The 57161-nt window shown below is 72.4% G+C and carries 57 protein-coding genes (2 of these 57 only partly in view); 33 read left to right on the top strand and 24 right to left on the bottom strand.

Annotation, left to right across the window (positions count from 1 at the left end):
• Positions 1–533 carry the final stretch of a glycosyltransferase family 9 protein gene (locus tag HUN58_RS01070; protein WP_180225269.1) on the top strand. 580 nt of this gene lie to the left of the window's left edge, so only the last 533 of its 1113 coding nucleotides appear in the window; its start codon lies beyond the left edge, outside the window; its stop codon occupies positions 531–533.
• A gap of 368 nt (positions 534–901) precedes the next feature.
• Here the strand turns inward: HUN58_RS01070 and HUN58_RS01065 are convergent, their stop codons facing one another.
• The 7 genes from HUN58_RS01065 to HUN58_RS01035 form a co-directional block, all read right to left on the bottom strand.
• Entirely contained in the window at positions 902–1606 is a 705-nt protein-coding gene (locus HUN58_RS01065; RefSeq protein ID WP_058741779.1) for an SDR family oxidoreductase, read from the bottom strand.
• A 138-nt stretch (positions 1607–1744) separates the two neighbouring features.
• The gene (locus tag HUN58_RS01060; protein ID WP_254631714.1) at positions 1745–3130 is read right to left on the bottom strand and encodes a PfkB family carbohydrate kinase; all 1386 of its coding nucleotides are present in this window, start codon (positions 3128–3130) and stop codon (positions 1745–1747) included.
• A gap of 77 nt (positions 3131–3207) precedes the next feature.
• Positions 3208–3834 (bottom strand): SIS domain-containing protein, encoded by a 627-nt coding sequence (locus HUN58_RS01055; RefSeq protein WP_144801212.1) that lies wholly within the window; start codon positions 3832–3834, stop codon positions 3208–3210.
• The gene (locus HUN58_RS01050) at positions 3831–5198 is read right to left on the bottom strand and encodes a glycosyltransferase (RefSeq protein WP_180225271.1); all 1368 of its coding nucleotides are present in this window, start codon (positions 5196–5198) and stop codon (positions 3831–3833) included. The genes HUN58_RS01055 and HUN58_RS01050 overlap by 4 nt, the downstream gene beginning before the upstream one ends.
• Entirely contained in the window at positions 5195–6196 is a 1002-nt protein-coding gene (locus tag HUN58_RS01045; RefSeq protein WP_180225272.1) for a glycosyltransferase, read from the bottom strand. Before HUN58_RS01045 ends, HUN58_RS01050 begins: the two co-directional genes overlap by 4 nt.
• Before the next feature lie 84 nt (positions 6197–6280).
• Positions 6281–7336, bottom strand: coding sequence for a glycosyltransferase family 9 protein (locus HUN58_RS01040; protein ID WP_180226179.1), 1056 nt, complete (start codon positions 7334–7336; stop codon positions 6281–6283).
• A 128-nt stretch (positions 7337–7464) separates the two neighbouring features.
• The gene (locus HUN58_RS01035; RefSeq protein WP_180225273.1) at positions 7465–8016 is read right to left on the bottom strand and encodes an HAD-IIIA family hydrolase; all 552 of its coding nucleotides are present in this window, start codon (positions 8014–8016) and stop codon (positions 7465–7467) included.
• Between the two features lie 63 nt (positions 8017–8079).
• On the opposite strand from HUN58_RS01035, the gene HUN58_RS01030 reads away from it, so the two are divergent.
• From HUN58_RS01030 to HUN58_RS01020, 3 genes are all read left to right on the top strand, one after another.
• Positions 8080–9060, top strand: coding sequence for a glycosyltransferase family 9 protein (locus HUN58_RS01030; RefSeq protein WP_180225274.1), 981 nt, complete (start codon positions 8080–8082; stop codon positions 9058–9060).
• Positions 9061–9100: 40 nt separating this feature from the next.
• The gene (locus tag HUN58_RS01025) at positions 9101–9457 is read left to right on the top strand and encodes a PRC-barrel domain-containing protein (RefSeq protein ID WP_180225275.1); all 357 of its coding nucleotides are present in this window, start codon (positions 9101–9103) and stop codon (positions 9455–9457) included.
• Between the two features lie 81 nt (positions 9458–9538).
• Positions 9539–10654, top strand: a complete 1116-nt coding sequence (locus HUN58_RS01020; RefSeq protein ID WP_141861526.1) for an SGNH/GDSL hydrolase family protein — start codon at positions 9539–9541, stop codon at positions 10652–10654.
• Positions 10655–10717: 63 nt separating this feature from the next.
• On the opposite strand, the gene HUN58_RS01015 is transcribed toward HUN58_RS01020, so the two are convergent.
• Positions 10718–11563 carry a universal stress protein gene (locus HUN58_RS01015; RefSeq protein WP_180225276.1) on the bottom strand — a complete coding sequence of 282 codons (846 nt, stop codon included), beginning with the start codon at positions 11561–11563 and terminating at the stop codon, positions 10718–10720.
• Positions 11564–11697: 134 nt separating this feature from the next.
• Between HUN58_RS01015 and HUN58_RS01010 the strand changes: the two genes are divergently transcribed.
• On the top strand, positions 11698–12159 hold the full coding sequence (locus HUN58_RS01010) for an NUDIX domain-containing protein (RefSeq protein ID WP_144801202.1): 462 nt from the start codon (positions 11698–11700) through the stop codon (positions 12157–12159).
• A gap of 103 nt (positions 12160–12262) precedes the next feature.
• A complete protein-coding gene (locus HUN58_RS01005; RefSeq protein WP_180225277.1) occupies positions 12263–14536 on the top strand; it encodes a carboxypeptidase-like regulatory domain-containing protein in 2274 nt (757 codons plus the stop codon).
• Between the two features lie 164 nt (positions 14537–14700).
• On the opposite strand, the gene HUN58_RS01000 is transcribed toward HUN58_RS01005, so the two are convergent.
• Together HUN58_RS01000 and HUN58_RS00995 are read right to left on the bottom strand one after the other, a co-directional pair.
• Positions 14701–16062: an MFS transporter gene (locus HUN58_RS01000; protein ID WP_180225278.1), complete on the bottom strand. Its 1362-nt coding sequence runs from the start codon at positions 16060–16062 to the stop codon at positions 14701–14703.
• A gap of 245 nt (positions 16063–16307) precedes the next feature.
• The gene (locus HUN58_RS00995; protein WP_180225279.1) at positions 16308–17153 is read right to left on the bottom strand and encodes a hypothetical protein; all 846 of its coding nucleotides are present in this window, start codon (positions 17151–17153) and stop codon (positions 16308–16310) included.
• A gap of 109 nt (positions 17154–17262) precedes the next feature.
• Here HUN58_RS00995 and HUN58_RS00990 point away from each other — a divergent pair, with 109 nt between their 5' ends.
• Complete coding sequence (locus HUN58_RS00990) at positions 17263–17511, top strand: hypothetical protein (RefSeq protein ID WP_058743025.1); 249 nt, start codon at positions 17263–17265, stop codon at positions 17509–17511.
• Here HUN58_RS00990 and HUN58_RS00985 read toward each other — a convergent pair.
• Together HUN58_RS00985 and HUN58_RS00980 are read right to left on the bottom strand one after the other, a co-directional pair.
• Positions 17508–18248, bottom strand: coding sequence for a membrane protein insertase YidC (locus HUN58_RS00985; RefSeq protein WP_180225280.1), 741 nt, complete (start codon positions 18246–18248; stop codon positions 17508–17510). The genes HUN58_RS00990 and HUN58_RS00985 overlap by 4 nt on opposite strands.
• A gap of 72 nt (positions 18249–18320) precedes the next feature.
• Positions 18321–18611 carry a hypothetical protein gene (locus HUN58_RS00980; protein WP_180225281.1) on the bottom strand — a complete coding sequence of 97 codons (291 nt, stop codon included), beginning with the start codon at positions 18609–18611 and terminating at the stop codon, positions 18321–18323.
• A 64-nt stretch (positions 18612–18675) separates the two neighbouring features.
• On the opposite strand from HUN58_RS00980, the gene ybaK reads away from it, so the two are divergent.
• The 3 genes from ybaK to HUN58_RS00965 all read left to right on the top strand — a co-directional run bounded on the left by ybaK (position 18676) and on the right by HUN58_RS00965 (position 22675).
• On the top strand, positions 18676–19161 hold the full coding sequence (gene ybaK / locus HUN58_RS00975) for a Cys-tRNA(Pro) deacylase (RefSeq protein ID WP_180225282.1): 486 nt from the start codon (positions 18676–18678) through the stop codon (positions 19159–19161).
• A gap of 95 nt (positions 19162–19256) precedes the next feature.
• On the top strand, positions 19257–21842 hold the full coding sequence (locus HUN58_RS00970; protein ID WP_180225283.1) for an ATP-dependent Clp protease ATP-binding subunit: 2586 nt from the start codon (positions 19257–19259) through the stop codon (positions 21840–21842).
• A 599-nt stretch (positions 21843–22441) separates the two neighbouring features.
• Complete coding sequence (locus tag HUN58_RS00965) at positions 22442–22675, top strand: hypothetical protein (RefSeq protein ID WP_180225284.1); 234 nt, start codon at positions 22442–22444, stop codon at positions 22673–22675.
• A 137-nt stretch (positions 22676–22812) separates the two neighbouring features.
• Here HUN58_RS00965 and HUN58_RS00960 read toward each other — a convergent pair whose 3' ends face one another.
• On the bottom strand, positions 22813–23832 hold the full coding sequence (locus tag HUN58_RS00960; protein ID WP_180225285.1) for a glycoside hydrolase family 6 protein: 1020 nt from the start codon (positions 23830–23832) through the stop codon (positions 22813–22815).
• Between the two features lie 152 nt (positions 23833–23984).
• Between HUN58_RS00960 and HUN58_RS00955 the strand changes: the two genes are divergently transcribed.
• The 14 genes from HUN58_RS00955 to HUN58_RS00890 all read left to right on the top strand — a co-directional run bounded on the left by HUN58_RS00955 (position 23985) and on the right by HUN58_RS00890 (position 38124).
• Entirely contained in the window at positions 23985–24527 is a 543-nt protein-coding gene (locus HUN58_RS00955; RefSeq protein WP_180225286.1) for an adenine phosphoribosyltransferase, read from the top strand.
• 94 nt (positions 24528–24621) lie between these two features.
• Positions 24622–26610 (top strand): threonine--tRNA ligase, encoded by a 1989-nt coding sequence (gene thrS / locus HUN58_RS00950; protein ID WP_180226180.1) that lies wholly within the window; start codon positions 24622–24624, stop codon positions 26608–26610.
• A complete protein-coding gene (locus tag HUN58_RS00945) occupies positions 26610–27236 on the top strand; it encodes an HIT domain-containing protein (RefSeq protein ID WP_180225287.1) in 627 nt (208 codons plus the stop codon). Before thrS ends, HUN58_RS00945 begins: the two co-directional genes overlap by 1 nt.
• 13 nt (positions 27237–27249) lie before the next feature.
• A complete protein-coding gene (pdxS, locus tag HUN58_RS00940) occupies positions 27250–28170 on the top strand; it encodes a pyridoxal 5'-phosphate synthase lyase subunit PdxS (protein ID WP_141861548.1) in 921 nt (306 codons plus the stop codon).
• Positions 28167–28760, top strand: coding sequence for a pyridoxal 5'-phosphate synthase glutaminase subunit PdxT (pdxT, locus tag HUN58_RS00935; protein ID WP_180225288.1), 594 nt, complete (start codon positions 28167–28169; stop codon positions 28758–28760). The genes pdxS and pdxT overlap by 4 nt, the downstream gene beginning before the upstream one ends.
• 115 nt (positions 28761–28875) lie before the next feature.
• Entirely contained in the window at positions 28876–29640 is a 765-nt protein-coding gene (locus HUN58_RS00930) for a YebC/PmpR family DNA-binding transcriptional regulator (RefSeq protein ID WP_058743032.1), read from the top strand.
• 4 nt (positions 29641–29644) lie between these two features.
• Complete coding sequence (gene ruvC, locus HUN58_RS00925) at positions 29645–30313, top strand: crossover junction endodeoxyribonuclease RuvC (protein WP_180225289.1); 669 nt, start codon at positions 29645–29647, stop codon at positions 30311–30313.
• Positions 30314–30322: 9 nt separating this feature from the next.
• A complete protein-coding gene (gene ruvA / locus HUN58_RS00920; protein WP_058743033.1) occupies positions 30323–30946 on the top strand; it encodes a Holliday junction branch migration protein RuvA in 624 nt (207 codons plus the stop codon).
• On the top strand, positions 30943–31974 hold the full coding sequence (gene ruvB / locus HUN58_RS00915; RefSeq protein WP_058743034.1) for a Holliday junction branch migration DNA helicase RuvB: 1032 nt from the start codon (positions 30943–30945) through the stop codon (positions 31972–31974). Before ruvA ends, ruvB begins: the two co-directional genes overlap by 4 nt.
• A 127-nt stretch (positions 31975–32101) precedes the next feature.
• Positions 32102–32512, top strand: a complete 411-nt coding sequence (gene yajC, locus HUN58_RS00910) for a preprotein translocase subunit YajC (RefSeq protein WP_058743035.1) — start codon at positions 32102–32104, stop codon at positions 32510–32512.
• Positions 32513–32603: 91 nt separating this feature from the next.
• Positions 32604–34358, top strand: a complete 1755-nt coding sequence (gene secD, locus HUN58_RS00905; protein ID WP_058743036.1) for a protein translocase subunit SecD — start codon at positions 32604–32606, stop codon at positions 34356–34358.
• A complete protein-coding gene (gene secF / locus HUN58_RS00900; RefSeq protein WP_180225290.1) occupies positions 34358–35362 on the top strand; it encodes a protein translocase subunit SecF in 1005 nt (334 codons plus the stop codon). The genes secD and secF overlap by 1 nt, the downstream gene beginning before the upstream one ends.
• Entirely contained in the window at positions 35362–35727 is a 366-nt protein-coding gene (locus HUN58_RS00895; protein ID WP_114851181.1) for a rhodanese-like domain-containing protein, read from the top strand. Before secF ends, HUN58_RS00895 begins: the two co-directional genes overlap by 1 nt.
• Before the next feature lie 57 nt (positions 35728–35784).
• Positions 35785–38124 (top strand): bifunctional (p)ppGpp synthetase/guanosine-3',5'-bis(diphosphate) 3'-pyrophosphohydrolase, encoded by a 2340-nt coding sequence (locus HUN58_RS00890; protein ID WP_254631588.1) that lies wholly within the window; start codon positions 35785–35787, stop codon positions 38122–38124.
• 15 nt (positions 38125–38139) lie between these two features.
• On the opposite strand, the gene HUN58_RS00885 is transcribed toward HUN58_RS00890, so the two are convergent.
• The 3 genes from HUN58_RS00885 to deoC all read right to left on the bottom strand — a co-directional run bounded on the left by HUN58_RS00885 (position 38140) and on the right by deoC (position 40594).
• Positions 38140–38694 carry a hypothetical protein gene (locus tag HUN58_RS00885; RefSeq protein WP_180225291.1) on the bottom strand — a complete coding sequence of 185 codons (555 nt, stop codon included), beginning with the start codon at positions 38692–38694 and terminating at the stop codon, positions 38140–38142.
• Positions 38695–38795: 101 nt separating this feature from the next.
• Complete coding sequence (locus HUN58_RS00880) at positions 38796–39746, bottom strand: ROK family protein (protein WP_058743040.1); 951 nt, start codon at positions 39744–39746, stop codon at positions 38796–38798.
• 137 nt (positions 39747–39883) lie between these two features.
• Positions 39884–40594, bottom strand: a complete 711-nt coding sequence (gene deoC / locus HUN58_RS00875; RefSeq protein ID WP_180226182.1) for a deoxyribose-phosphate aldolase — start codon at positions 40592–40594, stop codon at positions 39884–39886.
• 93 nt (positions 40595–40687) lie between these two features.
• On the opposite strand from deoC, the gene HUN58_RS00870 reads away from it, so the two are divergent.
• From HUN58_RS00870 to HUN58_RS00855, 4 genes are all read left to right on the top strand, one after another.
• A complete protein-coding gene (locus tag HUN58_RS00870; protein ID WP_180225292.1) occupies positions 40688–42220 on the top strand; it encodes an SDR family oxidoreductase in 1533 nt (510 codons plus the stop codon).
• Positions 42217–42819 (top strand): GDSL-type esterase/lipase family protein, encoded by a 603-nt coding sequence (locus HUN58_RS00865; RefSeq protein WP_058743211.1) that lies wholly within the window; start codon positions 42217–42219, stop codon positions 42817–42819. Before HUN58_RS00870 ends, HUN58_RS00865 begins: the two co-directional genes overlap by 4 nt.
• Entirely contained in the window at positions 42819–43259 is a 441-nt protein-coding gene (locus tag HUN58_RS00860) for a DUF6804 family protein (RefSeq protein ID WP_254631587.1), read from the top strand. Before HUN58_RS00865 ends, HUN58_RS00860 begins: the two co-directional genes overlap by 1 nt.
• A 107-nt stretch (positions 43260–43366) precedes the next feature.
• A complete protein-coding gene (locus tag HUN58_RS00855; RefSeq protein ID WP_180225293.1) occupies positions 43367–44920 on the top strand; it encodes a stealth conserved region 3 domain-containing protein in 1554 nt (517 codons plus the stop codon).
• A gap of 245 nt (positions 44921–45165) precedes the next feature.
• On the opposite strand, the gene HUN58_RS00850 is transcribed toward HUN58_RS00855, so the two are convergent.
• The 5 genes from HUN58_RS00850 to HUN58_RS00830 all read right to left on the bottom strand — a co-directional run bounded on the left by HUN58_RS00850 (position 45166) and on the right by HUN58_RS00830 (position 50570).
• Entirely contained in the window at positions 45166–46125 is a 960-nt protein-coding gene (locus tag HUN58_RS00850) for a phosphodiesterase (protein ID WP_180225294.1), read from the bottom strand.
• Positions 46126–46317: 192 nt separating this feature from the next.
• The gene (locus HUN58_RS00845; RefSeq protein WP_058743208.1) at positions 46318–48006 is read right to left on the bottom strand and encodes a cytochrome bc complex cytochrome b subunit; all 1689 of its coding nucleotides are present in this window, start codon (positions 48004–48006) and stop codon (positions 46318–46320) included.
• On the bottom strand, positions 48006–49073 hold the full coding sequence (locus tag HUN58_RS00840) for a ubiquinol-cytochrome c reductase iron-sulfur subunit (protein WP_180225295.1): 1068 nt from the start codon (positions 49071–49073) through the stop codon (positions 48006–48008). The genes HUN58_RS00845 and HUN58_RS00840 overlap by 1 nt, the downstream gene beginning before the upstream one ends.
• A gap of 33 nt (positions 49074–49106) precedes the next feature.
• A complete protein-coding gene (locus HUN58_RS00835) occupies positions 49107–49910 on the bottom strand; it encodes a cytochrome c (RefSeq protein ID WP_058743206.1) in 804 nt (267 codons plus the stop codon).
• A 21-nt stretch (positions 49911–49931) separates the two neighbouring features.
• Entirely contained in the window at positions 49932–50570 is a 639-nt protein-coding gene (locus HUN58_RS00830) for a heme-copper oxidase subunit III (protein ID WP_058743205.1), read from the bottom strand.
• Positions 50571–50640: 70 nt separating this feature from the next.
• On the opposite strand from HUN58_RS00830, the gene trpD reads away from it, so the two are divergent.
• Positions 50641–51696: an anthranilate phosphoribosyltransferase gene (gene trpD / locus HUN58_RS00825; protein WP_180225296.1), complete on the top strand. Its 1056-nt coding sequence runs from the start codon at positions 50641–50643 to the stop codon at positions 51694–51696.
• Between the two features lie 215 nt (positions 51697–51911).
• On the opposite strand, the gene glpK is transcribed toward trpD, so the two are convergent.
• Positions 51912–53423 (bottom strand): glycerol kinase GlpK, encoded by a 1512-nt coding sequence (gene glpK, locus HUN58_RS00820; protein ID WP_180225297.1) that lies wholly within the window; start codon positions 53421–53423, stop codon positions 51912–51914.
• Between the two features lie 92 nt (positions 53424–53515).
• A complete protein-coding gene (locus HUN58_RS00815) occupies positions 53516–54238 on the bottom strand; it encodes an MIP/aquaporin family protein (RefSeq protein WP_058742687.1) in 723 nt (240 codons plus the stop codon).
• Positions 54239–54547: 309 nt separating this feature from the next.
• Between HUN58_RS00815 and dhaK the strand changes: the two genes are divergently transcribed.
• Genes dhaK through dhaM form a run of 3 tightly spaced genes read left to right on the top strand, consistent with a single transcriptional unit; the run spans position 54548 to position 56925 of the window.
• Positions 54548–55549, top strand: coding sequence for a dihydroxyacetone kinase subunit DhaK (dhaK, locus tag HUN58_RS00810; protein ID WP_141861569.1), 1002 nt, complete (start codon positions 54548–54550; stop codon positions 55547–55549).
• A 30-nt stretch (positions 55550–55579) separates the two neighbouring features.
• Positions 55580–56206, top strand: coding sequence for a dihydroxyacetone kinase subunit DhaL (gene dhaL / locus HUN58_RS00805; protein WP_180225298.1), 627 nt, complete (start codon positions 55580–55582; stop codon positions 56204–56206).
• The gene (gene dhaM / locus HUN58_RS00800; RefSeq protein ID WP_180225299.1) at positions 56203–56925 is read left to right on the top strand and encodes a dihydroxyacetone kinase phosphoryl donor subunit DhaM; all 723 of its coding nucleotides are present in this window, start codon (positions 56203–56205) and stop codon (positions 56923–56925) included. The genes dhaL and dhaM overlap by 4 nt, the downstream gene beginning before the upstream one ends.
• 53 nt (positions 56926–56978) lie before the next feature.
• Here the strand turns inward: dhaM and HUN58_RS20380 are convergent, their stop codons facing one another.
• A complete protein-coding gene (locus HUN58_RS20380) occupies positions 56979–57128 on the bottom strand; it encodes a hypothetical protein (protein ID WP_254631586.1) in 150 nt (49 codons plus the stop codon).
• Between HUN58_RS20380 and HUN58_RS00790 the strand changes: the two genes are divergently transcribed.
• A protein-coding gene (locus HUN58_RS00790; RefSeq protein ID WP_254631585.1) for a hypothetical protein crosses the window boundary here: on the top strand, positions 57117–57161 show its beginning. It continues 219 nt past the right edge of the window; the window shows 45 of its 264 coding nt (coding positions 1–45); its start codon is at positions 57117–57119; its stop codon lies off the right edge, out of view. The two genes, HUN58_RS20380 and HUN58_RS00790, sit on opposite strands and share 12 nt — an antisense overlap.

Raw genomic sequence — 57161 nt, 5'->3', positions numbered from 1 at the left:
CCGGAGCCACGGACCCACGCCGTCGCTGGAGTCCGGAGCGCTTCGCCGCCGTCGTGACCGCCCGGCTCGACGCGGGCGACGACGTCGTGCTCGTCGGGGACTCATCCGACGTCCCGGCGGCCCAGGCCATCCGCGGCGCGGTCCCCACCGCGCTGCACGACCACCTGCACGACCGCACGGGCACGCTGCCCCTGTCGCAGCTGCCCGCCGTGCTCGCCGCCGCCGACGTCATGGTCGGCGACGACTCCGGCCCGAGGCACCTCGCGGTCGCCGTGGGCACCCCGACCGTGGGCGTGTTCTGGTTCGGCAACGTGGTGAACGCCGGCCCGACGGACCGCGGTCGCCACCGCGTGCACCTGTCCTTCGTCACGCGGTGCCCGGTCTGCGGCATCGACGTCACGCAGGTCGGCTGGACCGCGGAGCGCTGCGCGCACGACCCGTCCTACGTCGACGAGGTCACGCCCGACGCCGTCCTCGCGGACGTCGCCGACCTGCTGGCCACGACCGCCCACCCCGTGGCCGTCGGTCCCTGAAACGGCGGCACCGGCCTGGAGGCTCGCCCCACCCCCGCCCTGCCGGTCACCGAGTGCGTACGACACCCCGTCGGCGTGTCGGCCCGCGGGCCCTTCCGGTCGCTCGGCTGCGCCGAGCGCCCCAGAAGTGGCACTCTCGCGGGGGAGCATCGCCCCCTCGTCCGTCGGCCCCTGAAACGGCGGCGCCAGCCTGGAGGCACGCCCCACCCCTGCCCTGCCGGTCACCGAGTGCGCACGACACCCCGTCGGCGTGTCGGCTCGCGGGCGCTTCCGGTCGCTCGGCTGCGCCAAGCGCCCCAGAAGTGGCACTCTCGGCACGCGAGAGGCGCGGTACCCACGGGTACCGCGCCTCGTCCGCGCTCGACGGGCTACGGCCAGCTGGGCTCGGTCGCGGGCATGATCGACAGCTCGCGGATCTCACACCCGGCGGGCTGCGACAGCGCGAACAGGATCGAGTTCGCGACGTACTCCGGCTCGATCAGCTGCGCGTCCGGACCCGGCTTGTACTGCTCCGTCCGGCCCTCGAAGAACGCGGTGCGCATGCCCGCCGGGATGATGTTCGTCACGCCGATGCGTCCGGCGGACTCGGCGGCCAGCGCCTGCGAGAACCCGCGGACGCCGAACTTCGACGCCGAGTAGGCGGTGCCGTCGCCGACCCCGCGGAGCGCGAGCGACGACGAGATCGTGACGACCCGGCCGTGCGTCGCCTCGAGCGCCGGGAGCGCCGCGCGCACGACGGCTGCGGTGCCGAGCAGGTTCACGCCGACGATCCGCTCCCAGTCGCCGGACGAGATGCTCCCGATCGGTGCGGGCTTGTCGATCCCGGCGGCCGTGACGACCGCGTCGAGTCCGCCGTGGCGCTCGACGGCCTCGCGGACCGCACGCTCGGTGGCCTCGGTGTCGGTGACGTCGACCGCGACGGCGTCGACGCCCTCGGGCACCGCGTCGACCCGCAGGTCGAGCACGATCGGGGTGCCGCCGGCCTCGGTGACGGCGGCGACGACCGCCGCGCCGAGACCCGAGGCGCCGCCGGTGACGAGGACGCGACCGATGGGGGTGGTGGGGACGGGCATGTGCTTCCTTCCGGAGGGCGTGGTGCGGCCCGTCGGCGGCGCCGACGGGCGGTGTGGTGGTGCGGACCACCGGACGGGAGGCACGTGGCGGCGGTGCGCCGTGCCTCCAGGCCGGAGGGGTCGTCGGGACGGGCGCCGTCAGCCGACGCGCGCGATGGCGGCGGCGAGCCGGGTGGTCGAGCGGCCCGCGTGGAACGGGACCGTCACGACGCGGCCGCCCCACTCGGCCAGGGTGGCCGACTCCGGGAGCTCGCTCGCCGCGTAGTCGCCGCCCTTCGCCCAGACGTCCGGGCGGAAGCGCCGGAGCGCCTCGTCCGGGGTGTGCTCGTCGAAGACGACGACGGCGTCGACGCAGTCCAGGGCGAGGAGCAGCTCGACGCGGTCCTCCTGGCTCATGATCGGCCGCTCCGGGCCCTTGAGCGCCCGGACCGAGTCGTCGGAGTTCAGGCAGACGACCAGGCAGTCGCCGAGCGCCCGCGCGGCGGAGAGCGTCCGGGCGTGCCCGGCGTGCAGCAGGTCGAAGCACCCGCCGGTGGCGACGACGGTGCCGCCGGCGCTCCGGACCTCGTGCACAACCCGGAGGGCGTCGCGGTCCACGCCGGGGACGGGCACCGGGGCGGGGCCGTCGTCCGCGAAGAGTGCCGTGACGCCACCGGCGGCCAGGTACTCCGAGGCGGCGAGCACGCCCGCGGCGACGGCGTCGGTGACGTCGGCGCCCTCGGCGAGGGCGACCGCGACGCCCGCGGCGAGCCGGTCGCCGGCGCCGCATGGATCGCCGGCGGTGACGGACGGAGCCGGCACGAACCGGCTGTCGAGCGCCGCGTCGCGGTCCGGCGCGGTGCGACGGCGGCTCGCGACGAGGGCGCCGCGGTCGCCCATGGTGACGGCGACGGCGTCGACGCCCCAGGTCTCGACGAGGGCGGCCGCCGCGTCGGTGGCGAACGGCACGCCGTCGCCGGTGACGTCGGTGAAGCGTCGGGCCTCGGCGGTGTTCGGTGTGACGACCGCGGTGCCGGGCAAGGGCGGGGCGCCCTTCGGGTGCGGGTCCCACACGACCGGGGTGGTGGTGGCGACGCGCTCGAGCGCGGCGCGGAGCTCGGGGGAGGCGGCGACCCCGCGGCCGTAGTCGGCGACCACGATCGCGTCGGCACCCTCGAGCGCGGCGGTCATCGCGGCCGTGGTGTCGGGGACGGGCGGTGTCGCGCAGCCCTCGTCGATCCGGACCAGGGCGTGGTCGACGACCCGGACGCGGGTCTTGACGGGCGTGGCGACCCCGGACGGGCCGGCGACGACGTCGACGTCGGGGAGCAGGGCGCGGACCTCGGCGGCGCGGTCGTCGTCGCCCAGGACGGTGACGAGCGTGACGTCGTGGCCCTCGCGGACGAGCATCGAGGCGACGAGACCGGCCCCGCCGGCGCGGCGGTCGTCGGTGCGGACGTCGACGACGGGGACGGGGGCGTCGGGGCTCAGGCGTTCGCTGGTGCCGGAGACGTCGACGTCGAGCAGGGTGTCCCCGACGACCACGACGCGGCGGCGGGTGCCGCCGGTGCGGCCAGCGGCGCTGCCGGTCGTGGTGCCCGTGCTGCCGGTCGTGCTGGCGGTCACCGACGGCCCCCGCGGCGGAGGGCGGGCTCCATCGCCCGGCACAGCGCGTGCACGAGGACGAGCTGCGCCTCCTGCACGTTCGCGGAGGGGCCGTCGATGCAGATCGCGTCGTCGACCGCGTCGGCGAGCGGGTTCGGACCGGGGCCGGTCATCGCGATCGACCGGGCACCCACCGCCCGCGCGGCCGCCGCCGCACGGAGCAGGTTCGGGCTCTTGCCGCTCGTGCTCAGGAGGACGAGGACGTCCCCGGCCCGGGCGTGCGCCGTGACCTGGCGGGCGAAGACCTCGTCGTAGCCGTAGTCGTTCCCGATGGCCGTGACCGCCGAGCTCTCGGCGTGCAGCGAGATCGCGGAGTACGCGGGCCGGTCACCGTCGAAGCGGCCGGTGAGCTCCGACGTCAGGTGCTGCGCCTCGGCCGCGGACCCGCCGTTGCCCGCGGCGAGGAGCCGGCGGCCGGCGACCAGGCGCCCGGCGATGTCGTCCGCCCACGCCGCGATGTGGTCCTGGTGGTCGACGAGGGACGCGATCACCGGCACGGACGCGGCGATGTGGTCGACGACGGTCCGGACGCTCGTGCGCTCGGTGCCCGGGTCGAGGGTCCCGGTCTGCTGGTCGATGGTCATCGTGCGGTCCTCTCCGTCGGGAGCGACGGGCGGAGGGTCCGGCCGGCGCGGGTGGGGCGGGAGCCCGTGGTCATGGGGGTGGGCACCGCGGCGGGGGCGGTGCCGGTCGCGGCGACGTCGGGAGCGGGCACGGTGGCACCGGACCCGGCGACGAGCCGCTCATAGACGCGCTCGCTGTCCGCGGCGACCTTGTGCCAGGTGTAGCGGGCCTCCGCACGCTCCCGTCCGGCGCGACCGTAGGCCTCGCGGCGGGCGCTGTCGTCGAGCACGAGTCCGACGGCCTCGGCGACGGCCTCCTCGTCACGCGGGGGGACGTGCAGGCCGGTGGCGTCCTCGACGACCGTGTCGATCAGGCCGCCGACGCTCGATGCGACGACCGGTCGGCCGCACGCCATCGCCTCGAGCGGCACGATGCCGAACGGCTCGTACCAGGGGGCGCACACGACGACGTCGGCGCTCCGGTACACGGCGGGCATGTCGTGCTGCCCGAGCTGGCCGCGGAAGGTCACGTGGTCGCGGACACCGAGCGAACGCGCGAGGGCGTCCAGGCGCTGGTACTCCGGGTCGTCGACCAGGTCGGACCCGGCGGTGCCGGCACCGCCGACGACGACGAGCTCGACGTCGCGACCCTCGTCGAGCAGCCGGGCGAGGGCGGCGATCGTGGTGCCGACGCCCTTCCGCCGGACCAACCGGGAGGCGGTCAGGACCCGGAACGGGCGACCCCGCTCCTCGGCGGGCCCGTCCGGCGTGAACAGCTCGGTGTCGACGCCGCACGGTACGACCGAGATGGCGTGCAGGGGGACGCCGAGGGCCTTCAGCTCGAACGCCTCGTCCGAGCAGGTCGCGACGACCTGGTCGACGCTCCGCCCGACCGCGGGCTCGACCCACTCGCGCTCCGCGGGGCTCGTGTCCGCCGAGCCCTGGTGGCGGCGCTTCACGACGCCGAGCGCGTGGAAGGTCTGCACGACGGGGATGCGGACGCCCCCGGTGCGGGCCTGGACCTGCCGGACGGCGTCGAGTGCGGCGTGCCCGGACATCCAGAAGTGCCCGTGCACCACGTCGGGGCGGTCCACGAACCACTCGGCCGCGAGCACCGCGGCGAAGGTGTCCATGAACGGGAACAGGTCGTCCTTGGGGACGTGCCGGGCGGGTCCGGCGTCGACGTGCACGACCTCGACGCCCGGACGCAGCGGCACCCGGACGGGCAGTGTGGCGTCGTCGCGGCGGGTGTACACCGTCACCTGGTGGCCGCGGTCGGCCAGCGCCCCGGAGAGCTCGGCGACGTGCACGTTCTGCCCGCCGGCGTCGACACCACCGAGCACCGCGAGCGGGCTCGCGTGCTCGGAGACCATGGCGATCTTCATCGGGTGCTCCCTTCCAGCGCGACGGCCGTCGCGCGTCCGCGTCGCGCACCCCGCGCGACGGCGTCGTCGAGGAGGTCGTCCCAGTCCGCGAGGTACCGGGGCAGCGCGTGCCGCGCGAGCGCGGCCTCCCGTGCCACGGCGCCCCGTCGGCGCGCCTCCTCGGGGTCCTCCAGGAGCGTCCTGGAGGCGCGGACCAGGTCCGCCACGTCGGTCGCGATCGCGCCGGCGTCGGCGGGCACGCTCCGCGGTGCGTCGGTCGTCGCGAGGACGAGCACCGGCATCGCCATGTGCATCGCCTCGATGAGCGACAGGCCGAGCGACGTCCACCGGTTCGGGTGCACGTAGGCGCGGCGCTCGGCGAGGGCCGCGTGCATCGGGTCGGCGGGGACGTCGCCGCGGGGGACGACGCGGTCGCCGAGGCCAGCCTCGGGCAGCCGCTCGGTGCCCATGCCCCAGACGTCGACCGGAGCGACCGCGGCGAAGCGGGGGAGCAGGTCGGTGCCGACGACCCGGCCGCGGCGCACCGGCTCGTTGATCACGACGCCGAATCGCTCGAGCGTGCCGGTGTACAGCGGCCCGGGGTCGACCACGCCGTGCTCGACGACGGTCGTGGGGGTGGTCCCGCAGTCCCACATCAGGGCGTTCCAGTGCGTCACGTGCGCGATCAGCAGGTCGTCGCGGTCGCGGAGCGGGTGCAGGCTGTTCGGTACGTCGATGCGCGGTGCGTTGTGCTCCACGAAGACCGTCGGCACCTCGCGGCCGCCGAGCAGGCGCGCCGCCTCCTCGAGCTCCTCGATGCGCTGCAGGACGACCACGTCGACCTCCGCGTCGGCGACGTCGGCGGGGTCGATCTCGATCGCGTTCGCCGGCCAGTCGCGGCCGCCGCGTCCGAGCCCCCAGGCGTCTCGCGCCGGGGTGGTCGGGATGAGGTACTCGTGGGGGCCGCGGACGAAGGCGTCCATCCAGCCGCCGTGCACGTGCCACACGAGGATCCGCATGCAGGGCCTTCCGTCTCGTCCTGAGCCCCTCCCGGACGCTCCGTCGCCGGGGTCGGCGAGGAGCAGGAGGAGCAGTGGCGCACGCTACGCAGCGCCCGCTGCCGGACCTCGCAGGCTTCTCGTGTTCATCCGCGGAGCGCGTCCGAGGAGCCGTTCGTGGGCCGCCAGGACGTCCTCGACGCGCACCGTGGACAGGCAGGGGTGTCCGGCGACGGGGCACTCGCGGGCCCGGCTCATGCGGCACGGCGCCTGCTGGTCGCCGAGCAGTTCGACGTCCGGCGCGTAGGGCGCCCACTTCACCGCGGGCACCACGGGCGAGAACAGGCTGACGATCCGGGCGCCGACCGCGGCGGCGAGGTGGGCGGGCCCGGTGTTCCCGACGACGACCACCTCGGCGCCGGCGAGCACCGCGGCGAGCTCGGCGGGGCTGGTCCGACCGCCGAGGTCGAGCGCGGTGTCCCCGGCGACCGCGGCCGTGAGCGCCCGCTCACCCGGGCTGCCGGTGACGACCACGGGGACCCCGCGCTCGGCGTAGGCGGCGACGAGCGCGCGGTGGTGGTCCTCCGGCCACGCGCGGGCGGGCACGCTCGCGCCGGGGTGCACGACCACGTACCGACCCAGGGCGACCACCTCGGGTGGTGCGACGGCGTCGTGGCGCACCACGAGCCTCCCGTCGTCGGTCGGGGGCAGCGCGAACCCGGCGGCCGCGGCGATGTGGAGGGCGCGCTCGGGTTCGGGCAGGTCCTCGGGGAGGTCCTCGCCCGGTCGCAGGCGCACGTCCAGCAGCGACCCGGGGTGGTCCACCGAGGCGCCGGTGACGCGCGCCACGCCGGCCAGGCGAAGGAGCAGCGCGACCGGCAGCGGTGACTGGTGGAAGGACGTCAGGACGACGGCCTCGTCCGGCTGTTCCTCGGTGACGAGCGCGCGGAACTCGCCGAGCAGGGCGTCGTCGATCGGGCGGGCGGTCTCGGTCACCCACGGTGCCGCCCAGACGCGCACGCGGTCGACCCCGGGCAGCAGGTCGGCGGCGGGGGCGCCCTGCGGGCCGCAGAGCATCGTGACGTGGGCGGCGCCGGCGGCGACGGCGCGGACGGCCGGGCCGGTGACCAGGACGTCGCCGAAGGAGTCGAGGCGGACCACGAGGACGCGGGGGCGGCGGGCCGGGTCGGTGCCGGTGCCGGTGCCGGTGCTGGTGTCGGTGGCGGTGCTGCTGGGCACGCCTGCGCTGCCGCTCACGCCTGCACTGCCGGGCACGCCTGCGCTGCCGCTCACGCCTGTTCCGCGGGGACGCGGGCGAGCACCAGGTCCACCGCCTCCTCGAGCGAGCCGACGACCGTGTCCGCGGCCGCCACCTCCTCCGTCCGGGTCCGCGCGGTCGGCACGAGGATCCCCTGCGCCCCCGCGGCGAGCGCGGCACCGACGTCGGCACCGATGTCCCCGACGACGACGAGCTCGGCGGGGTCCAGGCCGAGCGCCGCCGCGGCGTCGAGCACCATGCCGGGCCGGGGCTTGCGGCACCGGCACGCGTCCCCGGCGTCGTGCGGGCAGACGCACCACACGTCGAAGGGTCCGACGAGCTCGTCGACCCGGGCGTTCGTGGCGTCGACCTGCTCGCGGGTGGCCATGCCCTTGGCGACGACCGACTGGTTCGTGACGACGCCGACGCGGAGCCCGGCGGCCCGTGCCCGTTCGACGGCCCGGTGCGCCCCCGGCACGGGGACCACCCGGTGCGGGTCGGCGTTGTAGGGGACGTCGATCACGAGCGTGTCGTCACGGTCGAAGAGGACACCGCGGATGACGCGGTCCGTCGCGAGGGGCATGCTGCACTGCTACCGGTCCGACGCCGTGAAGCACCCCAGGCACGTCCGGTTAGCGTCGGCGCGGTGACCGCCGTCCCCGTACTGCCCCCGTCCGACGGGCGCCCGGACCTGCTCGTCCTCCGCGCCATCAAGCTCGGGGACGCGCTCGTCGCCGTCCCCGCGCTGCACGCCCTCCGCCGGGCGTTCCCCGGCCACCGCATCACGCTCGCGACGACGGCGTGGTTGGCGCCGGTGGTCGAGCTGCTGCCGGTGGACGTGCACCTCGCCCAGCACGGGCTCGACCACCCCATCGCCGCGCCGGCCGGCGTGGTGGACGTCGCGGTGAACCTGCACGGCGTCGGCCCGGAGTCCTCGGACCTCGTCGCCGCACTCGGCGCACGCCGCGTGATCGGCCACGCCGACCCGCTCCACGGCAACGACGGCCCGCCCTGGCCGGACGACGTGCACGAACGCGAGCGCTGGGCGCGCCTGCTGACCTGGCACGGGATCCCGGCGGACCCCGACGAGGTCGCGATCGCGCGTCCGGCCGAGCCGTCGGTCGCGCCCGGCGCGGCGGTCGTGCACGTGGGCGCCTTCCACGGTGCCCGGCACTGGCCGACGGACCGGTTCGCCGCGGTCGCGCGCGCGCTGCGGGAGCGCGGTCACCGGGTCGTCCTGACGGGAGGCACGGACGACGTCGAGCGCGCCGCCGCCGTCGCGCAGGCGGCCGGGCTGGCACCCGACGCGGTGCTGGCCGGCGTGCTCGACCTGCAGCCGTTCGCGGCGGTCGTCGCGGCCGCGAGCGTCGTCGTGACCGTCGACACCGGTGCGGCGCACCTCGCCTCTGCCTACGGGGTGCCGTCGGTCGTCGTGTTCGGTCCCGCGCCGCCGGAGGCGTGGGGACCGCCGGCGTCGGGACCGCACGTGGTGCTGACCGACGCGTCGGTGCGGCGCGGTGACGTGTTCGCCGAGGACCCGGACCCGGCGCTCCTCGCGGTCGGCGTGCAGGACGTCCTCGACGCGGTGGACTCGCTCGCCGTGACCGTCCCGTCCGCCGCCCGGTAGCGTCGGACCGGACCTGTTCCGCCTCCGATGGGAGCCCGCCGTGTTCGAAGCAACTGACATCCGCGACTGGATCGGCCTGACGGTCGTCGACGAGGCCGACGACAAGGTCGGGACCCTCGAGAGCATCTACTACGACACCGCGACCTCGGAGCCGGCGTTCGGATCGGTGACGACGGGCCTCGTCGGGTTCCAGAAGCTCCTGTTCGTCCCGCTCGTCGGGGCGACCGTGGCGCCGAAGCACCTGCGCGTGGCCTTCCCGAAGAAGCTCGTCAAGGACGCGCCGACGATCCCGACCGACGGCGAGCTCGAGGCGTCGACCGAGCCAGTGCTCTACGAGCACTACGGCCTGCAGTACCAGACCGGCAGCGGGGGAGAGCGGCGACTCGGCCGACGGTGACGCTCGGGCGGGACGGTTAGCCTGGGTGGTCCCGTCCGCGTCCCGACTCCCCGGAGGCTCGCCCTGACCCCCTCCCGTCCGGTGCTCCGCCGTGTCCGTCCGGCGTTCCGCCGTGCGGTGCTCGGTGCCGTGGCCGTCGTGGCGCTCGTCGGAGCCTCCGCGCTGGGCGGCGGTGGCGTCAGCGGTGGTGCTGGTGTCGGTGCGGCTCGTGTCGGTGGTTCCGGTGCGGCGGTCGCCGCGCCGATGTGGCCCGTGCCGGTGCCGTACCCGGTCCCGTCCGACCCGCCGGAGTCCCTCGCCGCGATCCCGCCGGGGTCGGAGTACGTCGCGCTCGGCGACTCGTACTCGGCCGGGTACGGGCTCGACGACCCGACGCATCTGCCCACCGACGCCTGCGCCCAGTCCGCCCGCGACTACCCGCACCGCATCGCCGCGCGCTTCGGCCTCGCGCTGACCGACGTCACCTGCGCGGGCGCGACCTCGGACGACGTCGTGTCGGGCTTCCAGTTCCGCGGAGTGCCGCCGCAGGTCCGAGCACTGTCCGACCGGACGCGGCTGGTGACGATCACCATCGGCGGGAACGACGCCGACCTGTTCGGTACCGCGGCGTCGTGCCTGGCGCTGTCGTCGAAGGGCCCGGTGTTCTCCGGCCGCGACGCCCCGTCGTGCCGCAGCACGCTCGTCCGCGACGGCGAGGACCAGCTCGGCGTGAAGATCCAGTCCCGCGTGGCGCTGTCGATCGCCGAGACGCTGGGGGCCGTCCGCGCCGCGGCGCCGAACGCCGTCGTCGTGTTCCTCGGGTACCCGGCGATCTTCCCGGACGCCGACCACACGCCGAGGGGCGGCTGCTTCCGGTCCGCGCTCGACCTCGGCACCCTCGCGGGGTCGTTCCCGTCCGACACCTTCCCCTTCACCGACACCGACGTCCGCTACCTGCACGGTGTGCAGGAGGAGCTCGACACCGTGTCCGCCGACGCCGCGCGGGCGGCCGGGGTCCGGTTCGTCGACGTCTTCGCGGCGTCGCAGGCGCACTCGGCCTGCGCGACGAAGGGCTCCTACGTCGCCGGCGTGTCGCTCGAGGGCAGCGGCAACCTCAGCCGGATCGACCTGGTCCCCGGCGCCCTGCACCCGAACGAGCGCGGGGTGGCGTGGCTGACCGGCCGGGTGGCCGCAGCGGTGCGGGACCTGGCCGGCTGACCTGCTGCCGCCGGGGCTCGGACCGCGTCCGCTGCCGTCTGCCGGACCCGGCCCGGCGCGGTGTCAGGCGCTGACCTCGTCGATCTCGGTCGCGGTGTGCGCCGCGGGCGGGACGACCAGGACCGGCGACACCGTCTCGCGCAGGACGTCGTGGAGCACCGAGCCGGACAGTGCGTGCACGTGTCCGACGCCGAGCACCACGAGCGACGCCCGCCGGGTGTGCGAGGCGATGGCGTGCCCCGGACGTCCCTCGACGAGCAGCGGGTGCACGCGGACGTCCGGGTGCCGAGCCGTCACGGCGGCGGTGACCCGCTGCAGGAGCTCGGCGTTCCGGGTGCGCCACCGGAGCGGCTCCTCCGCGAAGTCGGTGAGCCCGGTCCGGGTGAGCACCGGCATCTCCCACGCCCGGAGCAGTGTCAGCCGCCGGTGCGTCCGCCGGGCCTCCGCGACCGCCAGGGCCTCGGCGTGCGCGTCGGGCGGCTCGTCGACCGCCAGGACGACGTCGCCGGCGATCGGGTGGGGCCCGTCCGGCACGACCACCGTGGGCACCGCCGCGCGCTCGGCGACGCGGGCCGGGTCCCCGCCGGCCGTCGAACCGCGTCGGCCGCGGTACGTGCCGACGACCAGCAGGTCGCCTTCGTCCGACTCGTCCACGAGTGCCCGGGCGAAGGAGCCCGCGTGCCGTCGGACCGTCACGTCGGCCGTCGGTACGCCGTCCTGCACGGCCCGCGCGACGGCGTCCGCGACCCGGACGCCGTCCGGGCCGACGCGGGCCTCGCTCGCCGGGTCCACACCGATGACGTGCACCCGCTCGACGTCGCCGACGTGCTCGGTGACCCACCGCACGGCCTCGTCGTGGGGTCGCGCGGCGTCCGCCGCCAGCGTGACCGTCGTCCATCGTCCGTCCATCCCGATCGACCTCCTCGTCCGGGGTCCTCCGGGGCGTCGTTCGGCGCCTCTGGTCCCGGAAGCTACGCCCTCCGGACCGGTCTGCGCCGTGGCCGTCCTGAGGGATCGCCGAGGGTCCGCACTACGCTCGGGCCGTGGTCACCAGCGCCGGACTCCTGCTGCACCGACGGACCGCCGACCGGGACGGGCCGGAGGTCTTCCTCGTGCACATGGGCGGACCGTTCTGGCGTCGACGCCCCCGCGCCTGGTCGATCCCGAAGGGCCTGCTCGACCCCGGCGAGGACCCGCTCGCAGCGGCGCTCCGGGAGTTCGCGGAGGAGGTCGGCGTGCCTGCCCCGGACGGCCCCACCGTCGACCTCGGCGAGGTCCGGCAGGCATCGGGCAAGCGCGTCCGCGTCTTCGCGCGGCGCGCCGACGACTTCGTGGTGGACGCGGTCCGGAGCAACACCGTCCGTCTCGAGCTCCCGCGGGGATCGGGTCGTTTCGTCGAGGTGCCGGAGGTCGACGATGGGCGGTGGGTCGGCGCCGACGAGGCCCGCGCGCTGCTCGTCGCCGGACAGGTCGTCGCGCTCGACCGGCTGCTCGCGATCGACTGACCGCCGTTTGTGCGGCTTCCGGACGACGACGGTCCCGCTTCCGCGTCTCCTGGCAGCCTGAGGAAACGTCGAGGATCACTCGGCGCGGACCAGGGGAGCACGCATGCGCGGATGGCGCACGATCACGGCCGGGATCACCGGTCTCGTCCTGGGAGCAGGCTTGGCGGTGACCGGCGCGACGTCCGCGTCCGCCGCGACGACGGGGCACTGGGGAGCCTTCGAGGTGGACGGCAGTAGTCGCGCCTACACGGGCTCGGTGTCGCTGCCGGGCTTCCCGGAGACGACCTTCACCTCGACCTCGCGGCAGGCGGCGGTCGTCTCGGGTGCGACGACGGGCCAGGGGCCGTACACGCCGCCCGGGGCCGTCTACGGCAACAGCCGCGGCAACACCTACCTGAACCAGCGGCCGTCAGCCGACCAGCCGAACGCGGCGAGCGCCGCCGTCACGACCTACACGTTCGCGGGCGGGACCCCGGGTGCCGGCGGCTGGTCCTTCGTGCTGGGCGACATCGACGCCGACCAGGCCACGATCTCCGCGACGCTCGCGGACGGGTCGCCGGCGTCGGTCGCACAGCTCGGCTACCAGGGCTCCTACAACTCGTGCTCGACGGTCTCGCCCGGCGGGTGGAGCTGCCCGCCGGACCCGGGCGGCACCACGCCCGGTCAGGACCGACCGACGTGGGACGCCACGACCGGCGTCCTGGTCGGGAACGCCGCCGCGAACGACACCGCGGGCGCGTCGGCCTGGTTCACACCGACCGTGTCCCTCGCCACGCTGACCATCACCTACCAGCAGCGGAGCGGGTTCCCCGTCTACCAGACCTGGTTCGCGAACAAGACCTCGTCCCTGTCCGGGACCGCGACGCTCGACGGCGAGGCCCTGCCGGACACGCTCGTGACCGTCACCGCGCCGAACGGCACCGAGTACACCACCACGACGGACGGCCAGGGCCGCTACACGTTCGACGCGCTGACGCAGGCCGACGGCTACCGCGTGTCCGTGGCGACGCCCGACAACGCCACCCTCACCGTCGCACCGGCACCGGTGTCCCTCCGCGCGGACGTCACGGACGCCGACTTCGCGTTCGCGACACCTCCCGGCACGGTCGTGGTCGACGGGACCGTCGTGGACACCGACGGCACGCCGGTCGCCGACGTCACCGTGGTCGTGACCGACCCGGCCACCGGGGCGACCCTGGCCGAGGTCGTCACCGACGCCGAGGGCCGCTACACCGTGCCCGGTCTGCCCGCGGGTACGCCCGTCGTCGCCACGGCTGACGGCGCGACGCCCGTCACCGCGACCACCGGCGCCGACGGTGCCCCGGCCGCGACCGTCCCGCCGCTCGTCGTCCAGGCACCGCTCGGCACCGTGGGCGGACGGGTCACGGTGGACGGGACCGCACCGGGCGATCCGACGCGGATCGAGCTCCTGCAGGGCGGCGAGGTCGTCGCCTCGTTCGACACCGCGGCGGACGGCACCTACGACCTCCGTGTCCGCCCCGGTACCTACACGGTCCGGACCACCACGCCGACCGGCACCGCCGGGCCGACCGAGGTGTCGGTGACCGTTGCGGCCGACGGCACGGCGACGGCGGACTTCCCGTTCACCACGCCCGTCCCGGCCACGGTCTCCCAGCCCGGGTCCGTGCGGTACGAGGACGGCACGCCGATCGGCGGCGTCACCGTCACGGCGCGACCGGTCGACGCCGGCGCCGGGGCGGTCGTGGTCGTCCCGACGAACGCGGACGGCACCTACGACCTCGCGGGCCTCACACCCGGCACGCCGTACCGGATCACCGTCGACGGCGCGGCGGCGCAGGTCGTCACGACCGTGGACACCGGCGCCGCGTCGACCCCGGTCGACTTCGTCCTGCCGCTGCCGACGGTGGACCAGCCGGGCACCGTGACCGAGGCCGACGGCACGCCCGCACCGGACGTCGAGGTCGTGGCCACCCCGACCGACCCGGCCGACGGGGCCGCGGTGACCGTGACCACCGACCAGGACGGCGCGTTCGTGCTCTCCGGGTTGCGGCCGGAGACCGAGTACTCCGTCGTCGCCTCCACCGGCGACGTCGACAGCGAACCGGTCACCGTGACCACGGTCGCCGTCGGTGGGACGCCCACGCCGCTGACCATCGCGCTGCCGGCAGCCGCGGTCACGCCGACCCCGACGCCCTCCCCGAGCACGCCCGTGACCCAGCCGGTCGCCGACGGTGGGGGGACCACCGGCGGCGGCGCGGCCGGTCCGCTCGCGTACACCGGGGCCGAGCCCACCCCGGCGCTCGTCGCCGCCGGCGCACTCGTGCTCCTCGGCGGTGCCGTGCTGGCCGCCCGGGGCGTCCGCTCCCGGCGACGCCCGGCACAGCAGCGCGACTGACGCACACGAGGACGGGCGGGCCGGCACCAGCCGACCCGCCCGTCCTCGTGCGTGCACCGAGCGCGCACGACACCCCGCCCGTCGATCGCCGACCGTGCAGACCGTGTCGGCGGACGACGCCGAGCGTGACAGATCTGGCCCGCTCGGCGCCCCGCCCGCGCCCCTCAGCGCCGCCGACGGGTGGGCACCGACGCCGTCGCCACGGCGACCGACCCGGTGAGCGTCTGGATCGCCCGGCTCACGACCGGCACCGACGTGGTGACGACCGCGAGCGAGGACGTGATCGCCTCGATCGACGACGTCGACAGGTGCTCCTGCGCGTGCGTGTGCACGGGGAACCCGCGGCGAGCAGCGACGACGACCCCGAGGGAGCCGACGAGCACGACCGCACCCGCGAACGGCAGCCACTGCAGCCCGACGATCCCGAGTGCCTGCCCGCCGATCGCCGCGCCGCCCGCGATGCCGATGTTCGACGCCCCGTTGACGAGCGCGCCCGCGATGTCGGGGGAGACTCCGCCGGTGCGGATCGCCGCCGCCATGAACAGCGTGCCGGTGGTGCCGTTGGCCGCCATCCAGATCCCGGCGACCACCATCGTGCCGACGAGCGAGCCGTGCACGAACGGCATCGTGGCGAACGCGGCGGCCATCACGGCGATCGCTGCGAGCAGCGTCTGGCGGGGTGCCCGGTCGACGAACATCCCGGCGAGCCAGAGGCCGACGACCCCGGTGCCGCCGAGCACGAGGAGCGCGCCGCTGACCATGCCGGCGTCGAGCCCGGCGTCGACCGCGTACGGGCCGATGTACGTGTAGACGACGTAGTGACCGGCGAACAGCAGCAGGTCGGCGACGACGACGGAGAGCAGCCCGGTCCGGGCCCAGGCACGCGGCGAACCGATGTGCGGCGACGAGCTGCCGCGGACTGCCGGCAGGAACGCGGCGGCGACGACGGCGAGCGCCGCGGCGGCCAGGGCGACGGCGCCGACGGCCGGACGCCACCCGATGGTCTGCGCGACCCACGTCGCGATCGGGACGCCGAGGACGAAGCCCAGCGAGCTGCCCGAGTAGACGAACGCGATCGCCCGGCCGGCGAGCCGCGGCGGCACGATGCGCGTGGCGTAGGCCGACGCGACCGAGAAGAACAGCGCGTGCGCGACGCCGCCGACGACCCGGCCCGCGCAGACGACCGCGAACGACGGCGCCGTGGCGACGAGGACGTTCGACACCGCGTACCCGACGAGCGTCGCGACGAGGACGGTCTTGCGGGGGAGCCGCGCGGTGAACGACGTCAGCGGGAGCGCGAGCAGGGCGACGGCCGCGGCGTAGACGGTGACGACGATGCCCATGGTGGACTCGCTGACCCCGAGGTCGCGGCTCATGGTGCCGAGCAGACCGACCGGCATGAGCTCGGTCGTGATCGCGAAGAACGTGGCGAGCCCGAGCACGGCGATGCCGACGACGGACTGCGTGGTGACGGTGATCGGCCTCGTGTTCGTCGACACGGCCGAGGTGGTGGTGTTCGTGGACACGCTGCTGACCTCCTCCGGGGAACGGCGGAGCACGCGTCGGACCGACCGTCGTGACGGTGGTGCGCGATGCGCGCTCGCTGTGGTGTGGACCGGGTCGGACGACCCGGGATGTTGTGGACGACTCCACGGCGAGTGCGCTCATCCAGTGTTGCACGGTGCATCCAGATCGCGCGAGGGGGTTCGCCGAGAAAGTCCTAGGAGCGCTCCAACGCAGTGCCCGTGCGGGCATTCCCGATCGGCTGCGATCAGTTCTCGTTCGTCACCGTGCCCTGCACGCCACCGCCACGCAGGGTCAGCGTCAGCGTCCCGCTCATCGACTGCGCGGACAGGGACACCGACCCGTGCAGTGCCTCCTCGCGCGGGTAGCACGCGGTCGTGGACTCGAGCCGGTTCGCCGTCGCGACGAGGCAGATGGTCGAGCGGTCCGTCCCGATGCCGGCCCAGACGTTCCACGGTGTCTCGAAGGCACTCCCGTCGAGCGCCCGGTTCGTGAACACCAGTCGCGTCGTCCGTAGGCTCACCGGCGCCTCGACGGGGCCCGGCAGCTGGTCCGCGTACGTCTGCGGCATGTCGAGCAGCTCCTCGAGCGTGACCGTCCCCGGCGTCGGCGTGGTGCTCGGTCCGGCGGCCGGCTGGTCGCGCGCGGTGCCGACGAGCGTGCCGGCGGCGAAGGCGACCGCGATGGTCGCCGCCGCGCCGAGCGCGATCCAGACGCGCGGCCTGGCCGTCCACAGCAGCCCGGCGAGGCGGCTGCGGACCGTCTGCGGCGCACCGGCCTGGAGGCCCGCCCCACCGCCGTCCCGCGCCTCCGGTCCGTCCGTGGTCGCCTCCGGCGCGGCTGTCGCCACGGCGGCGACCGGTGCGGCCGCGCGGTCCGGCACCGCGCCGGGGCCGGCCACGCGGAGTGACCGGCCGTCGGGTTCGGCCGACGGGGCGGGCGTGGGGCGTGCCTCCCGTCCGTGGTCCGCGGCGCTGCCCGCCAGGGCCTGCAGGGCGAGCCGCGCCCGCGCAGCCTCGTCCGGCGGCGTCTCGGCACCCCAAGCGAGTGCCTCGAGCCGCGCCCGTTCCGTCGCGACGTCGTCGTCGGCCATGTGCGCTCCCGGTCCGGACGCACCGGACGACCGCCATGTTCCCACCGGAGCGCCCCGCGCGTCCGGTCGCGGCGGGCACTGTCCAGTCGGCGACGGGTAGTAGGGACGCATGACCGACCAGCACGAACACGAACGAGCCGACGCCGAGCGCCACGACGCCGTCCGGCACGACGCGGACCCGGAGACCCTCGAGGCGCTGTCGCACGACACCCAGTCCGGCGAGGCCGACTACGTCGCGACGAGCCCCGGCGGCAGCGGAACCGAGCGCCACGTCCCGACGGCCGACGAGGAGCAGGGCCGCGGGTCCGAGTACGACCCCGTCGACCAGGGCCCGCAGCAGGAGGGGCAGGGCGGCTAGCGCAGCACCCGGCGCAGCACGGCGCGCTCGCCGAGCGTCCAGACCGCGCTCGTCACGACGTACAGCGTCGCGGCGAGCGGTGCGACCGCGGCGAACACCACGGAGACGAACGGTGCCCACCGGGGGACGGCCGTCCCCGCGCGGGCAGTGGCGTCCGGTGCGGTGCCGTCGTGCGGGACCGGGTTCCAGTGCAGGGCCGCGCGGCGGGACGCCTCCACCGCGACGGTCAGGACGGCGAGCAGGACGAGGACGACCCACGCGTGCGTCCACAGCGGCCCGGTGACGACGACGAGCAGCGAGTGCCCGAGCGGGATCCCGACGAGCGTGGCGTCGAGCAGCACGTTGACGGCGCCGTCGATCGTGGCGTGCGTGAACAGTGTGTACACGAGCGACAGCACCGGTGCCTGCGCGAGCACCGGCAGGCACCCGGCGAGCGGGGAGACCCGTTCGGACGTGTACAGCTCCTGGGCCGCACGCTGCAGGCGCTCGCGGTCGGATCCGTACCGTCGCCGCAGGGCCGCGAGCTGTGGGGCGAGTCGGCGGCGGTCCCGTTCGGCCCGGACCTGCAGCACGGACAGGGGTACGAGTGCGACGCGGACGGCGAGCGTGAGCGCGACGACGGCCAGGGCGGCGGCGGACCCGCCGCCGACGGGGGTGAGGGCGCCGGTGAGCGCGGTGAGCAGGTCGGCGCCGCCGTGCAGCAGCGGGCCGACGACGGGCAGGGTGGTGATGTCCACGGGGTTCCGATCGGTGGGAGGGGCACGGGTGCATGCGGCCCGGTCACCGTCGGTGGTCGTCACCGTCCGGGATCAGGCCGGGACGGGCGCTCCCGGTGCCCGACCGCGGACGTGTCCGTCGGCGTCGGGGTGGCTCCACGCGATCCTCGTCACGAGCTCAGCGGCCTCGGCAGCGGCCGGAGCCGGGCGGGGGAGCCGTGCGGTGCCGAGGACGACGGCGAGCAGGTGCACGACGACGACACCGATCGCGGCGGCCGTCAGCCCGAGGGCGGCCACCGCGAGCAGCGGGGCCGGTCCGACCGCGGGGTCGCCGAGGACGAGTGCCGCGACGATGCGCAGCAGTCCCTCGACGAGCGTGATCACCCGTTCAGCGTAACGCCCGCGCGCCGCAGCCGACCGGCAGGAGCGGACGGGCAGGATCGACGCCATGACCGCAGGATCGCCGAGCACCCCAGCGACCCTCGCCCTCGAGCGGGCGGGGATCCCGTACACCCCGCACGTCTACGAGCACCACGAGACGGCGACGAACTTCGGTGAAGAAGCAGCGGCCGCGCTCGGCCTGCGCGAGGAGCAGGTCTTCAAGACCCTTGTGGTCTCGGTCGACGGCCAGCTCGCGGTCGCGGTCGTCCCAGTGGCGAACCGGCTCGACCTCAAGGCGATCGCCGCGGCCCTCGGCGGCAAGAAGGCCTCGCTGGCGCTGCCGGCCCTCGCCGAGAAGCGCACGGGCTACGTCGTCGGCGGGATCAGCCCGGTCGGCCAGAAGGCCCGGCTGCGGACGGTCGTCGACGAGTCGGCGCTGACGTACGCGAGCATCTTCGTCTCCGGCGGCCGCCGCGGGTTCGACATCGAGCTCGCCCCCGCCGACCTGATCACCGCCACCGACGCCCGGACTGCGGCGATCGCGCGGACCTGAGTCGGGTCGCCGCAACTTTCTCCGGCGAACGGGAATGACCCCGATCCCTCTGCGTTGCATTGAGTCGAAGGCACTCAAGTTCCCAGGAGGTCCCGTTGCCAGAGACGTTCGGCCCGACCAGCGGCAGTGACTCGTTCGACGAGTTCCTCGCACGACTCCTCGCGGCCCAGGAGACCGGCGCCCGGCGGTCCGTCCCGCTCGGACGCCCGGTCGACATCACGCGACTGCTCAGCCGTCGCACCCACGAGCTGCTCCAGCGCACCGCCACGTACGCCGTGTCCCAGGGACAGCGCGAGCTCGACGCGCTGCACCTGCTGCACGAGCTCGTCGCCACCGAACCCTTCGACGCGGTCGTCCGCTCCGCCGGCGTCGACCCCGAGCACCTCGCCCACGAGGTCGAGCAGCGTCTGCCCGCCCCGTCCGACGCACCCGTCGACGACCGCCCCGCCCTCACCCCGAGCGCGCAGCGCATCCTCGTCGAGGCCACCCAGGCCGCGCGCGGGTTCGGCAGCACCTACACCGACCCCGAGCACGTCTTCTTCGCGCTCGTCATGGACCAGGAGACCGTCACCGGTCAGCTCCTGGCGAGCGCCGGCGTGACCCCGCAGGTCGTGCAGTCGTACGCACAACAGGCCGCCGCGGCGGCGCGAGAGGGGCGTCCCGTGCCCGGCACCACCGACACCGACGAGCAGCAGCAGTCGGACACCCCGACGCTCGACCAGTTCGGCACCGACCTCACCGAGCGCGCCCGACAGGGCGGCATCGACCCGGTGATCGGCCGCGCGGACGAGATCGAGCAGACCGTCGAGATCCTGCTCCGCCGCACCAAGAACAACCCCGTGCTGATCGGTGAGCCCGGCGTCGGCAAGACCGCCGTCGTCGAGGGGCTCGCCCAACGCATCGCCGACGGCGACGTCCCCGTGCTGCTCCAGGGCAAGCGGGTCGTCGCCCTCGACCTCGCCGGCATGCTCGCCGGCACGCGCTACCGCGGCGACTTCGAGGAGCGCCTGACGAACGCGATGGACGAGATCACGGCGCACGCCGACGAACTCATCGTCTTCGTCGACGAGCTGCACACCGTCGTCGGCGCCGGCGGTGGCGGCGAGGGCGGCTCGATGGACGCCGGCAACATCCTCAAGCCGCGGCTGGCTCGCGGCGAGCTGCACCTGGTCGGTGCGACGACGCTCGCCGAGTACCGCCGCATCGAGCAGGACGCCGCCCTCGAGCGCCGCTTCCAGCCCGTCACCGTGGGGGAGCCGAGCGTCGAGGACGCGGTCGCGATCCTGACCGGCCTGGCACCCCGGTACTCCGCGCACCACGACGTCGAGTACACCGACCAGGCCCTCCGCGCCGCCGTCGAGCTCTCGCACCGGTACGTCACCGACCGGCACCTGCCCGACAAGGCGATCGACCTCATCGACCAGGCCGGCGCCCGCCGTCGGCTGGCCCGCTCGGGCGACGTCGACGTGGCCGCCCTGCGGGAGCAGGTCGCGTCCCTCGCCACGGCGAAGGACGCCGCGGTCGCCGAGGAACGCTACGAGGAGGCGTCGCGCCTGCGCGACGAGATCGACGGACTGGAGGCACGGATCACCGCCGCCTCGCAGGACGACGGCCTCCGCGCCTCCCGTCCGGCACCGGGTGACCGTACGATCACGGAGGCCGACGTCGCCGCGGTCGTGTCTCGGGCCACCGGGATCCCCGCCACCCGCCTCACGCAGGGTGACCGGAGCCGACTGGCCGGCCTGGAGGACGAGCTGCACGAGCGGGTCGTCGGCCAGGACGACGCGGTGCGCGCCGTCGCGACGGCCGTCCGGCGGAGCCGGACGGGCATGGGCGACCCGCGGCGGCCGGTCGGGAGCTTCCTGTTCCTCGGCCCGACGGGTGTCGGCAAGACCGAGCTCGCGAAGGCCCTCGCCGGGTCGCTCTTCGGCGACGAGTCGGCGATGCTCCGGTTCGACATGAGCGAGTTCGGCGAGCGCCACACGGTCTCGCGGCTCGTCGGTGCGCCTCCCGGGTACGTCGGCTACGGCGAGGCCGGGCAGCTCACCGAACGCGTGCGGCGCAACCCGTACTCGGTGATCCTGCTCGACGAGGTCGAGAAGGCGCACCCGGACGTGTTCAACCTGCTCCTGCAGGTGCTCGACGACGGGCGCCTGACCGACGGGCAGGGACGCACCGTCGACTTCCGGAACACGGTCGTCGTCATGACGTCGAACATCGGGTCGGAGTTCCTCGCCTCGCGATCAGGTGCGCTCGGGTTCTCGGCCGCGGGGGACGGCGGTTTCGACGAGGACGACCTGCGGCGCCGCGTGATGGGGCGGCTGCGCGAGGCGATGCGTCCCGAGTTCATCAACCGCATCGACGACATCGTGCTGTTCCGCAAGCTCGAGAAGGACCAGCTCCGGTCGATCGTCGACCTGCTGCTGCGGGACACCTCCCTGCGGCTGTTCGCCCAGGGGATGGCCCTGTCGGTGTCCGACGCCGCGGCCGCGTGGCTCGCCGAGCACGGCGCCGAGCCGGAGTACGGCGCGCGTCCGCTCCGTCGGCTCATCCAGCGCGAAGTGGACGACCGCATCGCGAGCCTGGTCGTGGACGAGGCCGTGCACGAGGGCGACACCGTCCGCGTGGACGTGGTCGACGGCGCGCTCGTGGTCGGTGTCGTGGACACCGCCCTGGTCTGACCCTCGCCACACGACGGCCCGGTACCGCTTCGGTACCGGGCCGTCGTCGTGTGCGGAATGCGATCCGGAACTTCTTCCGTCTTTCTTCGGGAAAAGGGTTGCGCTCGCATTCCCGGGATGGATAGTGTTCACGAGCACCACCGGCTGAACGACGACGAAAGGGGGCCGACAATGATGATCACCGCGATGAACCTGTTCCGTGGAGTCCGTGGGATCGGCGGCTCCCCGATCCGTCACCGCTGACGCGGGACGTCCGCTCCAGCCCACCCGGCCGCGCTCGCGACGAGTCTGCACTCTCGATGAGTCTGTGCTCGTTGCGCGCCTGCTGATCCGCGCGGCTGACGCGCCCTGAAGGTTCCGCTCTGCGGGTCCGATCCGGGACGCGCCCGCTCGGCGCTGATCCGGCCCTGACCGGACGCGCGCGGCGCCTTCCGTGGGCTGAGCGGACGACGTCCCCACGATCCTCCAGTACCGCGTGTCGACATTCTCGGTCGCCGCGCGGAATGTCGACGCGTGCATTTCCGGCGCGCTCCGGCACTGCATTCCTGCCCGCCCCTGCGGGTTGTTCCGTCCTGCCCTCCTGCCAGAAAGGCACCACCGTGTCGAACGACCTCGACGTCCGCCCTCCCAGTACCCGTGCGCTCCGGCGCGGGGTCTCCCTCGCCGACCGCATCGCCCTCCGGGTCGGCATGTCCCTGATCATCTGGAGTCGGCGCACCCACCACGTGCGGCACGACGTCGACCACGCCACACGGCTGCGACTCGAGCGCGAGCAGCGCCAGCGCGAGGTGGACCTGCTCGTGAACAGCGCCGTCATGCGCATGTGGCGCTGAGCCCCGCGGTCGCGACTGTTCGGCCGCTCTGCCGCTGCCGCGCGCCCGCTCCGAACCACGAACGCGACGTCGAACCAGGCACCCCGCCTGGTTCGACGTCGCTTCGTCGGTTCGACGCGCGCCGACCCGTCGCCGCGCTACGGCTTCCGGTTCGCCACGAGGGCGACCGCGTACGCCGGGAACCACGTCCCGGCAGCCGGTCCGCCGTTGCAGGTCCCGTCGCTGGCGCCGGGGGTCTTCACCCACAGCAGGGCGTCGAGCCTCGTGGTCCCGCCGGTGATCCGCGGCGTCTGCCCGAGTCCGGCGCCCGTCGGGTTGCACCACGTGCCGCGCCACCCGCGCCCGTTCCGGGACACGTCGATCACGTAGCGCGCGCCACCGACCAGTGCGCTGAGACGCTCGGCGTAGGCGCGCTCCCCTTCGACACCGTAGAAGTTCGCCACGTTCGTGTAGAAACCCCGTGCTCGGTCGATGCCCGCGCGCTGCAGCAGCGCCGCCTGCACGGCCGGCGGGTTCCAGTCCTCGTTCCCGCCGTCCAGGTAGGCGGGGACCCCGGCGTCGGCGAACGCACGGACCGCCGAGGCCACCAGTGCGGGACGGGTCGCGCTCTCGGACACGCACGAGGTCAGGTGGGACAGCGAGTCCGGTTCGACGAGGACGACGGCGCGGTGGCCGCGGAGCATCGTCGCGATCCGCTGGTTCCACACGGGGTACTCCGCTGCGCTGAGTCCGCCGGCCGAGTACCCACCGCAGTCCCGGTTCGGGATCGCGTAGGTCACGAACACCGGGGTCGTCCCGCTCTTCTCGGCCGCGGCGAGGTTGCGGGCCACGACGCGGTCCAGCTGGTCGCCGCGGAGCCAGTCGCCCAGCCAGGTGGCGATGGGCTGCGCGGCGATCGTCCGAGCGGCTGCCGCGTCGGCGGTCCTGCCCTGGGCGGCGAGTGCCGCGGCCGCGGCGGCGGGTTGGTTGTCCGGCTGCACGGTCAGTCCGCCGGCGAACACCGCACTCGCGGGTGCCGTCCTGATGGTGCCCGCCGCGATCGGCGCGCGGGCCGTCCCTGTGGCAGCCGTCGCACTGCTCGGCGCGACCGACAGGCCGACGACCACGATCGCCGCCGTGAAGGCGGCGGTGGCCAGGGTGCTGACGCGGTGGTGCACGGTTCCTCCCGACCAGGAGGGCGCCCCGTGCACCCGGTCGACCGGTCCTCGTCCAATGGGAACCCCTCACCGGCCCGCGCGTCGAGCACCAGAACGAGGGGCAGGGACCGCCCTCGGCGTGGTCCGCCCACGCGGTCGACTACCGTTGTGCGGTGACCGAAACCGCTGCTGCCCTCGTCGAACGTCTCACCGCGATCGTGCCGGACTTCCCGAAGCCCGGCATCCTGTTCCGCGACGTGACCCCGGTGTTCTCCGACCCCGTCGCGTTCGGCCGCGTCTGCGAGGCCCTCGCCGCACCGTTCGCCGTCGGCGCCGGGTTCCAGGCGGTCGCCGGCATCGAGGCCCGCGGGTTCGCCCTCGCCGGCGGGATCGCCGCGCAGCACCAGGTCGGCGTCCTCACCGTCCGCAAGGCGGGGAAGCTCCCCGGCGAGGTCCTCAGCGAGCAGTACGCGCTGGAGTACGGCGAGGCGGAGCTCGAGCTCCGCCCGGGCCAGCTGCCGCAGGGGACCCGCGTGCTCGTCGTCGACGACGTCCTCGCGACCGGCGGGACGGCGGCGGCCACCGTCACGCTGCTCGAGCGCGCGGGCTACGAGGCGATCGGGTTCGCCTCGCTCCTCGAGCTCGACGGCCTCGCCGGGCGCGAGCGCCTCGAGCCGCGCCTGCCGGTCACCGCACTCGGGCGCGTGCCCGCCTGAACCGGCGTGACCGCGCACTAGTCTTGACCCACCCCTGAACCAACCGAGGAGCACCACGATCGTGACCGACGCAGTCGCACCCGAGCCCGCAGACCTGCCCCAGGCACCCGAGCCCCGCACCGCGACGACGGCCACGACGGGCACCGAGCTCTTCGACGGCGAGCGCGGCGTCGTCGCCATCCGCGTCGGCGGTGTCCTGAAGGACCTCGACGCGGCCGTGCAGGACGGCGAGACCGCCGAGGCGGTGACGCTGCAGGAGCAGGACGGTCTCGACATCCTCCGGCACTCGGCCGCGCACGTGCTCGCACAGGCGGTCCAGCAGATCAACCCGGACGCCAAGCTCGGCATCGGCCCGCCCGTCACCGACGGCTACTACTACGACTTCGACGTCGCCGAGCCGTTCACGCCCGAGGACCTCAAGGCGATCGAGAAGGGCATGGACCGGATCATCCGCCAGGCCCAGCGCTTCCGCCGCGTCGTGGTCACCGACGACGAAGCCCGTGAGCGCATGGCGGGGGAGCCCTACAAGCAGGAGCTCATCGGCCTCAAGGGCGCCGCGGCCGACGGCGACTCCGGCGAGAGCGTCGAGGTCGGCGCCGGCGAGCTCACCGTCTACGAGAACGTCGACCCGAAGTCCGGCGAGGTCGTCTGGCAGGACCTCTGCCGCGGTCCTCACGTGCCGCACACGCGCTGGATCGGCAACGCGTCGAAGCTCATGCGCGTGGCGGCGGCCTACTGGCGCGGCTCCGAGAAGAACCCGCAGCTGCAGCGCGTCTACGGCACGGCGTGGCCGGACAAGGAGCAGCTCAAGGCGTACCAGCTCCGGCTCGAAGAGGCAGCGAAGCGTGACCACCGAAAGCTCGGTGCCGAGCTCGACCTGTTCTCGTTCCCCGACGAGATCGGCTCGGGCCTGGCGATCTTCCACCCGAAGGGCGGCATCATCCGCCGCGAGATGGAGGACTACTCGCGCCGCCGGCACGAACAGGAGGGCTACTCCTTCGTCTACACGCCGCACATCACCAAGGGCGACCTGTTCGAGCAGTCGGGCCACCTCGGCTGGTACAAGGACGGCATGTTCCCGGCCATGCACATGGACCAGGCGACCGACGAGGACGGCAACGTCACGCGGCAGGGGGCGGACTACTACCTCAAGCCGATGAACTGCCCGATGCACATCCTGGCGTACCGCTCGCAGGCCCGCTCCTACCGCGACCTGCCGCTGCGGATGTTCGAGTTCGGCACGGTCTACCGCAACGAGAAGTCCGGCGTCATCCACGGCCTCACGCGCGTCCGCGGCATGACCCAGGACGACGCCCACATCTTCACCACGCAGGAGAAGATGAAGGAGGAGCTCACCACGACGCTCCAGTTCGTCCTCTCGCTGCTCCGCGATTACGGCCTCGACGACTTCTACCTCGAGCTCTCCACGAAGGACCCGGAGAAGTACGTCGGCGACGACGAGGTCTGGGAGGTCGCGACGAACACCCTGCGCGAGGTCGCCGAGGAGTCCGGGCTCGAGCTCGTCCCGGACCCGGCGGGCGCGGCGTTCTACGGCCCGAAGATCTCGGTGCAGGCCCGTGACGCCATCGGCCGCACGTGGCAGATGTCGACCGTGCAGCTCGACTTCAACCTGCCGGAGCGCTTCGGGCTCGAGTACACGGCGCCGGACGGCTCGCGGCAGCGCCCGGTGATGATCCACCGCGCCCTGTTCGGCTCGATCGAGCGCTTCTTCGGCGTCCTCACCGAGCACTACGCGGGCGCGTTCCCGGCGTGGCTGTCCCCGGTCCAGGTCGTCGCGATCCCGGTCGCCGCCGAGTACGGCGACTACCTCGACGAGGTCGTCGCGAAGCTCCGTTCGCACGGTGTCCGCGCCGAGGTCGACCACTCGGACGACCGCATGCAGAAGAAGATCCGCACGCACACCAAGGCGAAGGTGCCGTTCCAGCTCATCGCCGGCGGCGACGACCGCGACGCCGGTGCCGTGAGCTTCCGCTTCCGCGACGGCCGCCAGGACAACGGTGTGCCCGTGGACGAGGCGGTCGAGCGCATCCTGACCGCGATCCGCGACCGCACGCAGGTCTGATGGTCGCCGAGCAGCCGGGAGGCACGCCGTCGGTCCCCGGGACCGGTCACGTCGACGACGTGGTCGGTCTCGACCCGCTGGTGATCCGGGACGCCGCGACCGGCGCGGCCGTCCCGGACGCCTTCCAGCGGCTCTGGAACCCGCACCGGATGGCGTACATCGACGCCGGTCGCGAGGGGAAGGGCCGCGGGCACGAGGACGACTGCCCGTTCTGCGAGGCGCCCCGGAAGTCCGACGAGGACGCCCTCATCGTCGCCCGCGGCGAGCACGCCTACGTCCTGCTCAACCTGTTCCCGTACAACAACGGCCACCTGCTCGTCTGCCCGTACCGGCACGTCCCGCTCTACGACGAGGCGACGCCGGACGAGACCCGCGAGATGGCGGAGCTGACCCAGACGGCGATGCGCGTGCTGCGTGCCGTGTCGCACTGCGACGGCTTCAACATCGGCATGAACCAGGGCGAGATCGCCGGCGCCGGGGTGGCCGGGCACCTGCACCAGCACGTCGTCCCGCGGTGGGCCTCGGACTCGAACTTCTTCCCGATCATCGCCCGGACGAAGTCGATGTCCCAGCTGCTGGGGGACACCCGCCGACTCGTCGCGGAAGGCTGGCCGACGGCGCACTAGAGTGGAGGGCATCATGAGCGACAGCACCAGCACCTCGGGCACCAACGGCACCTCGATCACCGGCTCCGACCGCGTCAAGCGCGGTCTCGCCGAGATGCTCAAGGGCGGCGTGATCATGGACGTCGTCGACGCCGAGCAGGCCCGCATCGCGGAGGAAGCCGGCGCGACCGCCGTCATGGCCCTCGAGCGCGTCCCCGCCGACATCCGCGCGCAGGGCGGCGTCGCCCGCATGTCCGACCCGTCGATGATCGAGGAGATCATCGCCGCGGTGTCGATCCCCGTCATGGCGAAGGCCCGCATCGGCCACTTCGTCGAGGCCCAGGTGCTCCAGGAGCTCGGCGTCGACTACATCGACGAGTCCGAGGTCCTGTCGCCCGCCGACTACGTCAACCACATCGACAAGTGGAACTTCACCACGCCGTTCGTCTGCGGTGCCACCAACCTGGGCGAGGCGCTCCGTCGCATCACCGAGGGTGCCGCGATGATCCGCTCCAAGGGCGAGGCCGGCACCGGTGACGTCTCCGAGGCGACGAAGCACATCCGCACCATCTCGAAGGAGATCGCGGCGCTGCGGTACCTCAAGGAGGACGAGCTCTACGTCGCCGCGAAGGAGCTCCAGGCGCCGTTCGACGTCGTCAAGGAGGTCGCGCAGACCGGCAAGCTCCCGGTCGTGCTCTTCACCGCCGGTGGTGTCGCCACCCCGGCCGACGCCGCGATGATGATGCAGCTCGGTGCCGACGGCGTGTTCGTCGGGTCCGGCATCTTCAAGTCCGGCGACCCCGCGAAGCGTGCCGCCGCGATCGTCAGGGCCGTCACCTTCCACGACGACCCCAAGGTCATCGCCGAGGTGTCCCGCGGGCTCGGCGAGGCCATGGTCGGCATCAACGTCGCCGACGTCCCCGCTCCGCACCGTCTCGCCGAGCGCGGCTGGTGAGCGCCCGGCCCCGCATCGGGGTCCTCGCGCTGCAGGGTGACTTCCGCGAGCACATCGCCTCGCTGACGGAGCTCGGCGCCGGCGTCGTGCCGCTCCGCCGCCCGGAGGAGATCGACGCCCTCGACGGTGTCGTGATCCCGGGCGGCGAGTCGAGCGTGATGGACAAGCTCTCCCGGGCCTTCGGCGTGGCCGAGCCCCTGTCCGCGGCGATCCGCGGCGGGCTCCCGACGTACGGCACCTGCGCGGGCATGATCATGCTCTCGTCGCGCATCGCCGCGGGGATCCCCGGGCAGCAGACCCTCGACGTGCTCGACACCACGGTGCGTCGCAACGCCTTCGGCAGCCAGAACGACTCCTTCGAGACCGACATCCCGATGCCGGCGCTCGGCGACGCCCCGGTGCACGCGGTGTTCATCCGTGCGCCCGTGGTGGAGCGGCACGGGGCCGGCGTCCAGGTCCTCGGCGCCCTCGCCGACGGGCAGGTCGTCGCCGTGCAGCAGGGCAACGTGCTCGCGAGTGCGTTCCACCCCGAGGTCGCCGGCGAGGACCGCTTCCACCGCCGCTTCCTGGCGATGGTCCGCTCCGCCTGAAGCCCGACCCGGGTGCCGGGCGCGACCGGGCTGGGACGCGACCCGCGGGGCGGCGGCGATCCGATCCTCCCGGCCGGTAGACTGGTCCGGATCTTCAGCGAGACCAAGGAGCACCGTGTCCGGGCATTCCAAGTGGGCAACGACCAAGCACAAGAAGGCGGTCATCGACCAGCGCCGCGCGAAGTCGTTCGCCAAGCTCATCAAGAACATCGAGGTCGCGGCCAAGATGGGCGGGGCCGACCTGTCGGGCAACCCGACCCTGGTCGACGCGGTCCAGAAGGCCAAGAAGACCTCGGTGCCGAACGACAACATCGACCGCGCCATCAAGCGCGGCGCCGGTCTGACCGGTGAGTCGATCGAGTACACGACGATCATGTACGAGGGCTACGGCCCGAACGGCGTCGCGATGCTCGTCGAGTGCCTCACCGACAACAAGAACCGCGCCGCGGCCGAGGTCCGGACGGCGATGTCCCGCAACGGCGGCACCATGGCCGACCCGGGCAGCGTCGCCTACAACTTCTCCCGCAAGGGCGTCATCTCGGTGACGAAGGTCGACGGCCTCGACGAGGACACCGTCATGACGGCCGTGCTCGACGCGGGCGTCGAGGACGTCATCGACCAGGGCGGTGGCTTCGAGGTCATCACCGAGGCGACCGACCTCGTCGCTGCGCGCACCGCGCTGCAGGACGCCGGCATCGACTACGACTCCGCCGACGCCGAGTTCGTCCCCGGCGTCAAGGTCCCGGTCGACGCGGACACCGCGCGCAAGGTCTTCAAGCTGATCGACGCGCTCGAGGACTCGGACGACGTGCAGAACGTCTACGCGAACTTCGACATCCCCGCGGACGTCCAGGCCGAGCTCGACGAGGACGAGGACTAGTCCGATGCTCCGGGTGCTCGGGGTCGACCCCGGGCTCACCCGGTGCGGCGTCGGCGTGGTCGAGGTCGCACCGAACCGGCTTGCCCGGCTCGTGCACGTCACCGTCGTGCGCACGCCGGCCGACATGGCGCTCGAACAGCGCCTGCTCCGCATCGCGGACGGCATCGCCGCCGAGATCGACGAGCACCGTCCGGACGCCGTCGCCGTCGAGCGCGTCTTCGCGCAGGCGAACGTCCGGACGGTGATGGGCACGGCCCAGGCCGCCGGACTCGCGCTGCACGCCGCGGCGGCGCGCGGTCTGCCCGTCGGACTGCACACGCCGTCCGAGGTCAAGGCCGCCGTCACCGGCTACGGCAACGCCGACAAGCGGCAGGTGCAGACCATGATCGCTCGGGTGCTCGGACTCGACGAGGCCCCGAAGCCGGCGGACGCCGCGGACGCGCTCGCGCTGGCCGTGTGCCATGCCTGGAGGCTCGGATCACCCGACCGGGTCGGCCCCGGTCCGGCGACGCTCACCCCGGCACAGCGCGCCTGGCGGGACGCGCAGGCCGGCACCGCGGACTCCCCGCTCGCCCGCGCGGCCGCCGCGGCGCGTCCGGGCGGTGGCGCACCGTTCGCTCGCGGCCGGGGCGGTGCCGCGCGGCGGGCCGGCTCCGTCGGTGGGCAGCCCTAGGCTCGGAGCATGATCGCGAGCCTCCGGGGAACCTGCATCGACATCGCCGGATCGGCCGTGGTGGTCGAGGTCGGGGGAGTCGGGTACGCCGTGACCGTCACCCCGGCGCACGCGCTGACGATGCGCCACGGGTCCGAGGTGTTCCTGCGCACGCGGATGATCGTGCGCGAGGACGAGCACCAGCTGTTCGGCTTCGAGTCGGCCGAGGCGCTGCAGGTCTTCGACTTCCTGCGCAGCGTGTCGGGCGTCGGCCCGAAGTCCGCGATGGGGGTGCTCGCACACCTCGACCCTGCCCAGGTCGCGAACGCCGTGGCCGCCGAGGACGACGCCGTCTTCCGCAAGGTCTCCGGCATCGGCCCGAAGACCGCCAAGCTCATCACGGTCGCGCTCTCCGGCAAGCTCCTCGCCTTCGAGCAGGCACCCGCCGGCGCCACGGTCGCGGGTGCCGCCGGGGGACACCCCGCCGCGATCGACGTCGTCTCGGCGCTCGTCGGCCTCGGGTGGCGCGAGGACGCCGCGCAGTCCGCCGTCGACTCGGTCGTCGCCACCGACCCGGGCGCCGCCGCCATGGGCACGCAGTCGCTCCTCCGCGCCGCGCTCGGGACCCTCCGTCCCGCGGGGGCCGGACGGTGAGCGGCATCACCTCCGCCGGCGCCGAGTCGCAGGAAGAACTGGCGTTCGAGGGCGCGCTCCGCCCGAAGTCCCTGGACGAGTTCGTCGGCCAGCGCAAGGTCCGCGGGCAGCTCGACCTGCTGCTCAAGGCCGCCGCGATGCAGGAACGCACGCCGGACCACATCCTGATGGCCGGGCCGCCCGGTCTCGGCAAGACGACGCTCGCGATGATCGTCGCGCACGAGTCCGGCCGTCCGCTGCGGATGTCGAGCGGGCCGGCGATCCAGCACGCCGGTGACCTCGCGGCGGTGCTCTCGTCGCTCGTCCCGGGCGAGGTCCTCTTCATCGACGAGATCCACCGCATGGCGCGCTCCGCAGAGGAGATGCTCTACCTCGCGATGGAGGACTTCCGCATCGACGTCATGGTCGGCAAGGGTGCTGGCGCGACGAGCATCCCGCTCGACCTCGCGCCGTTCACGCTCGTCGGAGCGACCACCCGCGCGGGCCTCCTCCCGAACCCCCTGCGCGACCGCTTCGGCTTCACGGCACACCTCGAGTTCTACGAGAAGGACGAGCTCGAACAGGTCCTGATCCGCGCCGCCCACCTGCTCGACCTGCGCATCGACCGCTCGGCGCTCCGCGAGATCGCCGGGCGCTCCCGAGGGACCCCACGCATCGCGAACCGTCTGCTCCGCCGGGTCCGGGACTACGCGCTCGTGCACGGCACCGCCGACGGCATGACGGCCGTCCAGGGGGCGCTCGACCTGTACGACGTCGACGAACTCGGTCTCGACCGCCTCGACCGCGCAGTCGTCGAGACGATGCTCACGCGCTTCGACGGGGGTCCGGTCGGCCTGAACACCCTCGCGGTGTCCGTCGGCGAGGAGTCCGAGACCATCGAGTCCGTCGTGGAGCCGTTCCTCGTGCGGGTCGGCCTCGTCACGCGGACGCCGCGCGGTCGGATCGCCACCCCGCAGGCCTGGCGCCACTTCGGCCTGACGCCGGGCGCCGCCACCGGGATGCAGCCGGACCTGTTCGACGACGAATAGCGGCATGCGGTATTCTGCATCCTGAGTCGTGCGCCGGGTGCAGCACCCCGCGCGACCGGACGGGTGCAGACCCGTGCCCTAGACTGCTACGGCCCGAAGCCGAGCAACCAGAGAAGGCAACGCCATCATGGATCAATCCATCTTCCTCATCGTCATCATCGTCGCGTTCGCCGCCTTCATGTTCTACAGCAGCCGGAAGCGCAAGAAGCAGCAGGCCGAGCTGCAGACGAAGATGCAGCCGGGCGCCCGCGTCATGCTCTCCTTCGGCCTCTACGGCACGCTGCTCTCCGTCGACGACGAGAAGGTCACCGCCGACGTCGAGATCGCACCGGGCACCGTCGTGACGGTCCACCGTCAGACGCTCTCCCGCGTGGTCGACGACAACGCCTCCGACGTCGACGAGACCGTGACCACGGACGACGCAGCCGCGGCTCCGGTCCTGGACCTCGGCAAGGACGACCGTCGCGACGAGCCGGAGTTCGGGCAGCGCGTCGAGCCGACCGAGTCCGACGCGGCGAAGCGCAAGACCGAAGACTGACACCCCCGGGCCGCCGGGTCCTCGTGACCCGGCGGCCTCACTCCTGCCGCCGGCGTCGCCGTCGGTCCTGAACAGAAAGACGAGACGACCGGTGGCACGATCGACACCCGTCAAGAAGGCGTTGCGCTCGCTCACCTGGTTGGTGATCATCATGGCCGCACTCGCGGGCCTGAACACCGCCGCATCGGTGCTGGCAGCCAACACCAAGGACGACACCGGCAAGTGGTTCGCCGGCGCGAGCTGGGTGCCGGAGCTGGCGCTCGACCTGCAGGGCGGCACGCAGCTGACGCTCGCGGCGCAGAACACGCAGGGCGGCTCGGTGACGTCGCAGCAGCTCAACCAGGCGGTCAACATCATCCGCCAGCGCATCAACGCCACGGGTGTCTCCGAGTCGCAGATCAACACGCAGGGCACGAACAACATCGTCGTGTCCATCCCGGGCAAGCCGGACAAGGCGACCATCGACCGCATCGAGGCCGCCGCCAAGCTCACCTTCCGCCCGGTCCTCTACACCGAGGCCGCGACGAGCACCTCGGTCGGAGGCGACAAGGGCTCTTCGGCGTCGCCGACGCCCTACACCCCGCCCGCGTCGCTCGAGGCCACGCCGACCGCGAAGGCGACGAACGGCAGCGACCTCTCGCAGGTGACGCCCGCGCTGCAGGACCTGTACACGAACTACAACTGCAAGGCTCCGGACGACGTCACGACGGCGCCCGACGACGAGCCCCTCGTCACCTGTGACCAGGACGGCGCCGCGAAGTACATCCTCGGCCCGGTCGAGGTCTCCGGCTCCGGGATCAGCAACGCGACCTCCGGGCTCGCCACCGACTCGCAGGGCGCGACCACCGGGGAGTGGGCGGTCAACCTGACCTTCAAGGGAAAGGCCTCGGACGACTTCCGCGAGGTCACGAGCCGCCTGGTCAAGCTCCAGCCGCCGCAGAACCAGTTCGCCATCGTCCTCGACGGCACGGTCATCCAGGCACCGGCCGCGAACGCCGCGATCACGAACGGCAAGGCGCAGATCACGGGTGGCTTCACCGCCGAGTCGGCGAAGACCCTCGCGGACCAGCTCAAGTACGGCGCGCTGCCGATCAACTTCCAGGTGCAGTCGAACGAGAACATCTCCGCGACGCTCGGCACCGCGCAGCTCGTCGGCGGTCTCGTCGCCGGTCTGATCGGTCTGATCCTCGTCGTGATCTACTCGATCATCCAGTACCGCGCGCTGGCGTTCGTCACAGTCCTGTCGCTCGGCGTCGCCGCGGTGATCACCTACCTGGTCATCGCGATCATGTCGTGGCGCGTCGACTACCGGCTCTCGCTCGCGGGCGTCGCGGGCCTCATCGTGGCCATCGGCATCACGGCGGACTCGTTCATCGTCTACTTCGAGCGCATCCGTGACGAGCTCCGGGACGGCCGCGGGCTCGAGAGCGCGGTGGAGTCCGGGTGGAAGCGAGCACTCCGTACGATCTTGGCGTCCGACTCGATCAACTTCCTCGCCGCCGTGGTGCTCTACATCCTCGCGGTCAGCGACGTGAAGGGCTTCGCGTTCACGCTGCTCCTCACCACGCTCATCGACGTCGTCGTGGTCGTGCTCTTCACGCACCCGATGATGCAGCTCATCGCCCGCAGCCGCTTCTTCGGCGAGGGCCACCGGTTCAGCGGACTCGACCCGTCCGCCCTCGGGGCGGTCTACCGCGGTCGCGCACAGTTCCGCGCGCCCGTGGTCGACGGCAAGCGCCAGCGCAGCGCGGGCGAGGCCCAGCGCCGCCAGACGATCGCGGAGCGGAAGGCCCAGCAGGCCTCCGGCGCGCAGGACGGCACGACGCCGGACGGGAAGGACGACTGATGGCCAGCTTCAGCCAGTTCGGCAGCGACCTCTACACGGGCAAGCGCTCGTACGACATCGTCGGCCGACGCAAGACGTGGTACCTCGTCGCGATCATCGCGATCGTGGTGTCCCTCGCCGTGCCGTGGCTCCGCGGCGGGTACCAGCTCGGCATCGAGTTCACCGGCGGCTCCGAGTTCACGATCTCGAACGCGGGTTCGACCGACCAGTCGATCGCGACCCGGACCGTCGAGTCGATCGTGCCCGAGGGCATCCCGCGCGTCTCGCAGGTCGGCCAGGACGGCATCCGCGTCCAGACCGAGCAGCTGACCGACCGCGAGACCACCCAGGTGCAGGACGCCCTCGCGAAGGCGTACGACGTCTCCGACGACCAGGTCGCGTCGACGTACATCGGTGCGACGTGGGGAGCCGACGTGCTCGCCCAGGCGATCCGCGGACTCGTGATCTTCCTCGTGCTCGCCGCCGTCGTCATGGCGCTGTACTTCCGCACGTGGAAGATGTCCGTGTCCGCCATGGTGGCGCTGCTGCACGACCTGCTCATCACGGCGGGCGTGTACGGCATCGTCGGGCTCGAGGTCACGCCCGCCGCGGTGATCGGCTTCCTGACGATCCTCGGGTACTCGCTGTACGACACCGTCGTGGTGTTCGACAAGGTGCGTGAGAACACGAGCCAGGAGTCGCACCGGACCTTCGTCCAGTCGGTGAACCTCGCGGTCAACCAGACCCTCGTCCGGTCGATCAACACCTCGGTCGTGGCCCTGCTGCCCGTCGCGGCGATCCTGTTCATCGGCTCCTACGTGCTCGGCGCCGGCACGCTGCGGGACATCTCGCTCGCGCTGTTCATCGGCATCATCGTGGGCACGTACTCGACGATCTTCATCGCGTCGCCGATGTACGCGCACCTGCGCGAGAACGAGCCGAAGATCAAGCAGGCCGACGCCAAGAAGCGCCAGGCGGCCGAGAAGCGGCAGGGCGAGGTCGACGCGACCGCCGAGGCCGTCTGATGGCGGTCGAGGTGCACGACGTCGACGTCGCCGAGGCTCGTCGCCGGATCGACGCCGGTGCGCGGCTGTTCGACGTCCGCGAGCAGGGGGAGTGGGACGAGGTCCACGCTCCCGAGGCGACGCTCGTGCCGATGTCTGAGCTCGTCGCCCGCTGGCAGGAGATCGACGGGGGCGACCAGCCCGCGATCGTCGTCTGCCACTCCGGCGGCCGGTCCGCCCGGGTCGTCGCCGCGCTCGAGCAGTCGGGCGTCCCCGCGGTGAACCTCGTCGGCGGGATGACCGCGTGGGAGCAGGCCGGCGAGCCGGTCGTCCGCGCGGGTGCCACCGCCGAGGACGCCCAGGGCGAACCGCGTCACGAGCACTGACCGGACGCGCGTAGTCTTGCTGGACCGTACCCGGACACCGGTCGTTGGAGGCGCATCATGACGGACACCCGTGAGTCCACGCCCCAGGGTGCGACCGAGCCCGGTGCGAGCCGACCCGGCTCGGCGCCGCGGCCGACGAGTCCGCTCGGTCCGAACACGACCGGGAACATCGGGTCGCTCCGGTCCCTGCTGCCGCGGCTCTTCTCGCGGGCCCAGCCGGCCGGCGCCGTCGACACGCTGATCCGGACGGTGCGGTCGCACCACCCGAAGGCCGACGTGACGCTCATCGAGCGGGCGTACTCGGTCGCGGAGCGTGCGCACGACGGGCAGAAGCGCAAGTCGGGCGAGCCGTACATCACGCACCCGGTGGCGGTCGCGCAGATCCTCGCCGACCTGGGGATCGGCACGATCACGATCGCCGCAGCGCTGCTGCACGACACCGTCGAGGACACGGACTACCAGCTCGACGAGCTCCGCGCCGACTTCGGCGACGAGATCGCGATGCTCGTCGACGGCGTCACGAAGCTCGACAAGGTCAAGTACGGCGACAGCGCCCAGGCCGAGACCGTCCGCAAGATGGTGATCGCGATGTCGAAGGACATCCGCGTGCTCGTCATCAAGCTCGCGGACCGTCTGCACAACGCCCGCACGTGGGGCTTCGTCGAGTCCGCCTCCGCCACGCGCAAGGCGAAGGAGACGCTCGAGATCTACGCGCCCCTGGCGCACCGACTCGGCATCCAGATGATCAAGCTGGAGCTCGAGGACCTGTCGTTCGCGGTCCTGCACCCGAAGCTCTACGTCGAGATCGACAGCCTGGTCAAGGAGCGCCAGCCGAAGCGCGAGCAGTTCGTGCAGAACGTGATCGGCACCCTCAAGAAGGACTTGAAGGCGTCGAAGATCCGCGGCGACGTGATGGGCCGGCCGAAGCAGTACTACTCGATCTACCAGAAGATGATCGTCCGCGGGCGCGAGTTCGACGAGATCTACGACCTGGTCGGCATCCGCGTGCTCGTCCCGACCGTGCGCGACTGCTACGCGATGCTCGGTTCGGTGCACGCCCGCTGGACCCCGCTGCCCGGGCGCTTCAAGGACTACATCGCGACCCCGAAGTTCAACCTGTACCAGTCGCTCCACACCACGGTGCTCGGACCCCAGGGCCGCGCGGTCGAGATCCAGATCCGCACGCACGAGATGCACCAACGCGCCGAATTTGGTGTCGCGGCGCACTGGAAGTACAAGCAGCGTGCCCAGGGCCGCGACGTCGACACGACGACCACCGACGACCAGGACATGGCGTGGCTCGCCCACATCACCGACTGGCAGGCGGAGACGAGCGACCCGGGCGAGTTCCTCGACTCGCTCCGGTACGAGATCGGCGCGAAGGAGACCTACGTCTTCACGCCGCAGGGCAAGGTCATCGGGCTGCCCGCCGGCGCGACCCCGGTCGACTTCGCCTACGCCGTGCACACCGAGATCGGCCACCGCACCATGGGTGCCAAGGTCAACGGTCGCCTCGTGCCGCTCGAGAGCCAGCTGTCCAGCGGCGACGTCGTCGAGATCTTCACGTCGAAGAACCCCGACTCGGGCCCGAGCCAGGACTGGCTGACGTTCGTCCGCAGTCCGCGCGCCCGGAACAAGATCAAGCAGTGGTTCACCAAGGAGCGCCGCGAAGAGGCGATCGAGCAGGGTCGCGACGCCATCGCGCGAGCGATGCGCAAGCAGAACCTGCCGCTCCAGCGCATCATGAGCCAGGACTCCATCTCCGAGGTGGCCTCGGCGATGCGGTACGAGGACGTCTCCGCGCTCTACGCGGCGATCGGCGAGGGACACGTCTCCACGCAGTCGGTCATCGAGAAGATCCTCGCGGGCGTCCAGACCGAAGCCGAGACCGACGAGCCCGAGCTCGCGTTCCCGCGGCAGGTCACGAGCCGACAGCTCCGCAACAGCGACAGCGGCGTTCTCGTGCGCGGGGCGCCCGACATCCTCGTCAAGCTCGCCAAGTGCTGCACCCCGGTGCCCGGCGACCAGATCGTCGGCTTCATCACCCGCGGCCAGGGCGTCTCGGTGCACCAGGCCTCGTGCACGAACGTGAAGTCGCTCATGAACGAGCCCGACCGCATGATCGAGGTCGAGTGGGCGCCGTCGTCAAAGTCGGTGTTCCTCGTGCAGATCCAGATCGAGGCGCTCGACCGCTCCGGCCTGCTCAGCGACGTCACGCGGGTCCTGACCGACCACCACGTCAACATCCTGTCCGCCACCGTCTCGACCTCGTCGGACCGCCTCGCGCTGAGCCGCTTCGTGTTCGAGATGGGCGACACGACCCACCTGGACCGGGTGCTCAACGCGGTGCGGCGCATCGACGCGGTCTACGACGTCTACCGCGTCAGCGCCGGCTGACGTGACAGCAGCCGATCACCCACCGAGCGGTGCGTCCAGGAGCGCGTCGAGCCGCCGGGCGGCCTGACGGACCATCGGGACGGTCCCGAGCGCGTCCAGCGCGGCCAGGACCGCCTCAGGCTCGGTCACACCCACGACGAAGAGCCCACGCACGGCGTCCGCGGCGTCCGGGTCCAGGTCCCCGGTGGCGCGGAGCAGGTCGACGACCGTGCGGACCGGTGTCGTCACGCGCACGCCGTCCAGCACGACGGTGTCCTCGGACCCGATGCGCACCTGACGGACGCGCACGGTCGTCGCGTCGGCGACACGGACACCGAGGGGCGCGGCCGCCTCCGCCGGCTCCGGGGCACACGACCGACCGCCCCAGATCCACGCCGCACTGCCCCCGCACGCGACGAGCCGACGATCGGGCACGTCGACCGCCCAGGCTCCGGCACGGAGCGACGGCACCTGAGGCTCGGCGACGGAGGCCCAGCAGGACCCCACCGGCACGAGCTCGCCGGCGAGCACGGCGGCGCGGAGCTCCGCCTCCGGCCAGTCCGCACTGGTCAGGAGTCGGGACGACGGCACCCAGCCATCCTGCCGGAGCGCGCACCGGCAGGACAGCCACTGTGGACAACCGCAGGCGCAGTCGGCGCACGACGGCAGCCGCAGGACCTCAGCGCAGGACCTCAGCGCAGGACGTCGGCGCGGTGCACGAGCGCGGCGGCGCCGATCAGCGGGCCGTCCTGCGACAGCCCCGTCGGCACGATGCGCACCTTGGTGACGAAGCCGAACTCGACCCGCTCGGCGACGGCCTGGCGGGCGTACTCGAACAGGTCGGGGGAGACGTGGGAGAACCCGCCGCCGATGGCGACGACCTCGAGGTCGACCAGACTGGTCGCCGCGGCGATCGCCTGCCCGAGCGCGCGGCCGCTGCGCTTGACGGCGGCCACCGCGACCTCGTCGCCGGCGGCGTAGGCGGCCGCGAGTTCCTCGCCGGTGGTCCCCGTGAACCCCTGGCGCTGCGCCCAGGCGACCGTCTTCGGGCCGCTCGCGACGGCTTCGAGGCAGCCGGTGCCACCGCACGCGCACGGGTCGTCGAACCCGCCGCACTCGACGTGTCCGACGTGCCCGGCGTTGCCGGTCGGGCCGCTGACGGTCCGGCCGTGCAGGATGAGTCCGCCGCCGACCCCGGTCGAGACGATCATGCCCATCACATGGTCGTGTCCCTGCGCGGCGCCCACCCAGTGCTCGGCGAGCGTGATCGCGAGGCCGTCCATGCGCAGGGTGACCGGGACGTCGGCGGGGACGTGGGCAGCGACGCGGTCGCGGAGCGGGTACCCGCGCCACACCGGCATGTTCAGCGGCGAGACGAGCCCGTGCTGCTCGTCCACGGGACCAGCGGAACCGACGCCGACACCGACGAGCACGCCGTCCGCCGGCAGTGCGGCGAGGGCGCTCGTCACGACCTCGTCGACGGCCGCCTGCAGTTCCTCGGACGTGCGTCCCGGCCCGGTGGGGCTGCGGAAGCGCGTGGCCGGCAGGACGACGCCGGCGTCGGTCACGAGGGCCGCTTCGACCTTCGTGCCGCCGAGGTCGACGGCCAGGGCGAGGGGGACGGGGACGGTGCTGTCGGTCATGCGCGCTCCGATGCGGCGGACGGGAGGCTCGGGGCGGCCGGTCGACGCATCGTCGCGCCCGGTACGACCCGGCCCGGTGCGGGTCGGTCAGGTGGTGCGGTCCCGGCCGCGGATGCGGTCGGGACGGGTGGATCTGATCAGTAGGACGAGGAGTCGTCGCCGAGCGACGACGCGGCACCGGTCTGTGCGCGGTGCGCGACCTCGTCGAGGATGCGCGCCGAGGCGCTCGTCCCGATGCGGTCGGCTCCGGCCTCGACCATCTCGAGCAGCGTGTCGAGCCCGCGCACACCGCCGGAGGCCTTCACCCCGGTGCCCGCGCCGACGGTCTCGCGCATGAGCCGGATGTGCGGGGCGGTCGCGCCGCCGCCGGCGAACCCGGTGGACGTCTTCACGAACGCCGCGCCCGCTGCCTGGGCGGCGCGGGATGCCGCGACGATCTCGTCGTCGGTCAGGAACGCGGTCTCGAGGATGACCTTCACGACGGTGTTCCCGGCGGCCTGGACGACCGCGCGGACGTCGTCCTCGACGCGCTGCCAGTCGCCGGACCTCGCGGCACCGATGTTCTGCACCATGTCGAGCTCGAACGCACCGTCGGCCAGCGCCTGCAGCGACTCCGCGACCTTGGCGCCGGTCGAGGTGGTGCCGTGCGGGAAGCCGATGACCGTGCCGACGCCCACCCCGGTGCCGGAGAGGCGCTCGACGGCGTGCGCGACGTCGCTCGGGCGGACGCACACGCTGAAGACCCGGTACGCCGCGGCCTCGTCGAGCTGGGCGTCGACGTCGGCGCGGGTGAGCTCGGGCTTCAGGATCGCGTGGTCGATGAGGGCCCGCACGGCGTCGGCGTCGATCGCGTGCGGTTCGGCTGCGTGCGGGTCATCGGGGAGCGCTGCGTTGTCCACCCGGCAAGCCTACCCGGAGGCGACCGGCGTACCGTGCCCCGCATGCACGTCCTCGTCACCGGCGCCACCGGGTACATCGGCGGCCGACTCGTCCCCCGACTCCTCGAGGCCGGACACCAGGTCCGGGTGTTCGTGCGGACCCCCCGGAAACTCCAGGACGTCCCCTGGCACGACGACGTCGAGGTGGCGCAGGGTGACCTGCAGGACGCCGTCGCCGTCCGGTCCGCCGTCGACGGCGTCGAGGCGGTCTACTACCTCGCGCACGCGATGGGGGCCGACGGCGACTTCGAGCAGGCCGAGCGCCAGGCCGTCGAGACGATGGCGCGCGAGGCGAAGTCCGCCGGGGTCCGGCGCTTCGTGTACCTCGGCGGGCTGCACCCCGACGGCGAGCTGTCGAAGCACCTGCGGAGCCGGAAGGAGGTCGGGGACGTGCTGCTCGCCTCCGGCGTCCCCACGATCGCGTACCAGGCCGGCGTCGTGATCGGGTCAGGAAGCACCTCGTTCGAGATGATCCGGCACGTCACCGACGTGCTGCCGTGGATGCCGGCGCCGCGGTGGGTCCGCAACCGGATCCAGCCGATCGCCGTCCGGGACGTCCTGTACTACCTCGTCGCCGCGCTCGACATCCCGGCCGACGTCAACCGCACGTTCGACATCGGCGGCCCGGACGTCCTGAAGTACGGGCAGATGCTCAACGGCTACGCGGTCGAGGCGAAGCTGCCGCAGCGGCGGTTCACGGTGCTCCCGGTGCTCACGCCCGGGCTCTCCGCGCACTGGTTCAACATCGTGACGCCCATCCCACGGAAGCTCGCGACGCCGATCATCGAGTCGTTGCAGTTCGAGTGCATCCAGCGCGAGCACGACATCGACGACGTCGTGCCGCGACCCGAGGGCGGCCTGACGTCCTACCGACGAGCGGTGCGGCTCGCACTCGCCCGGATGCGGAAGGGCGAGGTCGAGACGAGCTGGCGGAGCGCCACGCTCGCGGCTACCCCCGCGGACCCGCTGCCGAGCGACCCGGACTGGGCCGGGCACACCGTCTACGTCGACGACCGCCGCCGGCACACCTCCGCGTCCGCCGAGGACGTCTGGCGCGTCGTCGAGGGCATCGGAGGCGACAACGGGTGGTACTCGTTCCCGCTCGCCTGGGTCGCCAGGGGCTGGATGGACAAGCTCGCCGGCGGGGTGGGCCTGAGCCGCGGCCGCCGCGACCCGAAGCGCCTGGAGCAGGGCGACGCCCTGGACTGGTGGCGGGTCGAGCGCCTCGAGCGCGGGCGGTACCTGCGCCTGCGCGCCGAGTTCAAGTCGCCGGGTCGCGCCTGGCTCGAGATGACCGTCACACCGAGCGACGGCGGTGGGAGCGACTACCACCAGCGGGCGATCTACTTCCCGCAGGGGCTGTCCGGACGGCTCTACTGGTACTCGATACTGCCGTTCCACGGGGTGATCTTCCCCGGGATGGTGGAACGCATCACGGCCGCCGCCGAGCGCGAGTCCGAGCACACGGAGTCGACGGGGCGCAACTGGACCCAGCACAATGGGTCCGAGGCACCCGTCCACGAGGAGGCAGCATGACCGATCGGCCAGCCACGACCGAGGGACACGGACCGCTCCTGTTCCTGGGTGACAGCATCACCGAGCAGGGCTCCTGGGACGCCTGGCTCCCGGGCGAGCACGTCGTCAACCAGGGCATCGGCGGGGACACCACCGACGGCGTCCTCGAGCGTCTGGACGCCGTCGTCGCCGAGCAGCCGGAGGCGATCGTCCTGCTCATCGGCACCAACGACTTCGGCAACCACCGCGCGAGCGTCGAGCACGTCGTCCGCGGGGTCGAGTCCGTCCTCGTGACCCTCCGACGCGAACTGCCGGGTGTCCGCCTGCTCCTCGTGTCGATCCTGCCCCGACAGGCCGAGTGGGCGGCGAAGATCGACGCGGCCAACCGGCACCTGCGCCAGTTCGTCGCCACCTGCCACGCGCAGTACCTCGACCTCTGGCCCGCCCTCGCCGACGGCGACCACCTCGACGAGCGGTACACCGACGACGGCCTGCACCTGACCGAGGACGGCTACCGCGCCGTCGTCGCGGAGCTCGAACCCGCCCTCGAGCGGCTCCGTGGGCTCCCGCCGATGTCGCGCCCGATCCAGGCGATCGACCTCGAGGAGGCCGGCGCCTGATGGCACGGAAGGGTCGGCCCCCGGCGGGGTCGTCGCTCACCGGCGTGCCCTCGTCGCGACCGGGCACCGCCGGCCGCGGGGCGACCACCGCGAAGACCACCCCGCCGTTCACCCGGCCCGCGCTCGCGCCGTCGCTCATCGCGGCGATGCTCCTGCTGGCGTTCGTGGCGATCATCGACTCATCGGCGTTCGTGTTCGTCCGGTGGGGCGTGACCGTGCTCGCGCTCATCGTGCTCGTTTTCGCGGTGCGGGGACGCACGTGGTGGGCCGCCGTGGCGATGGCGGCCGTCGCGGTCTGCTGGAACCCGGTCGTCGTCGTGCCGATCCCGGGGCAGGTCTGCGCCGCCCTGCAACTCGTCGTGGCCGCGCTGTTCGTCGCTGTCGGGATCCTCGTCAAGGTGCCACGTCAGGCGGACGCGAGCAGCGCCTCCAGGCCGTAGCGCACCACGTCGTCGGCGCGAGCCGACCCGCCGACCGGGGTGACCGCCGGACGGTAGGATCACAGGAGCCGGGCGCAGGGCCCGGCGACACGATCCGAAGGGCATGGATGAGCCACGAGACCGAGCCGGCGACCGAGAGTCCTCTGCTGAACCCTCGACCGTCCTCGGGCGGTCTCGACCGTCCCGACGTCGTCGTCCGCAAGGGACGGCTGACCCTGGTCAACGGGCACCTGACGCCCCAGCAGTCGATGATCGAGGACCTCCTGTTCCTCGACGACGCGCTCACCGCCGGCGACGTCGACCACCTGCTCATCCGCGGCAACGACCAGCGACCCGTGATCGCGGTCGACGAGCGAGACCGCCAGCGGGCCGAGAGCGCCGTGATGGCCGCCTCGGCGAACGAGCCGTTCTACGCCAAGCCGCCGGGCAAGCCCGCGGTGCTCGTCATCGACGACGGGCTCGGTCCGGTCGAGGAGCCGGTCCTGCGGGTGTTCCGCCCCCGCCTCGAGCCGCTCGGGCGCTTGCGCTACGGGGCGGAGACGAGCGTCCAGCTCGAGTTCTGGCGCGTGACCGACACCGAGGTGCTCGCGCCGAAGGAGAACGCCCTCATGCGGCGTTCCCTGCCCGTCGAGGAGTTCGTCGTCGTGGACATCGAGCGGTACGGCCGCACATGGCGCACCGTCGAGCACATGTTCGAGGACCACGTGTCGGACATCCGCTTCCCGATCGACATCGTCTTCTCGTGGGTCGACGGCAACGCGATCGAGTACCAGCGCGCCCGCCAGGCCGCGCAGGCGAGCGCCGTGCTGGGGGAGGGCGACGACGCCCCCGCCCGCTTCCGGCAGATCGACGAGCTGAAGTACGCGCTCCGATCGGTGCACACCTTCGCCCCGTGGATCCGGCAGATCTACATCGCCACCGACTCGCCGGCGCCGCACTGGCTCGCCGACCACCCGAAGGTGCGGATCGTCCGGAGTGAAGAGTTCTTCGCCGACCCCTCCGTGCTGCCCACGCACAACTCGCAGGCCGTCGAGTCGCAGCTGCACCACATCCCGGGCATCAGCGAGCACTTCATCTACTCGAACGACGACATGTTCCTCGGCCGCTCGGTCGACCCGTCGGTGTTCTTCAGCCCGGGGTCGGTGACGAAGTTCATCCTCGCGACGACCCGGATCGGGCTCGGCTCGAACAACCCGGCACGCAGCGGGTTCGAGAACTCTGCCCGGGTGAACCGTCGCCTGCTCCAGCAGCGCTTCGGCGCGGTGACCACGCGGCACCTCGAGCACGCGCCCACGCCGCTCCGGGCGTCGATCATGACCGAGATGGAGCACGAGTTCGCGGACGAGTTCCGGGCCACCGCCGCGTCGCGCTTCCGGGCCGCCGACAACATCTCGGTGACGAACTCGCTCTACCACTACTACGCACTGCTGACCGGTCGCGCGATCATGCAGGAGAACGCCACCGTCCGGTACGTCGACACGACGATGCAGTCCGGGCTCAAGGCGCTCGACGACCTGCTCAAGAAGCGGAACGTCGACTTCTTCTGCCTGAACGACGGCAGCTTCCCCGAGGTCTCGGACGAGGAGCGGACAGCGCGCGTCACGGAGTTCCTGGAGCGGTACTTCCCGTTCCCGGCGCCGTGGGAGCGTACCGCGGAGTAGCGCTGGCGCCCGGCGCCGGGCGAGCCGGGGGTGGGGCGCCGGACGCGCCGGACGTGCCGAGTGAGGGGCGCCGAGTGTGCCACATCTGGGACGCTCGGCGTCGCCGCTCGACGTTCCCCGCACGCTCGGCGTCGCACACACGGGGTGTCGTGCGCGTTCGGCGCGCTCGTTGCGCTCCAGCTCGGGCAACGAAAGGCCGCAGCACCACGGCGACGCAGCGCTTCGACTCCGCGGCACCGCGCTCGTCAGCGGCGGACGGGGCTGATGGGCACCGCGTCGAGGGTGAACACCGGGATGGTCGCCGTGACCGGGGCCGGCTCGACCGCGGCCGGGATGGAGACCCCCGCGGCCGCGAGACGTGCTTCGGTCTCCGTCGCGGAGACGGGCTGCCCGACGGTCGAGTAGTGCCCGACCGGGACCACCGAGTGCACGACGTTGTTGCCGTAGACGTGCACGAGGTTGAACGACTGCGCGCCGTCCTGTCCCCGGGTACCGCCCTGGTACTCCGTGAGGTCCTGCGTGTAGCACGTGGCGCTGGCGACCGAGACCGGGATGCCGGCGAACACCGCGCTCGTGGAGTAGTGCAGGTGACCGGCGATGATCGCGATGACGTCGGAGCCCTCGACGACCTCGGCCAGGGCCGCCTGGTCACGGAGCTCGACGAGGACGGCGAGGTCCTGGACGCTCGGCACGGGCGGGTGGTGCATCGCGAGGATCGTGCCGTGCGGCGCTGCCTCGGAGAGGACCTCGGCGAGCCAGTCGAGCTGCGCGGGGGAGACCTCGCCGTGGTGCTGGCGCGGGACGCTCGTGTCGAGGGTGATCACGCGTAGGCCGTTCACGTCGTACACGAAGTCGACGGGGCGGTCGGTGGGCTGCAGGCCGAAGAGCTCCTGGCGGAAGGCGCCGCGCTCGTCGTGGTTCCCCATGGCCCAGATGACCTGCGCGCCGATCCTGGCCGCGGCTGGCTCGACGATGTCGCGGACCCGGGCGTAGGCGCCGGGCTCACCCTTGTCGGCCACGTCGCCGGTGACGACGATCGCCTCGGGGTGGGTGCCGGAGGCCTCGATGTCGGCGACGATCGCCTGCAGTCGTGCTGCGGAGTCGACGTCCCCGTAGAGGGCGCCGTCTCCCGCCACGAGGTGGGTGTCGCTGAGGTGGAGGAGGAAGTGGTTCGGCCTGGGGTGTTCGGCCGTCCGGCTGTCCATCGGTGTCTCGTTCCGTTGGCGGATGCGTGGTGCAACACAGTGCCACACCGTTCTCCACGAGTCCACCACCCGTTCTTGAATCCGAGGTGAACCGGAAGCGTGTTTCTCTGAAATTGAGGCGAACGAACGAACCCCCCGACCACGAAGTGGACGAGGGGCTCGTTCGTTCTTGCCGAGAAGTGTTGCTGAGGCTTAGTGATTCCCGGCACCGACCGCGGGGGCCGGGGTGGTGCTGTCGATCTCCGGACCGTGGTGCGCGGCGTGCGCGGCCTCGAGCTCGGACTTCGTGACCGGCGCGATGCGGTCCTCGAAGAAGAAGCGGGAGAGGCGTGCACGGGTCTTCTGCACCGCGGTGATCCGACCCTTGGCGTCCGGACGGATCATGAGGGGCTTGTACTCGTTGAACTGCAGGAGCTTCCAGCGCTCGTACTCGTCGAGCTGCTCGTGCACCTCGATGTACTCGCCGTGCGGCAGGCGGACGATGCGGCCCGACTCGTAGCCGTGCAGGACGATCTCGCGGTCCTTCTTCTGCAGCGCGAGGCAGACGCGCTTCGTGATCCAGAAGGCGACGAACGGGCCGAGGACCGTCGTGGCCTGGATGACGTGGATCACGTGCTCGATCGACACCATGAAGTGCGTGGCGATGATGTCGGACGAGGCAGCCGCCCAGAGCGAGGCGTACAGCGTGATGCCCGCGGCACCGAAGGCGGTGCGGGTCGGGGCGTTGCGCGGACGGTCGGCCAGGTGGTGCTCGCGCTTGTCACCGGTCACCCACGCCTCGATGAAGGGGTAGATGAACATCGCGATGATGAGGAACATCAGGACCGCGATCGGCACGAGGATGTTGAACGACACCGTGTAGCCGAACCACACGACCTCCCAGTGCGGCGGCACCAGACGGAGCGCGCCGTCGGCGAAGCCGATGTACCAGTCGGGCTGGGTACCGGCGGACACCGGGGACGGGTCGTACGGGCCGTAGTTCCAGATCGGGTTGATCGTGAACAGCGACGCGATGAGGGCCAGGATGCCCGCGACGATGAAGAAGAAGCCACCGGCCTTCGCGGCGAACGCTGGGAGGATCGGGACGCCGACGACGTTCTCGTTCGTCTTGCCCGGACCCGCGAACTGCGTGTGCTTGTTGATGACGACCAGCACGAGGTGGACGCCGAGCACCGCGACCAGGATCGCCGGGAGCAGCAGGATGTGCAGCGTGTACAGGCGGCCGACGATGTCGGTGCCCGGGAACTCGCCGCCGAACAGCAGGTAGGCGATCCAGACGCCGATGACGGGGACGCCCTCGATCATGCCGACGATGATGCGGAGACCGTTGCCGGAGAGCAGGTCGTCGGGGAGCGAGTAGCCCGTGAAGCCCTCGGCCATGGCCAGGATCCACAGCACGAAGCCGAAGACCCAGTTGAGCTCACGCGGCTTGCGGAAGGCACCCGTGAAGAACACGCGGGCCATGTGCAGCATGATCGAGGCCACGAACAGCAGGGCCGCCCAGTGGTGGATCTGCCGGACGAAGAGTCCGCCGCGGATGTCGAACGAGATGTTCAGCGTGGACTGCAGGGCGGTCGACATCTCGACGCCCTTCAGCGGCACGTACGAGCCGTTGTAGACGACCTCGGTCATCGACGCCTGGAAGAAGAACGTCAGGAACGTCCCGGAGAGCAGGACGACGACGAAGCTGTACAGCGCGACCTCGCCGAGCATGAAGCTCCAGTGGTCGGGGAAGATCTTCCGCCCGACCTCCTTCACGAGGCCCGAGATGCTGGTGCGCTCGTCGATGTAGTTCGCGACCCCGCCGATGATGCGGGATCCGCGCTCCGGCGCCGGCTTCGTGGCCGTCGACGAAGGGGTGGTGGTTGTGGTGCTGGTCATCAGCGTTCACGCTCCCAGAAGGACGGTCCGACCGGCTCGTGGAAGTCGCTCTGGGCGACCAGGTAGCCGTCGTCGTCGATCGCGATCGGAAGTTGGGGGAGGGGACGTGCGGCCGGGCCGAAGATGACCTCGCAGTTGTTCGAGACGTCGAACGTCGACTGGTGGCACGGGCACAGCAGGTGGTGCGTCTGCTGCTCGTAGAGCGCGACCGGGCACCCGACGTGGGTGCAGATCTTGGAGTAGGCGACGATGCCGTCGTAGCCCCAGTCCTCGTGCCCCTTGGCGGGGTTGAGGTCCTTCGGGTCGAGGCGCATGAGGAGGACGGAGGCCTTGGCCTTCTCCTCGAGCATGTGCTCCGAGTCCAGCATGCCGTCCGGGATCACGTGGAAGACCGAACCGATGGTGACGTCGGAGGCCCGGATGGGGAGGCCCGTCGGGTCCTTCGTCAGGCGCATGCCCGACTTCCAGAACGTGTGACGGAGCAGCTCGTTCGGGTCCTCTGCCGGGGCGAGGTCACGGACGAGGACGATGCCGGGCAGCGGGAACGCGGCCAGGGCGCCGATCATCGAGTTGCGGATCAGCTTGCGGCGGCCGAACCCGGACTCCTTGTCGGCGAGCTGGAACGCCTCGACCGCCTTGGCGCGGGTCGCGTCGGTCCCACGGGTGGGGTGGCGCATCTCGGAGATCTCGCGGTCGACGACGAGCGTCTTCGACCAGTAGACGGCGCCGAGGCCCAGGGCGATGAGCGCGAGGGCGATGGCCAGGCCGAGCCAGAGGTTGCCAGCGCGGACGGTGCCGAAGTTCTCTGGGTCGATCGGGAACGCGACGTAGGCCGCGATCGCCAGGACGCTGCCCACGATGGACAGGTAGAAGAACGTGGCGACCTGACGCTCGGCCAGGCGCTGCTTCTTCGGGTCGACGTCGGTGCGGCGCGCGCGGTGCGGCGGCTCGCCCGGGTTCTCGAACGGGTCGGCGGGAACGACCGCCGTGCCTGCCGGGGTACTGGTCGTGCCGTGCTTCTCGACAGCCGAGGACGAGCTCAGTGCCTCGTCGTCGTGCTCTGCCATGGTGTTCCCTTCAGTGTCGTTCGACACGGACGATCAGTTGGTCTTCGCGGTCAGCCACACGGTCATCGCGACGACCGCACCGAGACCGAAGATCCAGATGAACAGACCCTCTGCCACCGGGCCGAGGGAGCCGAGGGCGAAGCCGCCGGGCGACTTGTTGTCCTGCACGTACTTGAGGTACGTGATGATGTCGGCCTTCTGCTCGGGCGTGAGGTTCAGGTCGTTGAAGACCGGCATGTTCTGCGGGCCGGTGGCCATGGCCTCGTAGATGTGCTTGCCGGAGACCGTCTGCAGGTTCGGCGCGTACTTGCCCTCGGTCAGCGCACCACCGGCACCGGCCACGTTGTGGCACATCGCGCAGTTGATGCGGAAGAGCTCGGCGCCCTCGGCGGCGTCGCCCTTGCCGTCGGTCAGCGACGTGGAGGGGACGGCCGGGCCGGGGCCGAGCGAGGCGACGTAGGCACCCATCGCGTCGATCTGCTCGTCCGTGAACTGGGCGGGCTTCTCCTCGGCCTGCGGGCCCTGGGCAGCCATCGGCATGCGACCGGTGCCGACCTGGAAGTCGACCGACGCGGCGCCGACACCGATGAGGGACGGGCCCTCGCTCGTGCCCTGCGCGTCGAGACCGTGGCAGGTCGCGCAGTTCGAGGCGAAGAGCTTCTGGCCCTCGTTCACCTTCGACTGGCTCGAGGCCACGGTGGTCGTGCTGTCGTCGGCGTTGGCCGTCGAGCTGAACAGCGCGTACGCACCGCCGGTGGTCATGAGACCCACGACGATGAGCGACACGGTCGCCATCGGGGAGCGGCGGCCCTTCTTGGACTTGGTTCTGTTGAACATGCTGTGCGGGGTGTCCAGTTCCTACTTGAGAAGGTAGATGACGGCGAAGAGACCGATCCAGACCACGTCGACGAAGTGCCAGTAGTACGACACGACGATCGCGGTGGTCGCCTCCTTGTGCCCGAAGTTCTTGGCGGCGAAGCCACGACCCAGGGTGAGGAGGAACGCGATGAGACCGCCCGTGACGTGCAGGCCGTGGAAGCCGGTGGTCATGTAGAACGCGGAGCCGTAGGCGCTCGAGGAGAGCGTGACGCCCTCGTGCCAGAGGTTGGCGTACTCGAAGATCTGGCCGCAGACGAAGATCGCGCCCATGCAGTACGTGACGAAGAACCACTCCGTCATGCCCCAGTCCTTCGGGTTCCAGCTCGTGCGGTGCACCTGGAAGCGTTCGGCGGCGAAGACCGCGAACTGGCAGGCGAAGCTGGACAGCACCAGGATGATCGTGTTCACGGAGGCGAAGGGCACCTCGAGCTTGGACGTCTCGGTCGCCCAGAGCTCGGGCGAGGTGCTGCGCAGCGTGAAGTAGATCGCGAACAGGCCGGCGAAGAACATGACCTCGCTGCCCAGCCACACGATCGTCCCCACGGCAACGGCGTTCGGCCTGTTCAGGACCGGACCGCTGGCGGATCTGGAGAGAGGGGTGCTAGTCACGTCCTCCATTATGGCCGAAACCTGTGACAGTGTTTTCGCAGCAGACTGGCGGGTCTCTCGAACTCACTACGATCGAGGCATGTCGCTCTCACTCTCCTGGCCTGCGGTGATCAGCGCGCTCATGGCGCGCGAGGACCTCTCGATCAGGCAGTCCACATGGGCCATGGAGGAGATCGTCCAGGGGCGTGCGACAGCAGCACAGATCGCCGCGTTCGCCGTGGCCCTGCGTGCGAAGGGCGAGACCGTCGACGAGGTCGTCGGGTTCCGCGACGCCATCCTCGATGCCGCTGTCCCACTGGACGTGGACTCGATGGCGCTCGACATCGTCGGCACCGGCGGCGACGTCGTGGGTACCGTGAACGTCTCGACGATGGCCGCGATCGTGATCGCCGCCTCGGGCGTGCCGGTCGTCAAGCACGGCAACCGCGCGAGCTCGTCGAAGTCCGGATCGAGCGACGTGCTCGCCGCCCTCGGGCTCGACCTGACGATGGACGCGGTGCGGGTAGCGGACACGTTCCGGCGTGTCGGTCTGACCTTCGCCTTCGCGAGCGCGTTCCACCCCGGCTTCGCGCACGCGGCTCCGGTGCGCCGCGAGATCGGCGTGCCGACCGTCTTCAACTTCCTCGGCCCGCTCGTCAATCCCGCCCGGTGCGAGGCGAACGCGGTCGGTGTGGCCCAGCTCGAGCTCGTGCCGATCATCACGGGCGTGTTCCAGACCCGCGGCGCCACGGCACTGGTGTTCCGCGGTGACGACGGCCTCGACGAGCTCACCACGACCGGGCACTCGCACATCTGGGAGGTCACCGGTGGCCGCGTGATCGAGCACGACCTCGACCCGCGGGACCTCGGGATCGCCCGCGCGCGTACCGAGGACCTGCTCGGCGGTGACCCGGAGCACAACGCCGCCGTGGTCCACCGGGTGCTGGCGGGGGAGACCGGCCCGGTCCGGGACATCGTCCTGCTGAACGCCGCCGCGGGACTGGTGTCCTTCCGGCTCGCCGAGGACCCCGACCAGGCCGATCGGCCGATCCTGCAGCGCTTCCGCGAGCAGCTCGTCGTGGCCGCCGAGGCGATCGACTCCGGCGCAGCGGCGCAGAAGCTCGCCGACTGGGTCGGCGCGGCCCCCGCGGCCTGACCCGGCGACGCCGCGGCGTCGAGCGGCGACCCAGCCGAACCTCCGAGACACCGCCGAACCGCCGAGACGCCCCCGGATCCGGGGGCGTCTCGCCGTCGTGGCGGCGTCTCGCGAGCAGGCGCACCAGCGGACGCACCAGCAGGCCACGCACTGGAGGCGCGATGCCGGTCCGTCGGACCGGCACCGCGCCTCCAGGCGGTCAGCTCACACGCGGGTCAGCGCACGTCCTCGTCGACCCAGTCGAAGGTCTTCGTGACGGCCTTCTTCCAGAGGCGGAGCTGACGGTCGCGCTCGGCGTCGTCGAGCTGGGGCTCCCAGCGCTTGTCCTCCTGCCAGTTGGCGCGCAGCTCGTCCAGGTTCGCCCAGAACCCGACGGCCAGACCGGCGGCGTAGGCGGCACCGAGGGCGGTGGTCTCCGCGACGACCGGTCGGACGACCGGCACGTTGAGGATGTCCGCCTGGAACTGCATGAGGGCGTCGTTGGCGGTCATGCCGCCGTCGACCTTGAGTTCCGTCAGCTCGACACCGGAGTCGGCGTTGACCGCGTCCAGGACCTCGCGGGTCTGGAGCGCCGTCGCCTCGAGCGCGGCACGGGCGATGTGGCCCTTGTTGACGTAGCGCGTCAGGCCGACGAGGGCACCGCGGGCGTCCGGACGCCAGTACGGCGCGAACAGACCCGAGAACGCCGGGACGAAGTAGACGCCACCGTTGTCCTCGACGGTCTTGGCGAGTGCCTCGACCTCGGGGGCGCTGCCGATGATGCCGAGGTTGTCGCGGAGCCACTGGATGAGCGAGCCCGTGACGGCGATCGAGCCCTCGAGCGCGTAGTGCGTCTCCTGGTCGCCGAGCTTGTAGCCGACGGTGGTGAGCAGCCCGTTCTCGGAGCGGACGATCTCGGTGCCGGTGTTGAAGATCAGGAAGTTGCCGGTGCCGTAGGTGTTCTTCGACTCGCCCTGGTCGAACGCCGCCTGGCCGAAGGTCGCGGCCTGCTGGTCGCCGAGGATGCCGGCGATCGGGACCTCGCGGAGCAGGTTGGACGACTCGACGTGGCCGTAGACCTCGGAGGAGCTGACGATCTCCGGCAGCATCGACTTCGGCACGCCGAAGTCGGCGAGGATGTCGTCGCGCCACGACAGCGTCTCGAGGTCCATGAACAGCGTGCGGGACGCGTTCGTGACGTCGGTCTTGTGCACGCCGCCGTCGGTGCCGCCGGTCAGGTTCCAGAGGACCCAGGTGTCGGTGGTGCCGAAGAGCAGGTCGCCGGCCTCGGCCTTCTCGCGGGCACCCTCGACGTTCTCGAGGATCCAGGCGATCTTGGTGCCGGAGAAGTACGTGGCGAGGGGCAGGCCGACGATCGCCTTGTAGCGGTCGGTGTCGCCGTCCGCGAGCTCGTCGACGATCGCCTGCGTGCGGGTGTCCTGCCAGACGATGGCGTTGTAGACGGCCTTGCCGGTGGTCTTGTCCCAGACCACCGCGGTCTCGCGCTGGTTGGTGATGCCGACCGCGGCGACGTCGTGGCGGGTGATGTCCGCACGGGACAGCGCCTGGCCGATGACCTCGCGCGTGTTGTCCCAGATCTCCGCGGGGTCGTGCTCGACCCACCCGGCGCGCGGGAAGATCTGCTCGTGCTCCTTCTGTCCGACGGAGACGATCGAACCGGAGTGGTCGAAGACGATCGCTCGGGTCGAGGTGGTGCCCTGGTCGATGGCGACGATGTAGTCGGCCATTGGTGCTCCTTTGCGGGTGTGTTCGGTGCATCGGTCGGCGCGGGGCGTCGACCGGGGCCGGCTCCGGGTGGGGCCGACCGGTGCGGGAGGGGTCAGACGAGGGGGAGGAGAGCCTTCGACAGCACGGCTGCGAGCGCGCCACCGACGAGCGGTCCGACGACCGGGACCCAGGCGTAGGACCAGTCGCTGGAGCCCTTGCCCTTGATCGGCAGGAGGGCGTGGGCGATGCGCGGACCGAGGTCACGGGCGGGGTTGATGGCGTAGCCGGTCGGGCCACCGAGCGAGACACCGATCGCGATCACGAGGAAGGCGACGGGGATCGCGCCGAGCTCGGCCGGGGTCTTGCCGTTGGTGAAGGCGATGACGACGAAGACGAGGACGAAGGTGCCGATGATCTCCGTCACGACGTTCCAGCCGTACGAGCGGATCGCCGGGCCCGTCGAGAAGACGCCGAGCTTCGCTGCTGCGTCCGGCTCCTCGTCGAAGTGCTGCTTGTAGGCGAGCCAGACGATGACCGCACCGATGATCGCGCCGATGAGCTGCGCGATCCAGTACAGGAACATCTGGCCGATGGTGATGTTGCCGAGGATCGCCTGCGCGAGGCTGACCGCGGGGTTGAGCTGGCCGCCGGACTTGTACGAAACGGTGACACCGGCGAAGACCGCGAAGCCCCAGCCGATCGTGACCATGAGGAAGCCCGCACCGAAGCCCTTCGACTTCGTGAGGGAGACTGCGGCGACGACACCGCCACCGAGGATGATGAGCATCGCCGTACCGACGAGCTCGGAGAGGAAATTGACGCCGATGCCGTCCATCGGTGACCTCCTGTGCGTAGGGGTCGGGGGTCCGGTGGTGCTGCGTCCGGCACTCCCCGTTGAGTGATTGGGGCCGAGCATAGTGACGCGGATCGCCGCTGCGCGATGCGCCACCGAGGGAAGTTCGCGAAAGTGCACGAACGTGCATGCCCGGTGTGCGGTTGCCCATCGCGAGCCGTCGCCATGCCCGCATCGTGCTGCACGAACGTGCACATCGACCGAACGGGCGGCCGCTGTAGGGTGAACGCACTCCGGTCGACGACGGCGGTGTGGCCCGTCGCGAGCGGCCCCGCCACCGTGGAGGACAGCATGAAGAAGCTCATCAACGATCCGCAGGCCGTCGTCACCGAGACCGTGCGCGGTTTCGCCCGGGCGCACGCCGACCACGTCGTCCTCGTCGAGGATCCGATCCACCTGCACCGCGCCGACGCTCCCGTCGCCGGCAAGGTCGGGATCGTGAGCGGCGGCGGCAGCGGGCACGAACCCCTGCACGCCGGGTTCGTCGGGTACGGCATGCTCGACGCCGCCGTCCCCGGCCCGGTGTTCACGAGCCCGACCCCGGACCCGATCGTCGCCGCGACGAAGGCCGTCGACGGGGGAGCCGGGGTGCTCCACATCGTCAAGAACTACACCGGCGACGTGCTCAACTTCGAGACCGCCGCCGAGCTCGCCGGCATGGAGGACGTCCGGGTCGAGAGCGTCGTGGTCGACGACGACGTCGCGGTGCAGGACTCGCTCTACACGGCCGGACGCCGCGGGGTCGCCGGCACGGTCGTCGTCGAGAAGTGCGCGGGTGCCGCCGCCGAGCGGGGCGACGACCTGGACGCCGTGGCCGCCGTCGCGCGGCACGTCAACGACGTCACCCGCTCGATGGGACTCGCGCTGTCCTCCGGCACCGTCCCGCACGCGGGGGAGCCGTCCTTCACGCTCGCCGACGACGAGGTCGAGCTGGGCATCGGCATCCACGGCGAGCCCGGGCGGGAGCGGATCCCCATGGCACCGGCCGACCAGCTCGTCGACCGGGTGCTCGAACCGATCCTCACGGACCTCGACGCGCCGGCCGGGTCGGACCTGCTCCTGCTCGTCAACGGCATGGGCGGCACGCCGCTCGCCGAGCTCTACATCCTCTACCGCCGCGCGGCCGAGGTGCTCACGGACCGTGGCCACCACGTCACGCGTAGTTTGGTCGGGGACTACGTCACGTCCCTCGAGATGCAGGGGTTCTCGCTCACCGTCACGGTGCTCGACGACGAACTCACCGCCCTCTGGGACGCCCCGGTGGAGACCCCGGCCCTGCGCTGGGGCCGCTGACACCGCCCACCCTCCAGGAAGGAACACGAATTGGCGCTCGACACCGCATGGGCCCTCGACTGGGTGCGTCGCACCGCGTCGACCATCGACGACCACCGGGCGGAGCTCGTCACGCTCGACCGTGAGATCGGCGACGGCGACCACGGCGAGAACCTCGACCGCGGGTTCCGCGCGGTCGTCGAGGCGCTCGACGCCGGCTCCTTCGACTCGCCCGGTGCGGTGTTCAAGGTCGTCGCGACGAAGCTCATCTCGACGGTCGGCGGCGCCGCCGGCCCGCTCTTCGGCACCGCGTACCTCAAGGCCGCGCAGGCCGCCGGTGACGCGTCGGAGCTCGACGCCGACACGCTCGTCGCGGTGCTCACCGCGGCTCGCGACGGGGTCGTCGCGCGCGGCAAGGCCGAGGTCGGCGACAAGACCATGGTCGACGCGTGGACGCCCGCCGTCGACGCCGCCGCGACCGCCGCGACCGCCGGCGAGGCCCCTGAGCGCGTGCTCGAGGCCGCCGCGGACGCCGCGGCCACCGGTGCCGAGTCGACCGACCCGCTCGTCGCCCGCAAGGGCCGCGCGAGCTACCTGGGGGAGCGGGCCGTCGGGCACCGCGACCCGGGCGCGCAGTCGACGGCGTACATCCTGCGCGCGGCGGTGGAGGCCGCGTGACGGTCGGCATCCTGGTCGTCTCGCACAGTGCGGCGGTCGCGACCGGCACCGTCGAGCTCGCCCGCCAGATGGCCGCCGACGTCCCGATGGTCGCCGCCGGCGGGACCGAGGACGGCGGGATCGGGACCTCCTTCGAGGCGATCACCGCGGGGTTCGAGGAGCTCGGCACGGCCGACGCGGTCGTCGTCCTCTGCGACCTCGGCTCCGCGTACCTGACGACGGACACCGCGCTCGACTTCCTCGACGACGACGCGCGGGCACGCGTGCACGTGTCGCAGGCGCCCTTGGTCGAGGGCACGGTGGCCGCTGCCGTCGCCGCCCAGACGGGCGGCGACGTCGACGCGGTGCTCGCTGCCGCGGCGACCGCCGCAGCGTCCGAGGCGGAGGCGAGCAGTGCCTCCCGTGCGGACGGCGACCAGCCTGGAGGCACGGGGCCGGGTGTCGGGGCCGCCAGCGTCGACGACGTGGCCGCGTCCGCGACCGTCGAGCTGGTGAACGAGAGCGGTCTGCACGCGCGACCGGCCGCGGAGTTCGTGAAGACCGCAGCGAGGCACGAGGCGAGCGTCCGCGTGAACGGCGTGGACGCGAAGAGCCTGCTCGCGATCATGGCGCTCGCCCTGCCCAAGGGTGCGACCGTGACCATCGAGGCGACCGGCGCCGACGCGCAGGACGCCGTCGACGCGCTGACCGCACTGGTCCGGTCCGGCTTCGGCGAGTGACCGCACGCTGACCGTCCCGCGTCCGTCCACGCACGCGCCGGACGGGCGTGGGGTCAACCGGTGACCGAGACGGTGCCGGCGAGGTCGATGTCCGACGGCCCGCCGGTCACCCCGGCGTCGGCGAGGAGCGTCGCGCCGAACACCGCGCACCGGTCGGGGACGTCGGCGAGGCGGCTGCGATCCGGCGGGCAGTGGGGGAGCACGCCCTCGTCACGGCGCCGAAGGGGGCGATCGGG

The sequence above is a fragment of the Curtobacterium sp. Csp1 genome (assembly GCF_013347185.1).
This window is presented reverse-complemented; position numbering and strand designations above follow the sequence as displayed.

Coding starts and splice junctions, on each gene's coding strand:
- ruvC (WP_180225289.1), top strand. CDS start 29,645: ATGCTCCGGGTGCTCGGGGTCGACCCCGGGCTCACCCGGTGCGGCGTC.
- HUN58_RS00845 (WP_058743208.1), bottom strand. CDS start 48,006: ATGACCAGCACCACAACCACCACCCCTTCGTCGACGGCCACGAAGCCG.
- HUN58_RS00840 (WP_180225295.1), bottom strand. CDS start 49,073: ATGGCAGAGCACGACGACGAGGCACTGAGCTCGTCCTCGGCTGTCGAG.
- HUN58_RS01050 (WP_180225271.1), bottom strand. CDS start 5,198: ATGAAGATCGCCATGGTCTCCGAGCACGCGAGCCCGCTCGCGGTGCTC.
- HUN58_RS00945 (WP_180225287.1), top strand. CDS start 26,610: ATGGTCGCCGAGCAGCCGGGAGGCACGCCGTCGGTCCCCGGGACCGGT.
- yajC (WP_058743035.1), top strand. CDS start 32,102: ATGGATCAATCCATCTTCCTCATCGTCATCATCGTCGCGTTCGCCGCC.
- HUN58_RS00835 (WP_058743206.1), bottom strand. CDS start 49,910: ATGTTCAACAGAACCAAGTCCAAGAAGGGCCGCCGCTCCCCGATGGCG.
- HUN58_RS01005 (WP_180225277.1), top strand. CDS start 12,263: ATGCGCGGATGGCGCACGATCACGGCCGGGATCACCGGTCTCGTCCTG.
- HUN58_RS00855 (WP_180225293.1), top strand. CDS start 43,367: ATGAGCCACGAGACCGAGCCGGCGACCGAGAGTCCTCTGCTGAACCCT.
- dhaK (WP_141861569.1), top strand. CDS start 54,548: ATGAAGAAGCTCATCAACGATCCGCAGGCCGTCGTCACCGAGACCGTG.
- HUN58_RS00895 (WP_114851181.1), top strand. CDS start 35,362: ATGGCGGTCGAGGTGCACGACGTCGACGTCGCCGAGGCTCGTCGCCGG.
- HUN58_RS00830 (WP_058743205.1), bottom strand. CDS start 50,570: ATGGAGGACGTGACTAGCACCCCTCTCTCCAGATCCGCCAGCGGTCCG.
- HUN58_RS01055 (WP_144801212.1), bottom strand. CDS start 3,834: ATGACCATCGACCAGCAGACCGGGACCCTCGACCCGGGCACCGAGCGC.
- ybaK (WP_180225282.1), top strand. CDS start 18,676: ATGACCGCAGGATCGCCGAGCACCCCAGCGACCCTCGCCCTCGAGCGG.
- HUN58_RS00860 (WP_254631587.1), top strand. CDS start 42,819: ATGGCACGGAAGGGTCGGCCCCCGGCGGGGTCGTCGCTCACCGGCGTG.
- HUN58_RS00865 (WP_058743211.1), top strand. CDS start 42,217: ATGACCGATCGGCCAGCCACGACCGAGGGACACGGACCGCTCCTGTTC.
- pdxS (WP_141861548.1), top strand. CDS start 27,250: ATGAGCGACAGCACCAGCACCTCGGGCACCAACGGCACCTCGATCACC.
- HUN58_RS00890 (WP_254631588.1), top strand. CDS start 35,785: ATGACGGACACCCGTGAGTCCACGCCCCAGGGTGCGACCGAGCCCGGT.
- HUN58_RS01065 (WP_058741779.1), bottom strand. CDS start 1,606: ATGCCCGTCCCCACCACCCCCATCGGTCGCGTCCTCGTCACCGGCGGC.
- HUN58_RS00995 (WP_180225279.1), bottom strand. CDS start 17,153: ATGGCCGACGACGACGTCGCGACGGAACGGGCGCGGCTCGAGGCACTC.
- HUN58_RS01045 (WP_180225272.1), bottom strand. CDS start 6,196: ATGCGGATCCTCGTGTGGCACGTGCACGGCGGCTGGATGGACGCCTTC.
- secF (WP_180225290.1), top strand. CDS start 34,358: ATGGCCAGCTTCAGCCAGTTCGGCAGCGACCTCTACACGGGCAAGCGC.
- HUN58_RS00990 (WP_058743025.1), top strand. CDS start 17,263: ATGACCGACCAGCACGAACACGAACGAGCCGACGCCGAGCGCCACGAC.
- HUN58_RS00870 (WP_180225292.1), top strand. CDS start 40,688: ATGCACGTCCTCGTCACCGGCGCCACCGGGTACATCGGCGGCCGACTC.
- glpK (WP_180225297.1), bottom strand. CDS start 53,423: ATGGCCGACTACATCGTCGCCATCGACCAGGGCACCACCTCGACCCGA.
- HUN58_RS01035 (WP_180225273.1), bottom strand. CDS start 8,016: ATGCCCCTCGCGACGGACCGCGTCATCCGCGGTGTCCTCTTCGACCGT.
- trpD (WP_180225296.1), top strand. CDS start 50,641: ATGTCGCTCTCACTCTCCTGGCCTGCGGTGATCAGCGCGCTCATGGCG.
- ruvA (WP_058743033.1), top strand. CDS start 30,323: ATGATCGCGAGCCTCCGGGGAACCTGCATCGACATCGCCGGATCGGCC.
- HUN58_RS00815 (WP_058742687.1), bottom strand. CDS start 54,238: ATGGACGGCATCGGCGTCAATTTCCTCTCCGAGCTCGTCGGTACGGCG.
- HUN58_RS00880 (WP_058743040.1), bottom strand. CDS start 39,746: ATGACCGACAGCACCGTCCCCGTCCCCCTCGCCCTGGCCGTCGACCTC.
- HUN58_RS00850 (WP_180225294.1), bottom strand. CDS start 46,125: ATGGACAGCCGGACGGCCGAACACCCCAGGCCGAACCACTTCCTCCTC.
- HUN58_RS01015 (WP_180225276.1), bottom strand. CDS start 11,563: ATGGACGGACGATGGACGACGGTCACGCTGGCGGCGGACGCCGCGCGA.